Origin of the sequence: Spirosoma spitsbergense DSM 19989, from assembly GCF_000374085.1 — a bacterium.
Taxonomy (GTDB): Bacteria; Bacteroidota; Bacteroidia; order Cytophagales; family Spirosomataceae; genus Spirosoma; species Spirosoma spitsbergense.
The window spans coordinates 1-57,671 of record NZ_KB893554.1 but is presented as its reverse complement, the minus strand read 5'-3'; the positions used below and the strand labels follow the sequence as shown (position 1 = coordinate 57,671).

Annotated in this window: 48 protein-coding genes and 1 pseudogene; 11 read left to right on the top strand and 38 right to left on the bottom strand. The window is 49.3% G+C overall.

Annotated features, from left to right (window positions below):
• Positions 1-5: 5 nt before the first annotated feature.
• From B157_RS0118735 to ilvD, 12 genes are all read right to left on the bottom strand, one after another.
• Complete coding sequence (locus B157_RS0118735) at positions 6-1,526, bottom strand: alpha-isopropylmalate synthase regulatory domain-containing protein (protein WP_020604844.1); 1,521 nt, start codon at positions 1,524-1,526, stop codon at positions 6-8.
• A gap of 83 nt (positions 1,527-1,609) precedes the next feature.
• Complete coding sequence (leuD, locus tag B157_RS0118730; protein WP_020604843.1) at positions 1,610-2,221, bottom strand: 3-isopropylmalate dehydratase small subunit; 612 nt, start codon at positions 2,219-2,221, stop codon at positions 1,610-1,612.
• 91 nt (positions 2,222-2,312) lie between these two features.
• Positions 2,313-3,713 (bottom strand): 3-isopropylmalate dehydratase large subunit, encoded by a 1,401-nt coding sequence (gene leuC, locus B157_RS0118725; RefSeq protein ID WP_020604842.1) that lies wholly within the window; start codon positions 3,711-3,713, stop codon positions 2,313-2,315.
• Positions 3,714-3,798: 85 nt separating this feature from the next.
• Positions 3,799-4,704 (bottom strand): helix-turn-helix transcriptional regulator, encoded by a 906-nt coding sequence (locus B157_RS0118720; protein WP_020604841.1) that lies wholly within the window; start codon positions 4,702-4,704, stop codon positions 3,799-3,801.
• An 18-nt stretch (positions 4,705-4,722) separates the two neighbouring features.
• Positions 4,723-5,109 carry a DUF5615 family PIN-like protein gene (locus tag B157_RS0118715; RefSeq protein ID WP_020604840.1) on the bottom strand — a complete coding sequence of 129 codons (387 nt, stop codon included), beginning with the start codon at positions 5,107-5,109 and terminating at the stop codon, positions 4,723-4,725.
• Entirely contained in the window at positions 5,109-5,342 is a 234-nt protein-coding gene (locus tag B157_RS0118710; RefSeq protein ID WP_020604839.1) for a DUF433 domain-containing protein, read from the bottom strand. Before B157_RS0118710 ends, B157_RS0118715 begins: the two co-directional genes overlap by 1 nt.
• A gap of 12 nt (positions 5,343-5,354) precedes the next feature.
• Positions 5,355-6,647 (bottom strand): threonine ammonia-lyase, encoded by a 1,293-nt coding sequence (gene ilvA, locus B157_RS0118705; protein ID WP_020604838.1) that lies wholly within the window; start codon positions 6,645-6,647, stop codon positions 5,355-5,357.
• Between the two features lie 87 nt (positions 6,648-6,734).
• On the bottom strand, positions 6,735-7,778 hold the full coding sequence (gene ilvC / locus B157_RS0118700) for a ketol-acid reductoisomerase (RefSeq protein ID WP_020604837.1): 1,044 nt from the start codon (positions 7,776-7,778) through the stop codon (positions 6,735-6,737).
• Positions 7,779-7,822: 44 nt separating this feature from the next.
• Complete coding sequence (ilvN, locus tag B157_RS0118695; protein ID WP_026308796.1) at positions 7,823-8,353, bottom strand: acetolactate synthase small subunit; 531 nt, start codon at positions 8,351-8,353, stop codon at positions 7,823-7,825.
• Between the two features lie 120 nt (positions 8,354-8,473).
• Positions 8,474-10,216 carry a biosynthetic-type acetolactate synthase large subunit gene (gene ilvB, locus B157_RS0118690; protein ID WP_020604835.1) on the bottom strand — a complete coding sequence of 581 codons (1,743 nt, stop codon included), beginning with the start codon at positions 10,214-10,216 and terminating at the stop codon, positions 8,474-8,476.
• Between the two features lie 59 nt (positions 10,217-10,275).
• The gene (locus tag B157_RS0118685; protein ID WP_020604834.1) at positions 10,276-10,854 is read right to left on the bottom strand and encodes an O-methyltransferase; all 579 of its coding nucleotides are present in this window, start codon (positions 10,852-10,854) and stop codon (positions 10,276-10,278) included.
• A 3-nt stretch (positions 10,855-10,857) separates the two neighbouring features.
• Positions 10,858-12,558 (bottom strand): dihydroxy-acid dehydratase, encoded by a 1,701-nt coding sequence (gene ilvD, locus B157_RS0118680; protein WP_020604833.1) that lies wholly within the window; start codon positions 12,556-12,558, stop codon positions 10,858-10,860.
• Between the two features lie 125 nt (positions 12,559-12,683).
• On the opposite strand from ilvD, the gene murQ reads away from it, so the two are divergent.
• Positions 12,684-13,487: an N-acetylmuramic acid 6-phosphate etherase gene (murQ, locus tag B157_RS0118675; RefSeq protein ID WP_020604832.1), complete on the top strand. Its 804-nt coding sequence runs from the start codon at positions 12,684-12,686 to the stop codon at positions 13,485-13,487.
• Positions 13,488-13,502: 15 nt separating this feature from the next.
• On the opposite strand, the gene B157_RS0118670 is transcribed toward murQ, so the two are convergent.
• The 10 genes from B157_RS0118670 to B157_RS0118625 all read right to left on the bottom strand — a co-directional run bounded on the left by B157_RS0118670 (position 13,503) and on the right by B157_RS0118625 (position 24,807).
• Positions 13,503-14,765 (bottom strand): AGE family epimerase/isomerase, encoded by a 1,263-nt coding sequence (locus B157_RS0118670; protein ID WP_041952195.1) that lies wholly within the window; start codon positions 14,763-14,765, stop codon positions 13,503-13,505.
• Positions 14,766-14,888: 123 nt separating this feature from the next.
• Entirely contained in the window at positions 14,889-17,393 is a 2,505-nt protein-coding gene (gene lon, locus B157_RS0118665) for an endopeptidase La (RefSeq protein ID WP_020604830.1), read from the bottom strand.
• A gap of 182 nt (positions 17,394-17,575) precedes the next feature.
• Positions 17,576-18,079 carry a DUF6702 family protein gene (locus B157_RS35695; RefSeq protein WP_342664705.1) on the bottom strand — a complete coding sequence of 168 codons (504 nt, stop codon included), beginning with the start codon at positions 18,077-18,079 and terminating at the stop codon, positions 17,576-17,578.
• Between the two features lie 64 nt (positions 18,080-18,143).
• The gene (gene rseP, locus B157_RS0118655; RefSeq protein WP_020604828.1) at positions 18,144-19,460 is read right to left on the bottom strand and encodes an RIP metalloprotease RseP; all 1,317 of its coding nucleotides are present in this window, start codon (positions 19,458-19,460) and stop codon (positions 18,144-18,146) included.
• 156 nt (positions 19,461-19,616) lie between these two features.
• On the bottom strand, positions 19,617-20,789 hold the full coding sequence (locus tag B157_RS0118650) for a 1-deoxy-D-xylulose-5-phosphate reductoisomerase (protein ID WP_020604827.1): 1,173 nt from the start codon (positions 20,787-20,789) through the stop codon (positions 19,617-19,619).
• Positions 20,782-21,039, bottom strand: coding sequence for a type II toxin-antitoxin system RelE family toxin (locus B157_RS0118645; RefSeq protein WP_020604826.1), 258 nt, complete (start codon positions 21,037-21,039; stop codon positions 20,782-20,784). The genes B157_RS0118650 and B157_RS0118645 overlap by 8 nt, the downstream gene beginning before the upstream one ends.
• On the bottom strand, positions 21,036-21,260 hold the full coding sequence (locus B157_RS0118640; RefSeq protein ID WP_020604825.1) for a hypothetical protein: 225 nt from the start codon (positions 21,258-21,260) through the stop codon (positions 21,036-21,038). The genes B157_RS0118645 and B157_RS0118640 overlap by 4 nt, the downstream gene beginning before the upstream one ends.
• Positions 21,261-21,344: 84 nt before the next feature.
• Positions 21,345-21,842 carry an HNH endonuclease family protein gene (locus tag B157_RS0118635; RefSeq protein WP_245565137.1) on the bottom strand — a complete coding sequence of 166 codons (498 nt, stop codon included), beginning with the start codon at positions 21,840-21,842 and terminating at the stop codon, positions 21,345-21,347.
• 93 nt (positions 21,843-21,935) lie between these two features.
• Entirely contained in the window at positions 21,936-23,291 is a 1,356-nt protein-coding gene (locus B157_RS0118630) for an AAA family ATPase (protein ID WP_020604823.1), read from the bottom strand.
• 13 nt (positions 23,292-23,304) lie between these two features.
• Positions 23,305-24,807, bottom strand: coding sequence for a GH3 auxin-responsive promoter family protein (locus B157_RS0118625; RefSeq protein ID WP_020604822.1), 1,503 nt, complete (start codon positions 24,805-24,807; stop codon positions 23,305-23,307).
• Positions 24,808-25,009: 202 nt separating this feature from the next.
• Between B157_RS0118625 and B157_RS0118620 the strand changes: the two genes are divergently transcribed.
• The 5 genes from B157_RS0118620 (at position 25,010) to B157_RS0118600 (ending at position 28,797) form a co-directional block, all read left to right on the top strand.
• A complete protein-coding gene (locus B157_RS0118620; RefSeq protein WP_020604821.1) occupies positions 25,010-26,035 on the top strand; it encodes a rod shape-determining protein in 1,026 nt (341 codons plus the stop codon).
• Between the two features lie 30 nt (positions 26,036-26,065).
• Entirely contained in the window at positions 26,066-26,902 is an 837-nt protein-coding gene (mreC, locus tag B157_RS0118615) for a rod shape-determining protein MreC (RefSeq protein ID WP_020604820.1), read from the top strand.
• Positions 26,903-27,001: 99 nt separating this feature from the next.
• On the top strand, positions 27,002-27,508 hold the full coding sequence (locus B157_RS0118610) for a hypothetical protein (protein WP_020604819.1): 507 nt from the start codon (positions 27,002-27,004) through the stop codon (positions 27,506-27,508).
• 44 nt (positions 27,509-27,552) lie between these two features.
• The gene (locus B157_RS0118605) at positions 27,553-28,038 is read left to right on the top strand and encodes a GAF domain-containing protein (protein ID WP_020604818.1); all 486 of its coding nucleotides are present in this window, start codon (positions 27,553-27,555) and stop codon (positions 28,036-28,038) included.
• Positions 28,039-28,068: 30 nt separating this feature from the next.
• The gene (locus tag B157_RS0118600) at positions 28,069-28,797 is read left to right on the top strand and encodes a 3-keto-disaccharide hydrolase (protein ID WP_020604817.1); all 729 of its coding nucleotides are present in this window, start codon (positions 28,069-28,071) and stop codon (positions 28,795-28,797) included.
• Between the two features lie 86 nt (positions 28,798-28,883).
• On the opposite strand, the gene B157_RS0118595 is transcribed toward B157_RS0118600, so the two are convergent.
• From B157_RS0118595 to B157_RS0118580, 4 genes are all read right to left on the bottom strand, one after another.
• Positions 28,884-29,921: an aldose 1-epimerase gene (locus tag B157_RS0118595; RefSeq protein WP_020604816.1), complete on the bottom strand. Its 1,038-nt coding sequence runs from the start codon at positions 29,919-29,921 to the stop codon at positions 28,884-28,886.
• Positions 29,922-30,016: 95 nt separating this feature from the next.
• Positions 30,017-30,847 (bottom strand): TIGR02757 family protein, encoded by an 831-nt coding sequence (locus B157_RS0118590; RefSeq protein ID WP_020604815.1) that lies wholly within the window; start codon positions 30,845-30,847, stop codon positions 30,017-30,019.
• A 166-nt stretch (positions 30,848-31,013) separates the two neighbouring features.
• Entirely contained in the window at positions 31,014-31,226 is a 213-nt protein-coding gene (locus B157_RS0118585; protein ID WP_026308794.1) for a hypothetical protein, read from the bottom strand.
• Between the two features lie 128 nt (positions 31,227-31,354).
• Positions 31,355-32,503 carry a LysM peptidoglycan-binding domain-containing protein gene (locus B157_RS0118580; RefSeq protein ID WP_020604813.1) on the bottom strand — a complete coding sequence of 383 codons (1,149 nt, stop codon included), beginning with the start codon at positions 32,501-32,503 and terminating at the stop codon, positions 31,355-31,357.
• Between the two features lie 323 nt (positions 32,504-32,826).
• Here B157_RS0118580 and porX point away from each other — a divergent pair, with 323 nt between their 5' ends.
• Both porX and B157_RS0118570 read left to right on the top strand, forming a co-directional pair.
• Positions 32,827-34,395: a T9SS response regulator signal transducer PorX gene (gene porX, locus B157_RS0118575; RefSeq protein ID WP_020604812.1), complete on the top strand. Its 1,569-nt coding sequence runs from the start codon at positions 32,827-32,829 to the stop codon at positions 34,393-34,395.
• A gap of 174 nt (positions 34,396-34,569) precedes the next feature.
• Positions 34,570-35,136, top strand: coding sequence for a hypothetical protein (locus B157_RS0118570; protein WP_245565135.1), 567 nt, complete (start codon positions 34,570-34,572; stop codon positions 35,134-35,136).
• A gap of 25 nt (positions 35,137-35,161) precedes the next feature.
• Here B157_RS0118570 and B157_RS0118565 read toward each other — a convergent pair whose 3' ends face one another.
• From B157_RS0118565 to B157_RS0118545, 5 genes are all read right to left on the bottom strand, one after another.
• Entirely contained in the window at positions 35,162-36,235 is a 1,074-nt protein-coding gene (locus B157_RS0118565) for an ROK family protein (RefSeq protein ID WP_245565133.1), read from the bottom strand.
• A gap of 219 nt (positions 36,236-36,454) precedes the next feature.
• Positions 36,455-37,774: a vanadium-dependent haloperoxidase gene (locus B157_RS0118560; RefSeq protein ID WP_020604809.1), complete on the bottom strand. Its 1,320-nt coding sequence runs from the start codon at positions 37,772-37,774 to the stop codon at positions 36,455-36,457.
• A complete protein-coding gene (locus B157_RS0118555) occupies positions 37,771-41,049 on the bottom strand; it encodes a VCBS repeat-containing protein (RefSeq protein WP_020604808.1) in 3,279 nt (1,092 codons plus the stop codon). Before B157_RS0118555 ends, B157_RS0118560 begins: the two co-directional genes overlap by 4 nt.
• Before the next feature lie 223 nt (positions 41,050-41,272).
• Positions 41,273-42,886 carry a SusD/RagB family nutrient-binding outer membrane lipoprotein gene (locus B157_RS0118550; RefSeq protein ID WP_020604807.1) on the bottom strand — a complete coding sequence of 538 codons (1,614 nt, stop codon included), beginning with the start codon at positions 42,884-42,886 and terminating at the stop codon, positions 41,273-41,275.
• Positions 42,883-45,984, bottom strand: coding sequence for a SusC/RagA family TonB-linked outer membrane protein (locus B157_RS0118545; protein ID WP_020604806.1), 3,102 nt, complete (start codon positions 45,982-45,984; stop codon positions 42,883-42,885). Before B157_RS0118545 ends, B157_RS0118550 begins: the two co-directional genes overlap by 4 nt.
• 222 nt (positions 45,985-46,206) lie before the next feature.
• On the opposite strand from B157_RS0118545, the gene B157_RS0118540 reads away from it, so the two are divergent.
• On the top strand, positions 46,207-47,361 hold the full coding sequence (locus tag B157_RS0118540; RefSeq protein WP_020604805.1) for a glycosyl hydrolase family 18 protein: 1,155 nt from the start codon (positions 46,207-46,209) through the stop codon (positions 47,359-47,361).
• A 16-nt stretch (positions 47,362-47,377) separates the two neighbouring features.
• Here the strand turns inward: B157_RS0118540 and B157_RS0118535 are convergent, their stop codons facing one another.
• The 7 genes from B157_RS0118535 to B157_RS0118505 all read right to left on the bottom strand — a co-directional run bounded on the left by B157_RS0118535 (position 47,378) and on the right by B157_RS0118505 (position 55,604).
• Positions 47,378-48,910 (bottom strand): FG-GAP repeat domain-containing protein, encoded by a 1,533-nt coding sequence (locus B157_RS0118535; protein ID WP_020604804.1) that lies wholly within the window; start codon positions 48,908-48,910, stop codon positions 47,378-47,380.
• Positions 48,911-48,997: 87 nt separating this feature from the next.
• Complete coding sequence (locus B157_RS0118530) at positions 48,998-49,441, bottom strand: redoxin domain-containing protein (protein WP_245565129.1); 444 nt, start codon at positions 49,439-49,441, stop codon at positions 48,998-49,000.
• Between the two features lie 153 nt (positions 49,442-49,594).
• On the bottom strand, positions 49,595-50,827 hold the full coding sequence (locus tag B157_RS0118525) for an ROK family transcriptional regulator (protein ID WP_020604802.1): 1,233 nt from the start codon (positions 50,825-50,827) through the stop codon (positions 49,595-49,597).
• 428 nt (positions 50,828-51,255) lie between these two features.
• Positions 51,256-51,726: a nuclear transport factor 2 family protein gene (locus tag B157_RS0118520; protein ID WP_020604801.1), complete on the bottom strand. Its 471-nt coding sequence runs from the start codon at positions 51,724-51,726 to the stop codon at positions 51,256-51,258.
• A complete protein-coding gene (locus B157_RS0118515; protein WP_245565139.1) occupies positions 51,723-51,881 on the bottom strand; it encodes a PLDc N-terminal domain-containing protein in 159 nt (52 codons plus the stop codon). The genes B157_RS0118520 and B157_RS0118515 overlap by 4 nt, the downstream gene beginning before the upstream one ends.
• Before the next feature lie 120 nt (positions 51,882-52,001).
• Positions 52,002-53,342: a xylose isomerase gene (xylA, locus tag B157_RS0118510; protein WP_020604799.1), complete on the bottom strand. Its 1,341-nt coding sequence runs from the start codon at positions 53,340-53,342 to the stop codon at positions 52,002-52,004.
• Between the two features lie 135 nt (positions 53,343-53,477).
• Positions 53,478-55,604, bottom strand: coding sequence for a type 1 glutamine amidotransferase family protein (locus tag B157_RS0118505; protein WP_020604798.1), 2,127 nt, complete (start codon positions 55,602-55,604; stop codon positions 53,478-53,480).
• 727 nt (positions 55,605-56,331) lie between these two features.
• On the opposite strand from B157_RS0118505, the gene B157_RS0118500 reads away from it, so the two are divergent.
• Together B157_RS0118500 and B157_RS0118495 are read left to right on the top strand one after the other, a co-directional pair.
• Positions 56,332-57,357, top strand: coding sequence for an IS5 family transposase (locus tag B157_RS0118500; RefSeq protein WP_020604797.1), 1,026 nt, complete (start codon positions 56,332-56,334; stop codon positions 57,355-57,357).
• 66 nt (positions 57,358-57,423) lie between these two features.
• Positions 57,424-57,671 (top strand): annotated as a pseudogene (locus tag B157_RS0118495) (ISLre2-like element ISRsl1 family transposase); the annotation flags it as partial.

The following is a 57,671-nucleotide window of genomic DNA, read 5'->3' as shown; positions in this document are numbered from 1 at the left end:
CAACCTCATTCTAATGTATTCAGCATTTTTTGAGTTGCTTTGATAGCGGATACTGTCTGGTCAGAATCCAGTCCACGAGTTTTAAACTCATTGTTGTTGTACTTCCAGGTAATAATTGTTTCGCAAAGCGCATCCGTCCGACCACCGGTTGGAATCCGGACAGCATAATCGGTCAGTTCGGGTAACGTCATTTTCTTTCTGCCGTAAATCTTCTTCAGGGCATTCATGAACGCATCGTACTGTCCGTCGCCCTGTGCACTCTCTTCGAATAATTCGTCTACAATTCGTACGCGCAGGGTGGCGGAGGGTTTCAGGTCTTTGGAGTGGGTCAGCACGTAATTAAGCACTTCCACCTGCGAGGCCATGGCTGTGTTATGGAGCACGTCGGCAATTACATAGGGCAAGTCTTCACGCGTAACAACTTCCTTCTGATCGCCTAATTCAATCACTCGCTTCGTTACTTTTTGCAGGTCACCTTCCGATAGCTGAATCCCCAGTTCGCGGAGGTTGTTCTCGATGTTGGCTTTCCCCGACATCTTACCCAGCGCGTAGCTGCGTTTTCGGCCAAACCGTTCGGGGAGTAGTGCGTTGAAATAAAGGTTATTTTTCTTATCGCCGTCGGCATGGATACCGGCGGTCTGGGTAAATACATTGTCGCCAACAACCGGCTTGTTATCGGGAATCCGAAGCCCCGAAAAGGTTTCTACGATCTTACTAACCTGATAGAGCGATTTCTCTACTACGCCCATTCGAACCTCCGGCATGAAATCGCGTAATACCGCAATGGCACTGGCCATGGGCGCGTTGCCTGCCCGTTCGCCCAGCCCATTCACCGTCAAGTGTATTCCGTGTGCACCCGCCCGGATTGCTTCCATTACATTGGCAATACTCAGGTCGTAATCGTTGTGAGCATGAAAATCGAAGTGCAGGGTGGGGTATCGGCTAACCAATAAGCCAACGAATTTTGCCGTTTCGACAGGGGTGAGAATACCCAGCGTGTCTGGAAGGAGGATACGCCGAATGGGTTGTGTTTGCAGGAAATCCAGAAACTGGAGTACGTAATCCGGTGAATTACGCATGCCATTGCTCCAATCCTCCAGATACACATTTGTTTGCAAATCCTGCTGCTGTGCCTGACAGATAACCTGTTGAATGTCGGCGAAATGCTGCTCGGGTGTTTTCTTGAGCTGATGGGTCAGGTGATTCATCGACCCTTTTGTGAGGAGGTTCATCACTTTGGCACCCGATGCCTGCATCCAGTCGAGCGATGACTGACCATCAACGAAGGTCAGCACCTCAATTTTATCGAGCATGCCAACTGTGGCAGCCCAGCGGGTAATCTGCTGAACGGCCTCCAACTCCCCGGCTGATACACGTGCCGAAGCTACCTCTACCCGGTCTACCTTAACCTCCGTAAGCAACAACTGAGTTAAGGCCAGTTTTTCAGAAGCAGAAAACGACACTCCGCTGGTTTGTTCACCATCGCGGAGGGTCGTATCCATAATTTCAATGTAGCGACGTTTCATTGTCAATGGGTGAATGCGTGAATGAGCGAATGAGTGAATGATATACGCATACAATTCATTTATTCGCCCATTCACGCATTGAATTAGAAAGGTCTTGTTTCGGCGAAAGCTTCGATCTCGTTTTTCATCGACAGCAGATAGTCGATGTCATCGTAGCCGTTAGTAAGGTTATTCTTTTTGTAGCTGTTAATCGCGAAGCTTTCAGAGTCGCCTGTAGCCAGCAGCGTAATGGTTTGCTCAGGCAGGTTTATCTCCAGTTCGGTCTGGGGGTCGGCTTCGATTGCCGCGAATATCTTTTCCAGAAATTCAGGACTTACCTGAACGGGTAGTATGCCGACATTAATGGCGTTGTTGCGGAAAATATCAGCAAAAAAGCTCGACACTACACAACGGAATCCATAGTCGTAGATAGCCCAGGCTGCGTGCTCGCGGCTCGAACCACTGCCAAAATTTTTGCCCCCTACCAGAATTTTTCGGGATACCCCTTCGCTGGAATAGGTAGGATTGTTCAGGACAAAGTCGGCCTTGGGTGTATTGTCGCTGTTATACCGCCAGTCGCGGAAGAGATTATCGCCAAAGCCCTTACGCTCGGTGGCTTTCAGGAAACGGGCCGGGATAATTTGATCGGTATCTACGTTCTCATTCGGCATGGGAACGGCACTGCTTCGCAGAATAGTAAATTTGTCGTAAGCCATAATTGAAAGGTTATTTGCTCCGCGTCATTCATTGTCATTGATAGTGTGCATCATCGCACAGGGACTAATGACTAAAAATGACGCGTAGTTGTTATATAAACTGTCTGGGATCGGATACTTCGCCCGTAACGGCGGCTGCGGCTGCTACCAGCGGGCTGGCCAGTAAGGTACGGGCACCAGGACCCTGACGACCTTCAAAGTTTCGGTTTGATGTCGAAACGGCGTATTTACCGGCTGGAATCTTGTCTTCATTCATAGCCAGGCAGGCTGAACAACCCGGCTGACGTAACTCAAAACCAGCCTGCGTAAGAATATCCAGAATGCCTTCGTCCTGAATCTGTTTTTCAACGACATGCGATCCCGGTACCAGCCAGGCGGTTACGTGGCTGGCTTTCTGACGACCCTTTACAATAGAGGCAAACGCTCTGAAATCTTCGATGCGGCCATTGGTGCAACTGCCCAGGAATACGAAATCGACCGGTTTCCCCAGCATCGACTCGTTCTCGGCGAAGCCCATGTACTGAAGCGACTTTTTGTAGCTTGCGGCACCGTCTTTTATGGTGTCGGCCATTGGAATATGCTGCGTAACGCCGGTACCCAGGCCGGGATTGGTGCCGTAGGTAATTTGGGGCTCAATATCAGCCGCATCAAACGTCAGGTCCACATCAAACGTGGCTCCTTCATCCGTTTTCAGGGTTTGCCAGTATGGTACTAATTTGTCCCACTGTTCGCCCTTTGGGGATAAATCGCGGCCTTTCAGGTAGCTGAGTGTGGTTGCATCGGGGGCTATCATACCTCCCCGTGCGCCCATCTCAATGCTCATGTTACAAACCGTCATACGTCCTTCCATGCTCATGTTTTCGAACACCTGCCCTGCATATTCCACAAAATAGCCGGTAGCACCACTGGCTGAAATCTGGGCAATAACATACAGGATAATATCTTTAGACAGCACCCCTTTTCCGGGCTGGCCATTGACCGTAATTCGCATTTTCTTCGGTTTTGGCTGCATGATACACTGGGTAGCCAGCACCATCTCTACCTCCGATGTACCGATTCCGAAGGCAATGGCCCCAAATGCACCGTGTGTTGAGGTGTGTGAGTCGCCACAAACGATGGTCATGCCCGGTAGTGTAATGCCATTTTCGGGGCCTACAACGTGTACGATACCATTTTTCTGGTGCCCCAGGCCCCAGTGCGAAATGTCGTATTTGTGCGCATTACGTTCCAGCGCATCCAATTGACTGGCCGACTGAGGGTCGGCTACCGGCAAGTGCTGGTTAATCGTTGGTGTGTTATGGTCGGCGGTGGCAAAGGTGCGCTCAGAAAACAGCACAGAGGCATGACGGCCTTCGAGACCTAGAAATGCCACTGGACTGGTTACTTCGTGGATGAAATGGCGGTCGATGAATAATACATCGGGGCCGCCTTCAATTTGCCGGACAACGTGGGCATCCCATACTTTATCGAACAGCGTTTTTGGTGTACTCATGTTTATAGCGATTTATAGCTACAAAGTTGGTGGATTACTACTATACAGGCATCCCGTTACGCGTCCAGTAAATAGCGATTTTAGTTCAAGGTCTTTGTTTGGGTGTAAAACCGTATTGTTGCTTATACGCTTTTATAAAATGCGACACACTTTCGTATCCAATTTCAAGGCTCACTTCCGACACGTTTTTATTTATATTCCGTAATAGAAAATGAGCGTGTTCCAATCGCTTCTGCCGAATCCACTGGCCGGGCGAGGTATGAAAATGGTCTTCGAAGTCGCGCTTGAAAGCCGAAAGGCTCCGACCCGATAAACGTGCCAATTCATTCATCGATAGGGGTTTGAGCAGGTATGTATTCATTAAATAATCAAGCCCCGTTTTTTGTCCCTGATAAATATGCCATAGGCCGGCACGCAATTGCCCTGATTCATCCAGTTCGAACAGGTGAAGCAGAAGTTCCTGAAACTTAAGCCGTAGCAGTTCGTTCAGGAAGGGGGTTTTGGCACCAAAATAGGGTAGTAGGGAATCGATGAAGGTGGCGAACGCGGGCGACGATGAGAAAGATAGAATGAGGTCAGCGGGGAGCGTAGCCGGGGAGGCCTGAAATAGATACAGGTGTTGACTGACGAACTCTTTCAGCAATTTTTCATTCACGAAGAAAACCAGGCTCCGATAACTGGAATCAATCGATTCGTTCATCGAATAACACCCCCGCTGAAAAAAAAGAATATCCCCCTTATGAACGTGTAACTCCTGCGTGGGTGAACTAAATTTTTTCTCGCCTGCCAGAACCACAATTACGGCATGTTCTTCAAAAAATACTTCGTTCCGTTCGGGATATACGTCGCTGCGATACGCCACAAACGTCATCTCCGAGCCGTCGGACCGCAATCCGTCAGACCGCGAACTATCAGACGCATCCGGCACGGGCCGCTTAATACTCAGCGACTGGAATTGATTGGGCAGGATGGAGGAGGGAACGCGAAGCATGAGTGCTGGCTTGCCAACTTAATCTAAATAAGTTCGATAACGGATATGGATCTGCCCTTGTCGTCTCTCAGCAATGAGTAGAAAAGGTGGTTTGTAATCGATTTCAGCCGATAAAATAGCTTGCAACGTTGGAACGTGGACATCGCCAAGCAAGTGACCGGGACGAAGCCGTATGATGCCAATAAATGGCTGTTTGTTTCTAAAAACTAACGTCCCAAAATCGTCATCAAGTGTTAAAATGAGTTGATTATTGTCATACCCATACTTCAGTATTACATGATCTGGCGTGTTGCCTAACCCAACGTCGTTTACATGAGTGACATTAAAACCAGCGTTGCGTAACAGGTTTACCAACAATGGGTTGATGTTTTCATCCGCTAAAACAGCGAAACTGGCTAATGTCATTACGCGGCCAGTTCAATATCAATGATACGCTCAATTCGTAATGCATCAATTGCATAGCGAATAGCTTCCTGGACAGCTTCGGTAGAAAGTTGCGGGAATTCCCGGACAATATCGGCCACGGAAGCACCATTGGCCACTGTTTCCAGGATCAGTTCAATACTTATCCGGGTACCTTTAATGCAGGGCTTTCCTCCCAATATACCAGGCGTAGCAGAAATGTGTTGATAGGTCATTGCTATTATTATTTACACCAAAAACTGAAACAAGTTGGGTTGGTCGTTCAGGTATTCGAATACGATATTCTGCTCCTGCATCCGCTGAATGAGCGGCTCGAAGTCGTCGCGGTTCTTTAGTTCAATACCTACTACGGCGGGGCCGGTTTCGCGGTTCGTTTTCTTTGCATACTCGAAGCGGGCAATATCGTCGTTGGGACCGAGTACATTCAAAAAGTCGCGGAAAGCCCCCGATCGTTGCGGAAACCGGATGATGAAGTAGTGCTTCAAGCCTTCGTATAACAACGACCGTTCCTTTATTTCTTCCGTACGGGTAATGTCGTTATTGCCGCCACCAAGCAGGCAAACCACATTTTTACCCTGGATTTCGTCTTTAATCAGGTCCAGAGCCGCAATGGCTAGGGCACCGGCCGGTTCGGCTACTATGGCTTCTTCGTTGTAAAGCTGGAGAATGGTCGTGCAGACTTTACCTTCGGGCACCAGTAAAACGCGGTCGAGGTTTTTACGGCAAACTTCAAAGGTTATGTCGCCCGGTCGCTTAACGGCGGCTCCGTCCACAAACTTATCAATCTTGTCAAGGGCAATTACGTGTCCCTCATCAATGGAGATTTTCATGGATGGCGACCCCAGGGGTTCCACGCCGATGAGTTTGGTTTTGGGGCTGAGTTGCTTGAAAACGGTAGACACTCCGGAAGCCAGTCCACCGCCACCAATAGCCATAAGCAGGTAGTCGATTTTTACGTTGGCATCCCGCAGAATTTCCAGCCCGACCGTCCCCTGACCTTCCATCACCAGTACGTCGTCGAACGGATGTACGAAGGTGCTTTCGTGCGTGTCGACATAGACCATTGCCGCGTTATAAGCATCGTCGTACGTATCGCCGATTAGTTCGACATCCACGAACTCTTTCCCAAACATTCGGACTTGTTTTACCTTCTGGTTCGGGGTAGTGGTAGGCATGAAAATAGTGCCGTGAACACCCATTTTTCGGCAGGCATAGGCCAGTCCCTGGGCGTGGTTACCGGCACTGGCACACACAACTCCTTTGGACAGCGCATCGGCCGACAGGCTGGCCATTTTATTGTAGGCTCCGCGAATCTTATAGGAACGAACGACCTGCAAATCCTCGCGCTTCAGGAAGATATTGGCCCCATAGCGGTCCGACAGATTCAGGTTTTCCTGAAGGGGCGTATGTACAGCGACACCCTTTAACCGCTCAGCGGCCAGATAGATAGTATCGAGGTCGGGGAAGGTTGTTGGGGCAGTCATTGCGTCAACCCCCGTTATTTTGTTATTGGTTGTCATTAATCGTCATTCAGTGGTCATTGTTGACTTGTCGAAATTACGACAAATGACAATTAATGACTACTGAATGACAATTAATGACGTTTGTTAGCTGCGTTCCGGACGCAGTGACCGCACGGCCGTACCGGCCTGCCACATTTCAGAATCACGCAGTTCTGCCAGTTCTACTTCCAGCTTTTCGCGGTAGTCGGGCTGGGAGTTGCGGGTGATGCTGATTTCGGCCTGCTCCTGCGATTTTACGGAGTTGTACAGTTGCTCAAAAACGGGCTTGGTGGCATCGCGGAAAGGTTTCCACCAGTCGAGCGCACCCCGCTGGGCCGTGGTCGAACAGTTGGCGTACATCCAGTCCATGCCGTTTTCGGCCACGAGGGGCATCAGCGACTGGGTTAGTTCTTCAACCGTTTCGTTAAATGCTTCCGACGGGCTGTGGCCATTAGCCCGCAACACTTCGTATTGAGCAGCAAAGATACCCTGAATAGCGCCCATTAGCGTACCCCGCTCGCCGGTCAGGTCGGAGGTTACTTCGTTGTAGAAATTGGTTTCGAACAGGTAACCCGAACCCACGCCGATACCCATGGCAATGGCCTTGGTACGGGCGTTACCCGAGGCATCCTGGTATACAGCGAACGACGAGTTCAGGCCCTTTCCTTCAACAAACAAACGACGTAGTGAGGTGCCCGAACCTTTTGGGGCTACCAGGAATACGTCTACATCCGTTGGGGGAATGATACCCGTTTTCTCTTTGTACGTCACGCCGAAACCGTGCGAGAAATACAGGGATTTTCCCGGCTTCAGTGCGGCTTTAACGGTTGGCCAAAGTTCGATTTGAGCCGCATCGGAGAGCAGGAAGCAAATGATCGTACCACGTTCCAGAGCTTCTTCAATTTCAAAAAGTGTTTCGCCCGGTACCCAGCCATCGGCAACGGCCTTGTCGTAGGTTTTACCCTTACGCTGACCAACAATAACGTTGAAGCCATTATCCCGCATGTTCAGCGACTGGCCGGGGCCCTGTACGCCGTAGCCAATAACGGCTATTACCTCATTGGCCAGCACGTCGCGGGCTTTTTCCAACGGAAACTCTTCCCGTGTTACTACTTGCTCTTCTACTCCTCCGAAATTAATCGTTGCCATGTTTAATTGGTTTTTGTACGCGTATTGTTAGGGTGATTAGTTGATTATTGGTAGTAAGTCCACTCGCCTTCGGGCAGGTACTCGACCAGGCCTTTCTCTGTTTTGCCGACGGCAACACGACCGGAACGGACAAATTCAAGTATCTCATATTGCTTGATGTAGTCGAAAAAGGCGAAAATCTCCGTGTCATTCCCTGTCTTTTCAATGACCACATAATCAAGACCCCAGTAAACAACCCAGGCTTTATGCTCTTTATTAATCGTTTCTACATCAAGCGATTTGCTGCCCAGCGGAGTCGAAATTTTAAACAGCGCAATTTCGTTGTACACGATCTCGTCGTTGAGGTAGCCGAAAACAGCCATTACTTCCACAATCTTCCGAATTTGTCGGACGAGTTTCTCGACTTCTTCGCGCGATTCGTGCCTGATTACAACGGTAAAGCGCGATACCCCTTTACGCTCCGTTTCTGATACCGTAAGGCTTTCGATGTTGATACGTCGACGGGTGAAAATAATCGTGATGCGATTTAGCAGCCCGATGGTATTTTCGGTGAATATACAGATGGTGTATGTCATTTCGTTCATCATTGATGGTCATTCTTCGTCATTGGTAGTCATTGAGTTGTCGTTGTTGTCATCGACCGAAATTGGCCATTAATGACAAATAATGACTACTGATGATACGAGAGTGAATGACTATTTTAGTCTTATCTGCGAAACGCTGGCACCAGAAGGGACCATTGGGAATACGTTCTCTTCTTTTTCAACGATGACTTCGAGCAGGAACGGGCCGTCGTGTGCCAGCATGGTGTCCAGGGCGTTGGAGAGATCATCCCGCTCATGGCATGTCTGGCCGTCCATCCCAAATCCTCTGGCAATCGTGATGAAGTCGGGGTTCTGCAACTCCACGAACGAGTACCGCCGTTCGTGAAATAACTGCTGCCACTGGCGCACCATGCCCAGGAAGTTATTGTTCAGGATGATCGCTTTTACCGGCTGTTTGTTCTGTACAATAGTGCCCAGTTCCTGTAAGGTCATCTGAAAACAACCATCACCAATAATGGCCACTACCTGGCGGTCGGGGGCACCAACCTGCACACCAAAGGCGGCTGGCAGGGCGAAGCCCATAGTGCCCATACCACCCGACGTAACCAAACTGTTGGGTCGGCGGAACTGGTAATACCGGGAGGCCATCATCTGGTGCTGGCCTACATCCGTTACCAGGACCGCTTCTCCCTTTGTTTTGGTCGAGAGCATATCGATCACTTCGGCCATTCTGATCTTTCCTGCTGTACTGGTCAGTTCTGGAACCGTAATGGTTTCGTTTTCAATGATATCATATTTCCTGAATTCGTTCCGCCAAATGGTATGATCATTCGGGTGTACGAGCGGGATAAGTGCCTGCAATACATCTTTGGCATTACCCACAACGGGGGCGTCGGCCCGGATGATTTTGTCAATTTCAGACGGATCGATTTCAATGTGAATAACTTTGGCCTGTTTAATATATCTACTGGCATCGCCCGTAACCCGGTCATCGAAACGCATACCGATGGCGATGATCACGTCGGCCTGATCGGTCATAACGTTGGGGCCGTAGTTGCCATGCATGCCCAGCCAGCCTACATAAAGTGGGTGGTTGGTAGGAATGGTTGACTGACCCAGTAGGGTAGTAGCAACCGGAATGCCGGTTTTTTCGGCCAATATTCGCAATTCATCTTCGGCTTTGGCAATCTGCACCCCATGTCCGGCTAGGATGTACGGGCGTTTCGCTGCGTTTATTAATTCAGCGGCTGCAATCACCTGTTCCTGTTTGGCAACCATCCGGGGGCGATAGCTGACGATTGACTCACATTTTTTGTACACGTAGGGTTTGGTCATCAACTCTAGCTGCGCACTTTTGGTAATATCAATCAGTACCGGTCCCGGCCGACCTGATTGGGCGATATAAAAGGCTTTAGCGATTATCTCCGGTACTTCGTCGGCACTGGTAATCTGATAATTCCATTTGGTAATGGGCATGGTAACGCCCATAATATCGGCTTCCTGAAAAGCATCCGTACCCAGTAACTTTTTGGCCACCTGCCCAACAATGCACACCAGGGGTGTCGAATCGATCTGAGCATCGGCAATGGGAGTAACCAGGTTAGTAGCACCCGGCCCGGACGTAACCAGGCAGACACCCGCCCGTCGCTGCATGCGGGCATAGCCCTGAGCGGCATGTCCGGCACCCTGCTCGTGGCGAACAAGAATATGATTGACCCGTTCCTGGAAATCGTAGAGAGCATCATAAACGGGCATAATGGCCCCACCCGGATAGCCAAAGATCGTATCAACTCCTTCGGCTACCAGGGTCTGCATGAGCGCATGCGAGCCATTAATATAGGTTGGGATAGTCGGTATTTCCAGGGTTTCTGGTGCATTAGCAATTGCTTCCATGATGTGTTCCGTTTAAAGGTCGTATTCAGTTTGTTGTTGACGCTTCCTTACTATCTATATCACTTCTTCACTATCAGCATAATTCCTGTCGACCAGGCCATCTTTACCAGTTGCACGTCGGTTCGGGCTTCCAGTTGGCTGATCAATGATGTTGCTTTCTCATCGTGACCAGTTGGCCAGTTGGGTTGAGGCAGCATATCGTCAATGACATAAATTCCACCGGGCTTTAATAAGCTCAGCGTCTCGTCGAGATGTGCGTATTTGCCCGGCCAGGCATCCGCAAAAATCAGGTCGAACGCTAAATGATTACTCTTCACCAACCATTCATCAGCGTCGCCACATACGAGTTGTAACCTGTTGTCGTGGCCCAGATATTCCTGAGCAATGACCTGATACGATGCCTCACTGTCAATCGAAATCAGATGCGAACTGGTATCCATTCCCGCCAGTAGCCAGGCTGTTGCCAGTCCTGTTCCGGTACCGATCTCCAGCACGGAAGCTTTCGGTTTTGATGCCGCCAGCGTTTGTAGCAAAGCACCCGTTTGCACATCAGATGGCATCGAAAAGCCAATTAGCTTACTGGCTGCTTCAATGGCTTTGTAATGGGCTGGATAGCTATACGTCGTATTGTCGAACATACATTAATCTTCATCCGTTACGCAGCCTTCACTCGCCGACTTTACACTGCGAATGTATTTGCCCAGTACCCCTTTCGTAAACGGCGGGGCGGGTTGTTTCCATTCGCTTTTGCGGGAGGCCATCTCTTCGTCCGAAATGTGCAGCGTTAACAGGCGGTTAGTGGCGTCGATGGTAATCCGGTCGCCGTTGTGAACCAGGGCAATAGGACCACCGTCGAAGGCTTCGGGCGTTACGTGTCCCACTACAAAACCGTGCGTACCACCCGAAAAACGACCGTCGGTAATCAGGGCTACTTTATCGCCGAGTCCCGCGCCCATAATGGCCGACGTTGGTTTCAGCATCTCACTCATACCGGGTCCACCTTTTGGACCCGCATTGCGAATAACGATAACCTGACCTGGCAGGATTTCGCCCTTCTGCAAGGCGTCAATCACTTCACTTTCGTGCTCACACACTTTGGCAACCCCTTCAAATTTCAGGCCTTCCTTACCCGTAATTTTGGCAACCCCACCCGTAGGCGCCAGATTACCGCGCATAATCTGGATATGACCGGTGGCTTTGATAGGGTTGCTAACCGGGCGTACAATCTGCTGGGTCTCAAAATTCAGCGACAGAATATCGGCCAGATTTTCGGCTACGGTCTTGCCCGTAACGGTGATGCAATCGCCATGAATCATCCCCTGCTCGTAGAGGTACTTCATTACGGCCGGAACACCGCCAATTTCGAGCATATCTTCCATGTAATATTTACCGCTCGGCTTCAAATCAGCCAGGAACGGAACCCGGTCACTAATCGCCTGAATTTCATCGAGGGTGAGCGTAATACCGGCTGCCCGGGCAATGGCTAGATAGTGCAGCACCGCGTTGGTGGAACCACCCAGTGCCATGACAACCGTCAGGGCATTTTCGAGTGATTTGCGGGTAATGATTTCGGCGGGGGTAATGTTCTTTTCGAGCAGTAACCGCATGGCGGCACCAATCTTTTTACACTCCTCCTGTTTGCCTGCATGCGTAGCCGGGTAGCTGCTGCTGAACGGTAAACTCAGGCCCATCGCTTCAATGCTGCTGGCCATCGTGTTGGCGGTGTACATCCCTCCACAGGCACCCGCTCCCGGAATAGAGTTTTGAATTACTCCTTTAAAATCTTCATCGGATATGTTGCCGGCGTATTTCTTGCCAAGGGCTTCAAAAGCTGAAACAATATCTAATTTCTGTCCTTTATAGTGTCCTGACCGGATGGTACCGCCATACACCATAATACCGGGCCGATCCAGACGAGCCATCGCCATGATGGCACCGGGCATATTTTTATCACAACCCACCACCGTTACAACTCCATCATACCACTGCGCGGCCACGACCGATTCAATCGAGTCAGCAATTAAATCGCGGCTGGGTAGCGAGTAACGCATACCGTCGTTGCCGTTCGTCATGCCATCCGACACGCCAATCGTATTGAATATCAGTCCGACCAGTCCGCTTGCCTGAATACCCTGTTTGACGTAGACGGAAAGTCCATTCAGGTGCATGTTACAAGTGTTGCCTTCGTAGCCGGTGCTGGCTATCCCAATCTGGGGCTTTTGCATGTCGGCTTCCGTTAAACCAATGCCATACAGCATGGCCTGGGCAGCGGGGTTACTTACTTCCTGCGTTAACGTCCGGCTAAAACGATTTAATTCAGTGGTTGGTTGGTCAGTAATCATATTCTACATTTAGCGAAATTTCGCTGATGGTGTAATAACGCTGTAAAGTAAGATGATGTTTCGGAGAAAGGCAAGAATTTGCAGATTATTTGTGGGTTAAAACCGGACCCTATTAATTTTGGGGTATGACTACAGAAACACCCTCGCATTACGACCATCTGGAGCAAATGTCCGTTCATGACTTGCTTACCAATATCAATGCTGAAGACAAAACGGTCCCCATGGCCGTTGAACGATCCATGCCGCAGATTGAAACGCTGGTCCCTGAGATCGTTAAACGCATGAAACTGGGGGGGCGACTAATTTATATCGGGGCTGGTACGAGTGGCCGGTTGGGGGTAGTGGACGCGTCGGAATGCCCACCCACATTCGGCGTTCCTTTCGAGCTGGTTATCGGCCTAATGGCGGGTGGTGATGGGGCCATTCGAAAAGCCGTTGAATTTGCCGAAGACGATGCGGAACAAGCCTGGAAAGACATGGCGCCTTACGAACCCAGAGAGCACGATACGGTTATTGGCATTGCTGCATCGGGCCGGACTCCCTACGTTATTGGTGGATTGCAGGAGGCTCGTAAGGCTGGTTTGCTTACGGGTTGCATCGTTTGTAATGAGGGGTCGGCGGTGGCAAAAGCAGCTGAGTTTCCAATCGAGGTAGTGGTAGGGCCGGAGTTTTTGACCGGCAGCACCCGCATGAAAGCGGGTACGGCGCAGAAACTGGTACTGAACATGATTTCAACGTCCGTAATGATTCAGTTGGGCAAAGTGAAGGGGAATAAAATGGTGGATATGCAGTTAACCAATATCAAGTTGCAGGACCGGGCGGCCAAAATGGTGATGAGTGAACTAGGCGTTGACCGCGCCGAAGCCAAGTCCCTGCTGGATAAGTTCGGTAATGTGCGCGGAGCTATTGAGGGGTACGCGTCCAGGTAAACATAAGTTCTGTTTTTATACACTTCCAGAGCCGACCGCAGGCACAACCTTCGGGAAGCGGGCAGGTGCCTTGAGTTGTGCCTGTTCGCATTTTGTGAGTAACTGGGCTATCTCCGTTAAACAACGAATAAGCGAATAACAACCAGCGGAGGGAATACTTTTAACGTTGATTAGCGGTTGCCCATGTTGGTCGATAACCAAGTGCCAGCCGGTTTGTTTAGGGTCTGGAAAGTGGTGAAGGGTATAGTCGTTAATTCGTTTGAACCAAGTAAGACACTCTGACTGGCGGGTGTAGAAATGACATTTCAGTAGAGCTGCCAGGGCTTCTACATGTATCCAGGCCCATTTCTGTTGCCAGTCTGGAAAAAGGACGGGCTGCTGCTTGAAGTCAATAAATTGATTCAGGCCACCCCCCAACTCGTCCCAGCTTTGGGCACAAAGCCGTAAACACCATTGCACAACCTGCATCGCCAGTTTTCGCTGTTTATTGCCAATCAGGCCCGTTCGAGACGGGGTAGTTTCGGCACAGAAATCAAGCAGACAACTGGCTGTCTGGAAGGTTAGGCCTACGTTAATCCGGCGACCTTCGGGGGTATTGATAAATGAGCCTTCCGGCAGAACGTATTCGCGGAGTACGTCCGTGCGCTTATCGACAAACTCGTTCAGTATTTCCTGAACAAGTACTTCAGCCTGCTGTTTCCAGTGTTCTTCTTCCACTAAGGGCTGCATTTCCAACAGCATCTTTAGTAGCGCTATTGGCTCACTCAGATGGCGGATTTGCCTGAACGCACCAAGCTGTTCAATTTGCTGGATTCGGGTTTCTTCCCAACGCCGGAGTAGTGGCGTGGCAAGCTGCTTGGCCAGCATCGCCCACTCATCATTGCCCGTAGCCTGGTGAAGTTGTGCGTAGGCCATCGCGGTCGAGCAATCGGGAGTAACATCGGTAGCGGCTGCAACAGGACGACCCCGTCGGTCGAGTTGGGCGTAACAGGTAAGTGTGTCAGTATGGGCAAACTGATAAAGAAACGCTGCCCCATGCTGGGCGTGTTCGAGCCAGGCGGGTTGACCATCTAGGTTGTTGTATAGCCAGGCAAAAGCCCATACCTGCTGTGCCTGCTGGGTTACGAATTTATCACCCTCAATTACCTCACCGGTTGTCGATAGCAAGTCAAAATACCCCCCGCATTTCATATCCCGGCTGTTTTTTAGCCAGAATGGTACTACCTGACGAAGCAGTGCCTGTTGATAGAGCGCGGAAAGTTTTTGAAAATCGAGCACGTTGTAAAGATAGGAAGGCGGCTTCCCAAAGTTGAGCCGGTTGATACAGATTTTTTTCTGTTTTACCCCTCCAACTTTGGGAAGCCGCCTTTTCTGCAAAAGAGTTATCCTAAGTGATTACGATCAGTATACTTTCATCATCTCCTGTTGCTCCCTGCGGTAAGCCGCTTCCTCATCAGGCAGGATAAATTTCATGGGTTTACCAACCTGACCGGGCAACAGGGCAATATCCAGCACCTGATTAACCGTTTCGACGTAGTGAAACGTTAGGTTTTTGATGTAGGTCTGGTTTATTTCATCGATGTCTTTCCGGTTCTTCGCGCAGAGGATAATTTCTTTGATACCAGCCCGGTTTGCCGCCAGAATTTTTTCTTTGATACCTCCCACCGGCAGCACTTTACCCCGCAGCGTTACCTCACCCGTCATAGCCAGATAAGGTTTCACCTTACGCTGCGTATAAATGGAGGTCATCGAGGTCAGCATGGTGATACCAGCCGATGGGCCATCTTTCGGAACGGCCCCCGCCGGGATGTGAATATGCAAATCGTAGTGGCTGAAAACCCGATAGTCGATGCCTAAATCGTCGGCATGGGCTTTGAGGTAGGAGAGAGCCGTTACGGCCGATTCCTTCATTACATCGCCCAACTGACCGGATAGCGTAAGCACACCTTTTCCCCGGCTCAGACTCGATTCAATGAGCAGAATTTCGCCCCCAACCTGCGTCCAGGCCAGACCCGTTACAATACCGGCAATATCGTCGTCGGCGTACAGTTCCTTGTCGAATATTTCGGCACCCAGCAATTTAGGGATATCGACCACTTTGATCGAGTGATTGTATTCTTCGTCCATGGCAATGGACTTGGCCACTTTCCGAATCAGCGCACCAATCTTTTGCTCCAGATTTCGAACACCCGATTCGCGGGTATAGCCTTCAATGATGCGCAGAATAGCTTTATCGTCAATCGCCAGGTCTTTCGGCTTCAGGCCGTGATCCTGCCGCTGTTTGGGAATGAGGTATTTTTTGGCAATCTGTACTTTTTCCTCAACCGTATAGCCCGCAATATCAATGATCTCCATCCGGTCGCGCAGGGCGGGGTGGATGGTGTCGAGTGAGTTGGCCGTAGCGATGAACAGTACCCGCGAGAGGTCGAACTCTGTTTCGAGGTAGTTGTCCATGAACGTAGAATTCTGCTCCGGGTCGAGTACTTCAAGCAACGCCGAGGAAGGGTCACCCCGAAAGTCAGAGCTTACTTTGTCAATTTCGTCCAGAATAAAAACGGGATTAGCCGTACCGCATTTGCGGATGTTCTGAATGAATTTGCCTGGCATTGCCCCAATGTACGTTTTGCGGTGACCACGAATTTCGGCTTCGTCATGAACACCACCCAGGGCCATCCGGCTGTATTTCCTCCCCAATGCTTTGGCTACTGATTTTCCCAGCGATGTTTTCCCTACACCCGGAGGGCCGTAAAGACATAAAATAGGGGCTTTCATGTCGTTTTTTAGTTTCAGAACGGCCAGGTATTCAATAATCCGCTCCTTCACTTTTTCCAGCCCAAAATGGTCGGCATCCAGGATTTTCTGCGCCCGTTTCAGGTCGAAATTATCTTTGGTGTACTCATTCCAGGGAAGGTCAACCATCAACTCAACGTAGTTCATCGTAACCGGATATTCCGGGGCCATCGGATTTACACGCTGTAGTTTGTTCAGTTCCTTATCGAAATGGGACCGTACTTCGGCGGGCCACTTTTTACGGTCGGCCTTCATCCGAAGCTCATCAATTTCGCGGTCGGGGTTATCAATTCCCAGTTCGTCCTGCAGCACCTTCATTTGCTGGCGCAGGTAATAATCACGCTGTTGCTGATCGAGGTCAGACGACGCTTTCGATTGAATCTCGCGCTTGAGTTCCAGCAGCTGCACCTCACGCAGCATATATTCCAGCAACAGATTGGCCTGCTGATTCCCCTCGGCCAACTCCAGCAGCCGCTGCTTGTCAGCTACTTCCGCGTTGATGTTGGACGATAGAAAATGGAGTAAAAACGTAGGACTCTCGATGTTGTCAAGCGCAATGCGGGCTTCCTGTGGAATTTCAGGATTAAGGCGTAGAATTTTATAGGCCGCATCCTTCAGTGACTGAAGGAGTGCTTTGCCTTCTTTCTTGTTTACCGCCGGAAAAGAATCATCAATCTGGCGCACCCGCGCCGTAATGAACGGTTCCTCCTGAATGATTTGCTCCGTTTCGAAACGTTTCTTGCCCTGAATAATGATCGTGATGTTCCCGTCTGGCAGGGTAATCATCTTAATGATATAGGCTACCGTTCCGAACCGATAGAGATCGTCGGCCGTGGGTTCATCCTTCTGCTGGTTGAGTTGGGCAACAACGCCGATGATTCGATTGCCTTTGTAGGCTTTTTTGACTAATCGGATTGACTTCGACCGTCCAACCGTGACGGGGATAACCATACCCGGAAACAAAACCGTATTGCGAACCGGCAGGATCGGTAAACTTGCCGGTAACTCATAGTCATCATCTACCCCCTCGGGAGAACCGAGTGGAACAATCTCTAAATTATCCGAGTCAAAATCGGACAGGAATAAACGAGTTGATAATTCTTTTTCTGAAATCATAAGTACACTGCCAGGCTGGCAGCTTTCAACAATGGGTCGGTGCCTAAGTTATAAAGAAAGGCAAGGAAAATGAGGTAGTTGCAAGCCCTGTGCCAAGTATGCTGTATATGACGAATTGGCCGGGTATTCGTTATTTACACACAAAATTAATAAATTAGCATACTTGCTAATCCAGAAATTTATTATTCGAGTGAAATGTTTTGGACTGGCTGGTTTTTGCGAAAGACAAATGTTTTTTTCTGTGTCTGATATTTGATATTAACCATATTTACCTGGTCGTCGAATGCATCCATCAGTACATCCTGCTTCAACATACCTCCTCTAAACGGCTCTGCCAAAGGCATTTCTAGATACAGCCAGTTGGCATCTGCTTCCACTTCGTGCCCAACGTATTTAACGGATTTCAGTTGCTTCTGTGGCGTTAAAAAGCGAAAATGTGCCTGCACATATTGTTCAATCAGGGGGTCATTCTTATCCGTTCCACGACCAGAAGCTTCGCTTAAATTGACTTTGCTATTTGAAGCTGCCGAAAGGGCTTTTTCAAAGTCATCCGTAAATATCCGCATACTAATTTCGAATACCTGCTCTTTAGCGTTGTACTCCATCTTGGTAACGCTGGCATGAAAATCATGCCGGGAGTGACTATTGCTAAATAGAAGTAAGAAAAATAAACCGCAAAGACACAAAGGGCTTCGCAAAGAAAAACGCTGTACACCCTGCGAAACCCTGCTAACTTTCTGACTGAACTTTTTAAAAAACAGCTTTAAAAACATCATTGAATATAGCGAAGGCCATCAGGCCAAGTAGAATAACCATACCTACGCGTTGCGCGCCTTCCAGGAAGCGGTCAGATGGTTTACGACCCGAAATAATCTCGTAACTCAGAATCGTGACATGACCACCATCGAGTGCCGGGATAGGCAGCGCGTTCATAAAGGCGAGAGCCATGGAGAGCAAGCCCGTTACGGTCCAGAAACGATCCCAGACCCAGATCCCGCCAAATAGATTCTGGGCAATACCAATCGGACCACTCAGGGCTTTGGAAGCCGAAACCTCACCCCGGAATATCTTGCCGAAGCCTTTTATATTGTCGAAAACAACCTGAAACGCTTTTTGCGTACCCACACTCAGGGCTTCGCCAAACGTGTATTCCTGTTTCGTTATGGGCAACAGGAACTCCGGGTAGAAACCAATGGTGCCCTCGGGTGTAGTGGTCATACTGAGCGTAACGGGCTGACCACTCCGGTTAATTCCGAGTGTTAGCGGCTTTCCTTTCAGGGGTTTTACGATATCCGTAAATTCATGGTAAAACTGGATGGGTGTACCATTGATACTGGTAATGACATCACCCGCTTTTAACCCCGCTTTCCCGGCTGGCTGACCCGGTACCAATTCTGCCACTTTGAACGGCTCGATTGGTTCGATAAACTGTCCGGCGGCCTTTTTATCCGCCAGTTTATCCACGAAATTATTGGGGATATAAATGTCGATCAGTTTGCCATTCCGATCAACGGTGTAGGAACTGTTATTGCCTAAAAAGACGTCGGAACTGCGGATTTCGTTGAAGTCGGTAATAGGTTTCCCGTTTACTTTCACGATTTTATCGCCCGTTTTCAATCCAATGCTTTTGGCCAGATCGTAGGCTACAATACCGTATTTAGCATCTTTCGCGGCCAGATACGTATTGCCGTTTTTATACGCCAAAATGACGAAAATCATGATGCCTACCAGCACATTAACGATAATACCACCCAGCATTACAATAAGCCGTTGCCAGGCTGGTTTGGCCCGGAACTCGTAAGGCTTCGGCTCGGTATCGGTATGAGCCGTATCCAGGGATTCGTCTATCATACCCGAAATTTTCACGAAGCCTCCCAAGGGGATAGCCCCTATACCGTATTCGGTTTCCCCCCGCTTTATGCTAAATACTTTTGGCGGGAAGCCAATAAAATACTGCTCCACCCGCATACCAAAGGCTTTGGCCGCCAACAGGTGCCCCAACTCGTGTAAACCAACTAAAATGGACAAACCCAGAATGAGTTGTCCCGCCATTACTAAAATTTCCATTTATTCAGAACCAGGATAAGACCAGTTTTAACCTTATTTAACAAGTATAAATCGATGCAACCGGGAAGGCTACAACGAATGAACCACTAAAGATTTGCAGATTTGGGTGCGTAACAATGATAAAAACGCTGTGTGTGAATAATATAATACAAACAGCTAAACGAATGTTTTAATTCGCTCCGTAGCCAGCCGGCGGGTTTCCTCGTCAGTCCGCACGTAGTCGTCATAATCGGGATTTTGCACAAATGTACTCTTTGCCAAACAGGATTCGATCAGTTCCGAAATTTCCAGAAAACTGATCTGGTCGTGCAGAAAGGCATCTACAGCCACTTCATTAGCGGCATTGATAACGCAGGCCGCATTACCACCCCGCTCCAGCGCATCAAAAGCCAGTGGCAGATTTCGGAACGTGGTCAGGTCGGGCTGTTCGAAGGTGAGTGACGGATAATCCATGAAATTGAAGCGTGGAAAATCAGACTTTAGCCGATCCGGATACCCCAGCGCAAATTGAATGGGCAGACGCATATCGGGCAGGCCCATCTGCGCTTTCAGGCTTCCATCTTCAAACTGCACCAGGGAGTGAACGATGCTTTGTGGATGGACTATCACATCAATCTGATCTGCCCGAAGGTTGAACAACCACTTCGCTTCAATCACTTCCAGCCCTTTGTTCATCAGGGTAGCGGAATCAATGGTTATCTTGGCCCCCATGGTCCAGTTGGGGTGTTTGAGCGCCTGCGCCTTGGTAACGGTCGATAAAAATTCCCGCGATTTACCCCGGAACGGACCACCTGAGGCCGTCAGGATAATTTTTTCAATCGGATTATGAAACTCCCCGACCAGGCACTGGAATATGGCGGAGTGTTCAGAATCGACGGGGTAGATATTCACCCCTTTCTGGGCTGCCAGCCGGGTAATTAGCTCGCCCGCTACTACCAGGGTTTCTTTGTTAGCCAGGGCAATGGATTTTCCTGCTTCGATTGCTTTGATGGTAGGCAGCAGTCCGGCATAGCCGACCATGGCGGTCAGCACCATATCGACGGTGTCCATCTGCACGACGGAGGCAATGGACTTGGCCCCGGCATACACTTTAATACCCAGCGGGTCGAGTGCTGAAAAGACTTGATCATACCGATCCTCATTGCAAATAACTACCACGTTCGGGTTAAGTGCTACGGCCTGCTCAATCAGCAGTTCGGCGTTGTTATTTGTCGTCAGTACCTCGACCTGAAACCGGTCGGGGTGGGCCTTTATCACCTCCACGGCCTGGGTGCCAATGGAACCTGTAGAGCCAAGGATGGCGATATGGCGTTTGGGAGTATCACTCATAAATATCTTTTCTATTGCCTACCTTGACCACTTCTACGGTCACAGTAACGTCGTCGACGGTATAAATAACGCGGTAATCACCGATACGAATTCGGTAACTATCAGTAGCATCTTTCAGCTTTTTGCAATTGACCGGGCGTGGTTCATCGGCTAAGTCATCAATAGCTGACGCTACTTTACCAAGCATGTTTTTGGGCAGCTGACGCAATTGTTTCGAGGCAGAGTTTTTGAAGAGAATCGTATAACTCATCCGTCGAGCAGTCCCTCATTTTTTAGCTCCTTTTTAAGGTCCTCCCACGGAATCGTTTCCTCATGCTTCACCAATTCCACATCCAGTAAGTCTTCCAGGTCTTCTTGTAAATACATGACCACATCGTGGCCAGTTTGGCCGCTTCGTTTTAGTTCGTCAAGGTCAATAACAATGGCCTTTCTTCGGCCATCCGCATCCGTTAAATAATTTATTGCTTCCATAGTTCTTAAGCTGTTTATGCAATTCCTGTTAACCCAATACTTTATTTCGCGGTTTTATATACTTTGAAACCCACTTAAAGGATATCAACTGGCGGATTTGAGCAAGTCAAAATTGACTTTAACATTCAGTTCTTCTTCAAGGGCTCGGATGAAATAAACGCCTTCTGGATAATGCATCAGTAAATCATTGATGAATTTTTCTGCTGACTTACCTGCATCCTGGATTTCCTGTTTTTTCAACCTGATGTATCGTTTACGCTGGTCAGCCAACCGGGCATTGTCCAGGTCCAACAGTCGAATAAGGTTATTGGCCTCAATGTCATTCGGGTTGGCGGCTGCATAATCACCGTCAATGTAAAGAATACGTTGCTCTAAATTTTCTGCGGTTGGATGAAGTATTGGTTCATTCCACTTCTCTGACTTTCTGATGTTCCAGAGACTTTTGACAAGAAACCAGTTATGGTAATTGTCATCCGCTTTACCTTTCAGTGTAGGGTTGAAGTGCTCAATATGAGCATCATCCGAAGACCCCAGATAAGTTTCAGTGTAAGCGCATAGATTATGCTGTTCCTGAGCTAACAAGGTACGTAGCTTCGTGTTACTCCCTTTCTTGTAGGTCAATTTCTGCTCAATAACAGCGGACTCGGCCAATTTTACTACTCGACGCATTGCTGGTTAGAATTTGTAATTGTCGCCCAGTTTTGCGCGTTTGGTGATCAATTCATTTTTACGGACTGGATCGGTCTCATTTCTGACCGCTACCCCCAAGTTACGATACTCTTCATAAGCCGCTAAGCCTTCATCGAGCATAAGTTCGTTCAATCCAAAATCCTCGCTTAAAATATCATTCGGATCATCGCCGATGGGTGCAACACCGCTTTTGCATTTCACCTCGCCGTTTTCATCAAAGTACAGGATAAACCGCTCGCAAGGTTCAAAAGCTGATGCAACAAAAGGTGAGTGGGTAGCAAAGAAAAATTGTGCTTCAGGAGCCAGAGAGGTGTAGTATTTAACTAACTCCTGCTGAATATCCGGAAATAGTGATCGTTCCGGTTCATCGAAGAGAATTACCGTATCGGTCGTATCAAATTTATAGAGTGGAATAGCAGTAGCCAGAAGTTGACGGGTGCCGGTACTTAAGTACGAACTGTCGATTTTGATGCCCCCAGCGGTGCGAAGCGTAATAGGAACGTTGCCCGCGTTCGTCTCTAACTCCAGAAAAAACTTGTTCAGGATAGGGTTAAGGCACTTTTCGGCTAGTTCGTGACGAGGGTCAGATTGTAACCATTTTTGCAACTCTTCCTGAAATTTATTTTTAGATGTGTTTTGAACGATATTCTTAATCTTAGTTACCGTTGTTTCGTCATACTCAATAATTTCTTTAAGTAAGTATTGCCATATCGATAGCGATTGCAAGTCGCCTAATGATATGGCTTTCTTTGAGCCAGCTTCATCAATGCGCTGTTCGTAAGCAATTTTTTCTTTTTCTACCTGTATATCAGTTTTTACAAAATCTGAAAATGTTTGTGGGTGATCTTTTTGGTCAAACAAAAAAGCGTTGGCTTCGCGGGAAATCGAGTCTTTAATGTAGAGACAAAGCTTTTTAGTTTTTTCTTGATCTTTTAGTGAGTTATAAATCCCCAGTCCTTTTAGCCAATGGTAACCTAAGTTTGCGTATTTAGATTTAGCATCTAAGTCTAAATGATCGAGTATATCTTTAAGCTCATCATAGTCTAAAGTAATTTTTTGTTCATCATAAATGGCATGGACTTTTATCTCTTCAAAAGTAATATAGGCCTCATCTTTTACTGGAATATTATCAAGGGCTACTCGATGATAACTATCGACAAACACTTGAAAAAAGTCCCAAATAACATTCAATAACGTTGTCTTTCCGGTACCACTCTGTCCGATAAAACACACTTTCTCTAAGGGTTGACCTGCTTTTGGGTGGTCAGCCGGATAAGTAAAATCAAACTTTATATTTTTGAATTGACGGTATTCGCCAATGTCGATGCCGGTTATTTTCATGTTATACTATCCATTACGCATTGTGCATTATCTCCACCAATTCATCTGCAATCTTTCGATCGTTGGCTAGCCGTGGTACTTTGTTCTGACCACCCAGCTTCCCCTGCGATTTCATATAACGCTGGAAGGCTCCCCGTGGTAAACCCGTTAATTTCAGCGGTTGCAGGATGGAGCCGACAATCAGGTCGCTGTAATATACGTTCAGTTCAATCAGGCGGTTGTCCAGATCGCGGGCGAAGGCGATGAGGTCGTGCGGGGGCGTGGCAAACTCTACCAGCCATTCGTGGTAGGGGAGGCCTTCTACCGGACTAACCATGGGCGCCACGGTAAACTCCACTACTTCCGTTTCGGGGTGCCTCTGCATGGCATCCTTCAAGGCCTTCTCCACTTCTTCGCCAATGACGTGCTCACCAAAAGCCGATATGAAGTGCTTGATGCGCCCCGTCACCAGTAACCGGTAAGGCTCTCGTGACACAAATTTTACCGTGTCGCCCAGGGAGTAGCCCCACAAGCCGGCATTGTTATTGATAATGACCGCGTAGTTTTTACCTAGCTCTACTTCCTCGATTGTCAGTCGGCGCGGGTTTTCGGTGAAATACTCATCGGCGGCAATGAACTCGAAGAAAATGCCGCTGTCCAGCAGCATCAACAATCCCTCTTCGGTCTGGTTATCCTGAAACGCAATGAAGCCTTCCGACGCGGGGTAAGTTTCGATGGAATCGATCCGCTTGCCGATACTCTCGAACAGTTTTGCCCGGTATGGCTCGAAGTTAACTCCGCCGTACACAAACACCGAAAAATCAGGGAACACATCTTTGATGAGCTTGCCGGTACGCGCCTGAATCCGGTCGAAGTACATCTGCACCCAGGGCGGAATGCCCGAAATCAACGACATCGGCTGGTCGATGGTTTCGTCGATGATGCGCTCCAGCTTGGTTTCCCAGTCGTCGATAACATTGGTTTCGTAACTGGGCAACTGGTTCGTGCGCAGGTAGGCCGGGACGTGATGATTGGCAATGCCCGACAACCGGCCGATGTTGATACCGGCTTTCTGGATCAGCTCCGGGCTGCCGGATAAAAAGATGAGTTTTTCATCCAGAAACGCGCCGTTTCCTGTTTCGTTTATGTAGTTCAGGAGTGCATCGCGGGCCGAGTCGATATGGTTTGGAATGGAATCCCGGGTGATGGGAATGTATTTGGTACCTGAGGTTGTACCCGATGTTTTAGCAAAATAAAGCGGCTTCCCCTTCCACAGAACGTCGGAGCTACCGGCCAGTATCTGTTCAATGTACGGTTTCAGGTCTTCGTAATCCCGGACCGGAACCGCCTGTCTAAACTCCTGAATAGTCTGTACATCCTTTAATCGATGATCGCGGCCAAAAACAGTGTCCCGGCCACCGGCTACCAGCCGTTGAAGCCAGCGTTGCTGCGCTTCGCCCGGCTGATACATCCAGCCTTGCTGACGCTCTACTACCCACCGGGCCAATGGCTTACTAACGACCGAACGAATTCCCATAGCAACGCAAAAGTAAGGTTAAATTGGATGAGGTAGGAGAATGATACCAACGGACCATTTACTAAATGGTGATTACAGGTCATTGATAGGCATTTATACCTCATTCATTAGCCATCACTAATCATTCTGATTAATAATCTATATTTTTGCACACATTTCAATAAACCAGTACTCGTAATAAGGCGTTCTGCGTCGACCTATAATGGGACTTTTCAATTTTTTAACCAGCGACATAGCGATTGACCTGGGCACGGCGAATACCTTGATTATTCATAAGGATCGGATTGTGGTGGATGAGCCTTCGATTATTGCAATGGACAAAGTCAGCGGCAAAGTGCTGGCTATTGGCCATAAGGCTATGCAAATGCACGAAAAGACCAATGAAAACATCAAAACGATTCGTCCATTAAAAGACGGTGTTATTGCCGACTTTACGGCCGCTGAACTGATGATTCGGGGAATGATCAAGATGATCGACACGGGCAGTAAACTGTTTTCCCCGTCGCACCGGATGGTTATCTGTATTCCATCGGGTATTACAGAAGTAGAGAAACGGGCCGTTAAAGACTCGGCTGAGCATGCCGGAGCCAAAGAGGTATACATGGTACACGAGCCAATTGCTGCGGCCATTGGTATCGGTATCGATATTACCCAACCCAACGGAACCATGATTGTGGACATTGGGGGGGGGACGACTGAAATTGCAGTAATTGCCCTGTCGGGTATCGTGTGCGAACAGTCGATCCGGATTGCGGGTGATGTGTTTACCCGTGATATTGTGGATTACATGCGCCGGGAGCATAATCTGCTCATTGGAGAACGTTCTGCCGAGCAGATTAAAATGGAAGTAGGATCGGCACTGCCCGAACTCGATAACCCACCGGCCGATTACGAAATCCGGGGTCGTGACCTGATGACCGGTATCCCCAAGGAAATCAAGGTTACGTACAGCGAAATTGCGTATGCCCTCGATAAATCCATCTCGAAAATTGAAGAGGCTACCATGAAAGCACTCGAAATTTCGCCACCAGAATTGTCGGCCGATATTTATACCAACGGTATTCACCTGACGGGGGGCGGTGCATTATTGCATGGGCTGGACAAGCGGCTGGGCGCAAAAACCAAGCTGCCAATTCACGTGGCTGATGACCCACTCAAAGCTGTAGTAAAAGGCACGGGTGAAGTTATCAAGAACCTGGATATGTACCGGTCAGTATTAATTAGTTAATTTATTTGCCCGGCTGCCCGCTTACACCAAATGGGAGAGTTAGTTGACTTTTTTGTCCGAAGCCGGAACTTCATTCTGTTCGTATTGCTGGAGGTAGTTAGCTTTTACTTCATTATCAGTACCAACAACTATTGGAGTGCGACCTATTTCAACACCTCGAACCGGTACGCGGCTCAGGTGTTGGCGTGGTCTAATACGGTGAATGAATACACGAATCTGCGACAGGTAAATGCGGAGTTGGCGCAGGAAAATCAACTGCTTAATAATCGGTTGACGGACCTGCTGCAAAACCGCCCCCCGGCCCCAGCTATGTATCAGGCCGACTCTGCCTTTGCCAACCGATTCAAGTTTACGGTGGCCAAAGTAGTTAACAACACGACACAACTGGCCAATAATTACATCACCATAGATAAAGGTACCGACGATGGCCTACACCCCGGTATGGGCGTTATTTCGCCAACGGGCGTGGTGGGCAAGGTAAAGATTTGTAACCAGCATTTCTCCGTTGTTACGTCCATTCTCCATTCCGAGTATCTGGTATCCTCCCAGCTGGTTAAGGCAGGGGAAATTGGTTCGGCCAAGTGGGATGGTGTTGATCCAAGTCTGATAAAGCTGGAGGATGTTCCACGCCATAAGCCCGTCAGTATTGGGGATTCTGTCGTGACGTCGGGCTTTAACCTGACTTTCCCCCCGGGTATTCTGGTGGGACGTGTCCGGTCGGTAGGTGTTCAGCCTAACCAGACCTTTCATGACATCACGCTCAATCTGGCCACGAATTTCAGCAATCTGGCCTTTGTGTATATAGTAGAAAACCGGCTACAGGCTGAACAGGACCAGTTAGAGAAAAAAGTTGAAAACGAGAAATAACTAATCCGTTAGTCAGTTGATGGGTCAGTCAATCAGTTGTTCACTGGACCACTGCTGACTAACTAACCCATTGACCAATTAACTGGCCAACTCAGTAAAATGACCTTTCGCGAAATCGTATCGACTGTTTTTCTCTTCCTGCTCTATTTAACGCTACAGATTTTGCTGGTTAGAAACCTGGTTTTGTTCGATTACGCCTTTTGCTTTATCTACATTGCCTGTATTCTGCTTCTGCCCAACGAAACCAGTTTTTCCTGGCTGTTGCTTATTGCTTTTACGACGGGTTTTGTGGTTGATATATTTTACAATACCCCCGGTATGCACGCGGCAGCTACGGTACTGATGGCTTTTTGCCGACCGCTGGTGGTGCGTTCTCAAATCGATGTGCCGGGAATGGAATCAAGAATTGAATTTTCGCTCAATGAATTGGGAGCGGGTGCGTTTTTTCGCTACGTGTTTATTCTGGCCCTGATTCATCATACCGCCCTGTTTTTCATTGAGGCCAGTAGTTTAACCTTGCTCGTTCCCACACTTGTACGGGTAGGGGCAAGCACGTTGTTTACGACATTCAGCATTGTACTGATTCAGTTTTTTACCCGAAATTAAAGCCCATCTGAGTAACAGATACGTCATCTTTTGTTTAATAATACATGGCTGAAACGCTGTTTATACCCCAAACGACAGACCGGCAGGCTATTTATGATAGCTTGGTGCCACAAATAGCCGCGCTGGTTGCCGGTGAAACCGATTTGGTGGCCAATCTGGCCAACATTGCTGCTGCCCTGAAAGAGGCCTTTGGTTTTTTCTGGGTTGGCTTCTACCTGAAAAAAGAGAATCAACTGGTGCTGGGACCTTTTCAGGGGCCCGTAGCCTGTACCCGAATCGCGTTTTCGAAAGGGGTATGCGGGGCCGCTTACGTACGTAAGGAAACGATAGTGGTGCCCGATGTTGAGCAGTTTCCCGGCCATATTGCGTGTAGTTCTGCGTCGAAATCGGAGATAGTCGTGCCCGTATTCGATCGCTCCGGACACGTGCTGATGGTACTGGATGTTGATAGTGATCAACTAAATGATTTTAGTGAAACTGATGCCAGCGGACTGGAACAGATAGCCCGGCTGATAACCGGCTTTTATTGATTATTCCTATTACTAAACCTTTTAAGCAGTATGCGCTATCCTATTCTATTCATTAGCTTATTTAGTTGTCTGGCTTTTCCGGACGTTCAGGGGCAAACACTCAACACGTTATCGGCCCAGGAAAAGAAGGACGGCTGGAAGTTGCTTTTCGATGGGCGGGATACCCGTGGCTGGCATGTATACGGCGGAAAAAAGGCCGGGCCTTCCTGGCAAATTGAGCAGGGTGCTCTGAAATTGAATGTGCCAAACCGGGTAGGGAATAAAGCACCCGATGGGGGTGACCTGGTAACGGATGCGGTATTTACCGGTGATTTTGAATTTACCGCCGAGTGGAAAGTAGAACGGTTCACCAATAGCGGGATTTTCTTCTTTGTTCAGGAAAGCCCTCAGTATAAAAATATTTTCGATACGGGTCTGGAACTTCAGGTGCTGGACGATGCCATTTACGAAGGTGCGAATGAAAACAAGCACCGGGCGGGCGATTTTTTCAGTGTGGCTAATGCCCGTGTTCGGGAACTGAAGCCGGTAGGGGGGTGGAATAAGGTGCAATTTGTTCTCAAAAAGAATAAGCTAACCGTGTCGCTGAATGGATTCAGCATTCAGGAGCATGATTTGACGGGCGAGGACTGGAAAAAACGGGTCGCTGAGAGTAAACTCAAAGACGCTCCCATCAGCAAAGGACAGTTCACTGGCCGGATTGGCCTACAGGACTGGGGCAGCACTGTATGGTTTCGGAATGTAAAAATTCGGTCGCTCTGATTGTCATACCAATTCAGATTTGAAAGGGTGTAAACGAAAAAAGATGCTGTTTATCAGCATCTTTTTTCGTTTACACCTCGTCAGAATCAGTCTAGCCGAACCCACATCGCACCAGAAAGTATGCCACCGGGATCGAGCACCGCTAATCCCTCTCCGTTGTTGAAGGCATCTACGTTGGCGGTTAGTGGCTCAATGGCGATACTATCCCGCCGGGGTGGCGTATAGCAAACCAGATAGTTAAGTTTACCCTCTCCGGTTTGCTGCCCTACGATGAGCCGAACCCCCGTTTTTATTGATTGGAGGACGGTTTCCGAATAGGATTGATTTTGAACTGGTTCAATGAGAAATACATTGTTCAACTCCCGTTCGTGCAGAGGTAGGGTTTCCTCCGCCTGAACGGCGCCTTTAGCTGTTGGAATCAGATTCTCATCTAAGCCAATCGGACTGTGAGCCGGTAAGGAAATCGTCATATTGTCGACCATCTCACGCGTTGTTTCTGTATCCTGAATGAATGTAAAGTAGGGGTGCCAGCCAAAAGCGGCCGGGCTCCGGGTTAGGCCTGTATTCTGAGCCGTGTAGCTAACCCTAAGGGCACACATCCTGTCTATATCCGACGAACTTCCGTAATCCAGTGTGTTTGCCTGTACCAACTGATACGTTATAGTCAGGGCAAATGGAAAAGGGTAGCCGAAAGTATCACCGGCATAATCGTACCGCAGAACAAGCTGCGCATGGGTATCGGTTACCTCCTGACTCACTACAGAAAAGGGCTGACGATGCACAAAGCCGTGTAGGGCATTATTGCGCTGTGTCTCGTTCATTTTGAGCGCGTAATCTTCCCCATCGAACGAATAGATTCCGTGACGAATACGACTGGGAAACGGATAGAGAAACGCACTGGCGTAGCTTTCATCCGCTGCCAGTGCCTGAGGGGAATCTGGCGCTTCGATCAGCGCAAACAGGTGATGCCCTTTTCTAAGTACTAACCGGCGCAGGATAGCACCAAATTCGGGGATGATAGCAAGGAATTCACCCGTTTCCGTGTGTTCGAGCAGATACTCTGTAAGGGGGGCCGTGTCGGTTGGCAGGAGGCCAAACGGCTGGGTCGTGATTTGAAATGGCATAAGCTAGTACGCTTTTGTAGCTACGAGTATAATCCCGTCTGGTTGCCTATTGTTTGTTGAATTTATCGAACGTTCAAAAAAAGGAATGAATTGCGTTATAATTCGCCTTCAACGCCTAATCCAAACAGGGCAAAATCGTATCGTACCGGGTCATGAGCATCGAAAAGCCGGAGGTTTTCGGTAAGTTCAAGGGTCGCTTTCCAATCTGTCTGAGTCCGGGTGAGCAACCCCAGTTGGCGGGCTACCCGGTTCACGTGAACGTCGATGGGTATTAGTAGCTGGCTGGGTTGAAGGCGTGTCCACAACCCGAAATCAACCCCCCCGCCAACCGCGTTGCGGTCATCCCGCCGGACCATCCACCGCAAAAACATCAACAGCCGTTTGCACGACGAATTACGGGCGGGTGTGGCAATATGCTTTCGGGTACGTTCAGGAAAAAAGTCGGTGAGGCCACAAAATCGATCGTGAAAAGCGATTAGCCCCTGCTCAACGGTATTGGTAACTAAATTGGGAGACTCCTCCGCCAGCGAACTGGAGCCTGGTTTAGTCGGTAGAAACGCGTCTTCCAATGAGTCGTTTTTCTGGTAATACTGGCGGAAGAAATGCAGAAAATAAAGCGCGTCAGTAGCGTTGAAGGTACGGTGTTTGAACGCCAGAAACCGCTCTAGATCACTTTCCTGGTGGTTGAGGATGAAGTCGTAGGGCGAGCCATCCATGAGGGTAACCAGTTGATCCGCTTTTTTCAGGATAACCGGACGCTGCCCCCAGGCCAGCACGGCGGCCCAGAACCCCATAATTTCAATGTCCTGTTTTTGGCTGAACCGGTGCGGAATGCTAATGGGGTCGCGTTCAATGAAGGAAGGCCGATTGTACTGATCGGCCTTTGCATCTAAAAACTCTTTTAATTGATTGCCACTCGTGGTCATTACGCTGCGCGGTCAATTGATAGTCATAAAGTAGTCATTAAGCTGGCGGTCATCGCGTCATTAGTCTTCATCATGTGTGGAAGCCTACAATGACGACGACTAATGACGGGAAGTAAAATGACTATTCAATGACGATGAAGTGTAATGATAAAAAATGACAGGTGTGCTACTTGCTTTTTCCTCCGCTAACAACCCACGCCAGTGCTCTCGAAATACCGGAAAATAAGCTCAGCAGTGTCGACATAATGAAGGTGAACACGGCAATGAAGGGATAAGCCAGCGTAAACATAATGCTGAACGTTACATAACCCGGTGAGGATTTCATTTGCTCATCGCGTTCACGGTGACGGCGGGCAATGCGTTCTTCTTTCGTTTCCATTACATTGATAGATTGGTCATTGGGCTTTGCTGTCATTGGTCATTACGCCTGGCGGTCATTAGTGGTAAAGCAACTGAACAACCATGATTGACTATCAATGACTACCAGGCGTAATGACCACTTAATGACTAACGACTAATGTAACTTACCTCAGCCCGAAAACGCCGATCCTCGGGCGAAAGTTTCGTGAATGCCTGGGTGGAGAGTTTAATCAGAATCTTGTCGTTGACACCCGTGTCTGGCAATCGACCAATCACTTTTACCCACATACTCTGGTTATTAAACTCATTTCGGACCTGTACCAGCGTGCCGATGGGAGCACTGCGATGCAGCGCCAGGTATTTCCCCGATCCGCTGCCTTCAATCATTTCGGCCACTCCACTGCTCGAAATACGCCGACCACGGGTGGGCATGGGGGCATCATTACCAGGACTTGGTAACTCTACTTCCGGCTCGGCTGGTTTCGGTGTTGTTGTTGAGGACGCGTTTTTGCTGACCGTCTCGTCCGTTCCGGGACCCTGTTCATTTCGCCGGGTCGGCTTTGGGTCGGCGGGGAGTGAGGTTTTGGATTCGTTGGAATGGGTTTCGGTCGGTTTAGGGGTGGAGGGGGGAACGGTTTTGGGTTCATTCGAATGGGTTTCGGTCGGCCGGGCCGGTGCGGGCGATGCTGGTCGGGCTGGTATACCGGCATCGGCGGGCGAGGAGGGGTTACGGTCCTGATACGCCTTTTCGGAAACGATCAACGCCTGCCCAATCATGACATTATCGCCGGAGAGGTTGTTCCACTTCCGCAGGTCCGACTGTGATACGCCGTAACGACTGGCCAGGCTATACAGTGTCTGGCCTGCTTCTACCACATGGATACCCGCTTTGGCCGGGTCATTGGACTTCTTGGTATCGTTTTCGGTTGCAGCCTGTTTCTTTTCTTCCTTTTCCTGTTTCTTAATCGCTTTGTCTATCTTTTTCTCTTCTTTCTTACTCAGTGCACCATCAGGAATTGGAATTCTGATGACCTGATCGTACCGAAGTGCATCGCTCATATCGGGGTTGGCGGCCCGTATTTCGGCTACCGACCGACCATACCGACGGGCAACGGCATACAGCGTCTGGCCTTCGTCGACCCGGTGCAGGATATATCGTTTGCCGTCTGTTTTTTCAATACCAACGGAGTCAGCAACGGGCCTCCGGTTCGTAGGAAAAGGAGCGGCCCTAACAGAAATAACGTGTATAAAGCCGATAAGGAGAAATACGGCACCACAGACAGAATAATTTTTCATAGGGTAAATACAATAGAGTCTGATACCAGTGGGTGTTAAATCCCAAAAGACTGTCGGTATGGTATAGTAACGACTTAAGTCCTAAAATTAAGGCAATTTTCGCGGAAAGCAGGTATTCTGTCAGGGCGCAATTTCTAAAAAAAAGGACCTGTCTGTACTGAATTGGTTACCTTCATACCCCTGTTAAATCTTGTTAAAAAGGGCGCTTGCCTGATCTTTCCGAACACAAACAGATGTTTGATGTTAAACGAATACGAATTTACGTTACCCGATTTTTTCTGTAGGGTAGCCAAAATTCATTTTATAAACCACTTACTGAGCACATGCAAACCTATTCGATACTCTGGGCCGATGATGAAATAGACCTTCTGAAACCCCATATCCTGTTTCTGAAAAATAAAGGATACGACGTTACCCCTGTCAACAGCGGAGCTGATGCGCTGGATCAGGTAGAACAGGCAAATTACGACGTTGTCTTTCTCGATGAAATGATGCCGGGTATGACGGGGCTGGAAACACTCTCGCAGATAAAGCAGATGCGCCCCAACCTCCCCGTAGTTATGATTACCAAGAGTGAGGAAGAGCATATTATGGAGGAAGCCATCGGCTCAAAAATTGCCGACTACCTCATCAAACCCCTCAACCCGAATCAGATTTTACTTTCGGTCAAAAAAATACTGGACAACAAGCGACTCGTTACCGAGCGTACCAACATTGGTTACCAGCAGGATTTTCGGAACATATCCATGCAGTATAACGACCGCATGGATTTTGAAGAATGGACCGATGTGTACAAAAAGCTGATATACTGGGAGTTGGAATTGGACGAATCGCAGGACAAAAGTATGCTGGAAGTGATGAACATGCAGAAGAGCGAGGCTAACTCGGAGTTCTGCAAGTTCGTTATAGACAATTACGAAGACTGGCTGAACGACCCCAAGATGGAAAGCCCGGTCATGTCGCACCAATTGATGCGAAAGAAAGTATTTCCATTGCTGAATCAGGCGGGTGATACGGATTCCCCGCTCTTTTTTATCCTGGTGGATAACCTGCGCTACGATCAGTGGAAAATCATTCAACCCCTGCTGGCTGAGTACTTCACGGTGGAGGAAGAATCCTCATATTACTCGATTCTGCCCACAACGACCAGTTTTGCCCGTAACGCTATTTTTTCGGGGATGATGCCCAGTGAGATGGAACGCAAACATCCCGACTTGTGGGTCAACGACGATAGCGAAGATGAAGGACTGAACAACCACGAAAGCGAGTTTATGCAGCGGCAACTCGACCAAAGCCGGTTGAATATCAAGATGTCGTACCATAAGATTCTGAATGTTAATCAGGGTAAATCGCTGGTCGATAACTTCAACAACCTTCTTCAGAATCAGTTGAATGTAATAGTGTATAACTTCGTGGATATGCTGTCGCACGCCCGTACGGACATGGCCATGATCAAGGAATTGGCCCCTGATGAATCGGCCTACCGCTCCCTCACCCGGTCGTGGTTTATGCACTCGCCCCTGCTGGAGTTTATTCAGCGGATTGCCAATAAGGGCGGGCGGATGATTATCACCACCGACCACGGCATGATTCGGGTACAGAAGCCCGCCAAGATTGTGGGCTATCGGGAAACAAACACTAACCTTCGTTACAAGCAGGGCAAAAATCTGGGCTTCGATGATAACCACCTGTTTGTGGGGCGTAAGCCGGAGCGGCTCTTTCTGCCCAAACCGCACGTATCAACGGCCTACGTCTTTACGCTGGAAGACTACTTCTTTGCGTACCCCAACAATTACAATTATTACGTGAATCACTACCGCAATACCTTCCAGCACGGGGGCGTGTCGCTGGAGGAAATGATTATTCCATTCGCCTACCTGAAGGCGAAATAAAAGGAATAACGTGAATACGGGATTAGTTTTGCCTCATGCGGGCCATTGATAATCCCGTATTCACGTTGAACTAAGTAGGAATGTATGGGGCAGTATCTACTGCCCCATTTTTTTACGTTTAAGCCTATCATTCGAATGAGAAGCCCGATCAAATACCTGCTCTGTTTTATTTTCATGGTACCTCAGGCAAGTATAGCTCAGGTAGATAAGGTTACCGGATTGGTACACTATATTCCTGGTCTTACTACGCCCGATTCACTCAATGCTACCGATTTCAGGGAACAGGATCAACCTCTTGTTAAGGGAACGCTGGCCCTGTTGTGTACCCATGTCCGTACGTTTACCGCATCTCAGGTAATACTGGAAGGCATTCCTGTAACCAATCTTGTGCTGCACTTCTATGATGATCGCTTATTCAGGATTGATTGTGACTATAATGAACCATTGAGCCGGTTTTTTACCCGAAAATTCGGGCCGGGTGTAAGCAAGCCAGTGAGCCAGTTCCGGGTTTGTAAGCAGGGGGATGACAAGTTTCTGACCGTGTGGGGCGAAGCCTGGCAAGGTAAGGAGACTGCGGCATTTGTCGTTTATCGGAAAGGATATACTACCGGGTGCCAGCCTGAAGAAGATGCCAGATTGGTGCTATGGAGTCAACCGCTATCGGCTCTATGCTCGGAGTGTGACTTACAACCAACTACTTCATTAATGGAGGAGTACCGCCAGTTGCAGCAGGGAAAATAACCAATCAGCATTCTTTAGCAGGTGATCAGGGAATAAATTCCAGATCGAGCAGATTCTGGAGAATATAGGCCTGTGTACCATACAGTTTGGCCATCTCACCCAGTCGGGAAAGTTCTATGGATAGATTATCCTGGTAGTTTAGCAGCGAATATTTTGCAATGGCCTGTTCAATGGGTCGGGTAATTGCCCTGGTTGCTTTGGCCAGCACACCATTCACAATGATCAGTTCGGGGTTAAACAAATGGACAGCGGTGGCCAGACCCCGGCCCAACTCACTGCCCACATCATTGAGCAGGTCAATACAGAAGGTATCACCGGCGTTGGCTTTTTCAATAATTAGTTCAATAGCAATGGTATCCGGATCCCGTTCGGCCAGTGTGGATACCCGGCCTTCCCGCAGGCCGGCTTTTGCCCGCCTTATCAATGACGAGGCTGAGGCTACGGTTTCCAGACAGCCTATTTTGCCGCAGGTGCATAACTCACCGTCGGTTTTCATTTGAATATGCCCCAATTCGCCCGCGAAACCGGCTGTTCCCTGCAAAATGGCCCCGTTGGTGATAACGCCCAGCCCGATTCCCCAGTCGATGTTGATCGACAAAACGAAGTTTTTCCCCTGAGCCAGCCCAAAGCGGTGTTCTCCCACAAGCATGGCCTTGGTATCGTTGATCAGAAATACGGGGGCATCGAATACCGATTGCAGTAAATTGCTCAGCGATTGGCCATTTCTGGTCACCTCGGGGTACGTATGATTGATTCCTTCTATCGGATTAACCAAACCGGGCATGGCTACCCCCGACCCAATAACGACCAACTCATCTGCTTGAATCTGGTAAGTAAGGTCTGCGAGGGCACCGCGCAGATTGTCCAGAAATGATACGGAGTTTTCCAGTTGCAGGGGCAGATCGACCCGGTGCAGCACCTGGTTGGCTAAGTTGAAAACGACTAGTTTAGTGTCATGGACCGTAATGTCGACCACAACGGTAGCGTAGGGGAAAGGAGTAAGGGCAAACAGCGATGGTTTACGACCATATTGAGCGGTGCCAGTGCCTATACTCCTAACCCATTGACCGACGTTCAGTTCGTCAATCAGGGCGGTCATAGAAGGTATACTAGTGTGGATTAAGTTCGCTAACTGGGAAATGGTGCCTGATTCGGCTCGGTATAATTCGGCAATGATACTTCGTTTTAACCTATTCTTTTTCGTGTCAATGACCGAAAAAATAGCATTATCGTGCATGGTAGTTACTGTCGGTTCAGCGTTGGGGTTATTTTGATAGCTATGTGAATAGACTCCTTCTCGCTGGCGGGTATTTTGGATTTAATGGATGGGGGTCACCCCAGCCTGCTTTATTCTCTGACGGATAAACTGGCCAATTATCCGGCCCTGCGTCTGACCATTTACAATAGCATCCCGGTAGTGAATACCCCCGTATAACCGGGAAATAGCCGCTTCCTCGGCCGCCTGTTTAAACGAAGTAAACGACCGTTCGGGCAAATCGAAAATAATCTCGGTGTTGTCGGTAAAGGCGAAATTCTCACCCATTAGGTAGGTCAATACCTCAGCTGCCGCCGTCGAAATAACACTATGCCCACTGGTGTATTCAGGGAACGGGGGCGTTTGCAAAAGCGGCTGCCAGCGTGGGCTGATGTAGCGATTGATCACTGTTTCAGGACGAATTCGATTGCTGCGGTACTTCTCATCCCAGCAACTGATAAATGAATCCATCAACGTCATGGCTACCAGCGACTGCACCATAATGGCCTGCTCAAATGGTAGTTTCGCCTGGCTGCTAGCCAGACTGGCTATGTTCATCCAATGCCCACCAGGGCTTATTTTCTTGAAACCAATCATCATGTGGCCCGATGTGTTGATGGCAAATGGATTGCAGTCCCAGTAAGCGGCAATGGCTCGTTGCTCATCCGTCAGGTTGTTTCCTACCGCATACACTTCGCGGGTAAGCGCAAAAAAAGCACTGCTGGTATCCTGGCTGAAAACCACTGGCGGGGCGGGTTTGAATTGAGAGCAGGAGTCCAGCATCATGGGGCGAATGATTCGCCAGTTGGGTTCAATGGCTTCAATGTAGCCGGGAGGAGTGGGAAACCAGTAGCCATCGCCTTTGAGGGGGCGGTAACGGCTTTTAGTGCTTAATATCCGGTAATTGTCGGCAACGGCATACGTCAGCACCCGTTTGGTAACGGTCTGCGCCACCAATACCGATTGGTCAATAACGGCCTGACTGTAGCCTTCTTTCAGCAGGCTTTCCAATAGCTTCTTCTGTTCCTCTTCCAGCATGTAGCCCGATGGCAGTAGCTGCCGCCCGGTTTCAAGAATGCAGTAAAGAGCCGCCACCTGGTAATCGTACCCTGTTTTGGTGTCCAGTGAAACCAGCGGAAAATCGTGGATGAGCCGGGAGGGCGACGGGATTTTTTTCTGATGCCGGGCTACAATATCGTGCGCTCCCAGCAGGCAGTAGGTATAAAAACGGCTGGCAGCGGGCGGATTGGCTACATCGTGAATCATGACCATCGTTAGCGCAAAGACCGCAGGCTGCAAATGAGCGTCTATAGGCCTGGGTGTCCTTGGTTCAGCGTGGGCCAGCGAGCTGAACAGCAGCCAGAAAAGCAGCAGTCGTGTCATGGCTTTGTTGGTTTATACACCTGAAGTGGCTGGTTGAATGCCCCGATCAGTAGTTCGTTCGTTTTATTGATGGTGATGGGTACCACCGATTTTACGTCGCCGGTAATGGTCAGCCCGGAACTGGGCTGAGAAACATAGGTGAATTCCCCTTTGCCGTTACCCGTCAGCAAACAACCGTAGTTCGCATCCATGCTCCCAATCTTGAGCCTATTATCTGACTTGTTTCCCAGCAACAGCAGGTCCGTCTGGCCATCGTGGTTAAAATCCTGCGCCAGAATAGTAGTAACCGGCGCAAACTGGGCCTGAATGGGTAAGGAGTGCTTCGTGTAGGCTCCGCCACTAGTACTCAGATAACAGACAGAGCGGGTTTCGGTGACGGTTAGTTTTTTAGCACTAGCCAGGGCCTCGGCCGGAAAAATATCGGAAGCTGTGGCGTTGGCGTAATCCTTGTAATAGGCAAACTTCCGGCGCATGCCGTACAGTTGGTCGTTCAATTCATCCCGGCTAACGAACGGATAGGTTTTGCCCTGAATGTAAAAACAGAAGAAGGGGTCAATAGAGCCGTTATCATCGAAGTCGGCGTAGAGTAGCTCCGCGGGTTCCTGAACGGACGTTTTTATCTGCGAGTTAGTCCCCAGATTGCCCGCTACAATATCGTTTTTGCCGTCGGCGTTCAGGTCGGCAATGGCCAGCGAGAACCAGAAGCCGGGTGCTGATTCCGGGAAATACTGTTCGGTTTTGTCGATGAAACCAGCCGTGGTATTGTGGTAGACTTTGACCGGCATAAACTCGCCACAAAGCACCAGGTCGGCCCGTCCGTCGCTGTCCATGTCGGCCCACTTCGCGTCGGTAACCATCCCAACCGCGGAAAAGGGCGTTTGCACCACGGTGAACGTTCCCTTACCATCATTTTGAAGCAGGTAGGAGCGGGGAGCTTCGGGATAACGGCCCGGAACAACCCGCCCTCCTACAAACAGATCGAGGTCGCCATCGCCATCATAGTCCCAGGGCCGAACGCAGGATTTGCTACTGGCACTAAGGTTGGGAAGCCGGTTTTGCGACAGGCTCAAATGGCCCTGACCATCGTTCAGGAAAAGCTCGTCCTGCAGAGATGGGGTATTGACTTCAAACAAAGAGTAACCACCTTTGGCCACGTAGAGATCATCGAATCCGTCGCCGTTGGCATCGAAGAAAACGGCCGCAGCAATGGCCGAAACGGTTTCATCGCCAATGGTCAGTTTCTCCTCTTTTTTGAACGTTCCGCCCGGTTGCTGGAGCCATACTGCCCCCGTTTTTTGCTGGTCGCCACTGGTAAACAGGTCATCCAGTCCGTCTTTATTGATGTCTCCTTTGGCCAGTACGGGCCCCGTGTGCGAGTACATCCAGAGCATGAGGGGCTGCCGTTTGAAGTCATTTTCGGTGTAGCCCTCGTGGGTGTAGGGCAACATTGGGTCGACCTTTGTGAAAACGGCTTCGGCTGGTTTGGTTGGACGGCTCTTTTTTCGTTCCGGGGTGGCCTGCTGCTCAATGGTCAACTGCTGATTAACGGCTACCTGCGTGAGTAGTTGCCGGGACTGGTCGGGCCAGAGGATACGGATAGAATCGATTACGGTAGCGGTGCCCATCCCAAAATGCAGCGTACTCGACTGGCTGGACAGATAACCCCGAACGGGATTCAACTCCTGATACTGGCGGTTTCCCGCGCTATACACCGTAATTTGTGCCCCCACGGCGTTGCGGTTGGTGCCTGTCGCTACGAGTTTAAGCTGGAGGTATGCCGACTTGTTCTGCTCCCGGCTTAGGTTCTGGTAGACGAAAGCTGGTTCGTTGATATTGTTGACAATCAGTTCGAGGTCACCGTCATTATCCAGGTCGGCGTATACGGCCCCGTTTGAGATGGCGGGCGTATTAACCCCCCACTCCTGCTGTTTATTAGTAAATGTGAGGTCGTGGTTATTCCGGAAAATGTAGCTGGGAATACGGGTCGAGGGCATCGCCTTCACCAGGTCCATAAGTTGCACAGGTTCCCGGTCGATGGCTTTACGAATTTTATAATCGCCCCAGTATTTCAGGAAATCCTTATTGGTATAATCGCGCAGGTAGCCGTTGGTCACGAACAGGTCTTTATAACCATCGTTGTCGAAATCAGCCAGCAGGGGAGACCAGCTCCAGTCCGTGTTAGATACGCCTGCCAGTTGACCAATCTCGGAAAATGTTCCATCGCCGTTGTTCAGTTGCAACATATTCCGCATGAACTGGTGCTGGAGTTTTTGCTGCACCATCAGTTCAAAAGACTCGTAGTTTTCCTGCAACTGCAGCAGTTTCTGCCGACGGTTATCTTCCGGCAGCATATCGAGGGTCATCACATCGGGAAGGCCGTCGTTGTTGAAATCGGCAATATCGACGCCCATCGAAAATTGGGACAGATGCTGGAAACGGGCCTGGGTTTCGTCTTTGAAGGTGCCGTCTTTCTGGTTGATATAGAGGTAGTCCGGTTCGTTGTAATCGTTGGTGACATAGATGTCGGGCCAGCCATCCTGATTCACATCCGCCGTAATCATGCCCAGGCCAAAGGTGAGCGGATACTGGAAAATGCCCGCTTTTTTGGAGACATCGACAAAGTGTCCTTTCTGATTTTCGAACAATTTGTTGCCTGCTCGTTCGTCGGTTTCACCGTGTAGTCTAGCTAGTTCCATGTTGTCGTATTTCTTGACGTTATGGTTTAGCAGAAACATATCCAGGTCGCCATCACGGTCGTAATCGAAGAAGGTCGCCTGTGTACTATAACTGGGGTCATCCAGGCCATACTGCGCTGCCTGGTCAACGAACCGAACGGGCGCGCTGCCCGATCTGCCCTGGTTTATGAAGAGTTGATTCCGGCGCGTGGCATCATCCGTTTTTCCGGAGTAGCACACGTAAATGTCAAGGAGTCCATCACCGTTTACATCGGCCATGCTGACACCCGTTTTCCAGCCGCCGGACCGGCCAGCGAGTGCCGCGCCCGATTCGGCGGTAATGTCTTTGAATTTCAGCCCACCCAGATTCAGGTAGAGCTTATTCGGTTTGAGGTTGGCGGTGAAGAAAAGGTCGGGCAGACCATCGTTGTTTACATCGCCAACGGCTACACCTCCGCCATTGTAAAAGTATTCGTAGGAAAGTACGTTCAGGCTTTCGTTTTCGTCAATCTGATTGGTGAAGTCGATGCCCGTTTTAGAAGCGGGAAGAAGCTGGAAGAGTGTCGTTTGGGCAGGGAGCGGTGAAACGAGTAAGCACAAAGCGGCTGTAATTGCCCTAAAGCCGTATTTTTTAGGCGATGTTATGGGGAGAGAGGGTGCATTCATAGATACTCCTATAACGAACCAATACGTAAAGTTAGCCGGATGAGGGAAATTTGCCCCATCCGGCTACGGTACATTTTGCTGATAACGTGTAACTCGTACCGGTATGAAAACAACCCGGCAGAGAATGAATTACTTCCCGGCCGGGTCGTTGTGTACCTTATTTATCCCAGTACATACGGGTGATCCAGTCTGTTGGTCCGGTTAGTTTACCAACGGCATTGTTGTAGTTATCTGTATTCAGCGTTGCTTCGCCAGTTGGGTACGGTTGCCGACGGGGAATCATGCCATTCGAGAAATTACCCGTGTAATTTACGGGGGTCAGCACCGGAAACCCTGAACGTTTCCAGTTGTTCCAGGCGGCTACAAAGTTCATTTGCAAGCCGGTGGTGGCCCAATATTGCTCATTAATCTGCTTGAGCGCATTGGCCGCTACCAGCGGATTTGCATCGGCATAAGCCGTTGCAACGGCTGGACTAACAACTGCTGTTGCGCCATATTTCGCCAGCGACAATATACCCGCTACCACGCCATTTTTGTAGTGACTGGCAGCCGTACCCGTTACGTTAAAGCCACGGGTAGCGGCTTCTGCCAGCAGCAGCTCGGTTTCCGCATACGTCAGTACAAAGATTGGCGCATCGCGGTTGCGATAGATCAGCGTAGGCCGTGAGTATTTTCCGATAGGGGTAGCATCGGCACCGGTTCCCGTACCACCGGGGTAGTTAGGAGCTTTGGTTATATCGGTGGCACCTCCGTTCAGGTCATAACCATTGGGCTGCCCTATCTGCGCAGCCGGGGTCATGTCGCCTGCTACGGCAATGCTCTGGTTAGCAACTAGGCCAGCGGGAGGCACTTCGGCCGACACGCTCAGGCGGGGGTCATTGGTCGCCTTCAGGTAGTCGATCAGGGTTTTGCTCCACCGCACCGAGTAAATGTCGGCCAGCGTACTCAGGGCCGCACCATTTCCGTTCGTGAACCCTTTCGAGTTATCGGCCATAATGTAAGCATCATCGTCGATACTGGCAAAAACGCCCCCGGCAGCTGCTTTTTCGGCGTAGGTTTTAGCCGTAGCAGGATCTACTTTAGTTAGACGCATGGCTAATTTGAGCATCATCGAATAGCCAAACTTTTTCCATTTGCTAACATCACCCTTGTACGGATACGCATCGTTTGTGGGCAGCGGAGAGGCTGCGCTTAGCGCGGCCGTAGCTGTTTCAAGTTTGGCTAGCATCGCCGTGTAAATACTCTGCTGCGAATCGTAGGCAGGCAGTGTCGTACCTGTTTTTGCCTGTAGGGCCTGGGTGTAAGGAACATCGCCATACACATCCGTGATGGTCGAATAACAGTACACCTGCATGATTTTGGCCATATTGTTCAGGTTAACCAGCGCAGGCTTATCAGCAGTGAGCTGCTCCATCTGGAAGGCGTAACTGGCGGCACTATAATCGTTATTCCAGACACTCTGAATATACGCATTCGTGTTGCTGGAAATCACGTATTTATCGGCGTTGGAGTAATACGTGGCGGCTCCCGAACTGGTAGAGGACAGAATCTGTATCCACATACTCTGGAAAAGAATGGCGCCCGCATACCCGGTTCTTGTATTAGCACTGTTGAATTCAATACTTGGTAGCAACAGATTAGCATCAAAACTGGCCGCCGACGATTGGGTTGGGCTGGTATTGAGCGCATCGAAATTTTCGGTACACGACACCTGCATCAGCCCGGTCAGAAATACTAGGACTATGAGCGTTTTTTTCATGATTGATTTCATTTAAACTTAATGTTCAGGTTGAAGCCATACGTACGGGAAGCGGGCAGGCTGGTGCCTTCAATACCGGCGTATTGCAGATTAGCTCCAAACGTGGATTCAGGGTCGATATTGGTCGCCTTTTTGGTGATGTAGAACAGGTTTCTGCCCACGAGCGAGATGTTTACCGTCTTAATCAGGGGTACTTTGGTCAGCACACTGGCCGGAATAGTGTAGCCTAATGTGAACTGGCGGAATTTGATAAAATCACCATCTACTACGCTGATTTTAGTTACGTTGTTAGCCAGGGCTGTGTAGTAAGCCTGAGCGGTGGCCGTAACGGTATTGGCTGCGCCCCCTTCTACAACACCCGTAGTGATACCACCTTCCCGGCCTACCAGCGTGGCCTTCTCCAGTCCCCGGCGATAGGCGTAGTTCTCCGTAGCCGACAGGATTTTGTTGCCGTAGTTATAATCGATCAGGAACGACAGATTGAAACCCTGGTACGTGAAATCGTTATTCCAGCCACCGTATAGGGTTGGTAATACAGTACCCAAATTGACTAAATTTCCCCGAACCGGCAGGCCCGATGCATCCACAATGATCTGGCCGTTTGTTGAATACTTGTAATCATACGCCCGAATCTGTGGCCCGGCCTGACCCACTACAAATGCCGTAGTAGCATTGCCTAGCGTAGCCCGGTTTGATCCTAAACCAATAGGGTTATTGTTGGCATCGGTTTGCAATACTTTATTTTTTACCGATGTCAGGTTAAGCGAGGTATTCCAGCCAAATTTGGCGGTTTTGATGGGTGTGCCGGTTACCAGCACTTCCAGACCCCGGTTTTGAATGGAACCAGTGCCCACTACACCACTGGTAAACCCGGTCGAAGCACTGTATTGAGCCGGCAGGATTTCGTTGTGCGTTTGCTGGGTGTAGTAAGCCAGGTCGAAGCCCAAGCGATTGCCGAAAAACTTCAGTTCTAGGCCAACTTCAAGCTCGGTTTTGGTAAACGGCTTCAGAAACAGGTTGGGCAGGTTGGAACTGAAATTGCCGGTTGCAATGCCATTGATGGCGTTGCCCACGCCGTAGTAAATGCTTGTTCCGTAAGGCGTGGTGGGTTCACCGCTGGTAACGGCATAACCCGCCCGTAACTTACCAAAACTCAGGCTCGGCATTTTCAGGAAATCGTTGAAAACAAAAGCCACGTTTACAGAAGGCGTAAAGATAGTCCGGGCCGACGAAGGCAGTGTCGAATACGCATCGTAACGCCCCGTCGTGGTTACGTTCAGGAAGTTTTTGTATCCTAAGTCAACGCTGTAATAGCCTGAATGCACTTCTGTATTGGCTACGTCATACGAACGGCCAAAATTCACGACGTTATTGAAACTGTACAGGTAAGGCAGTACGAAAGGGCTACCGTTCACGCCGATTTTCTCGTAATTGTTTCTCCGAATGTTACCGCCTAAAAGGGCGTCAATGGTGAAATCGGACGTGATTGATTTATTGATACCAATCAGCCCATCGATGTTCAATTCGCCACGCTGGGCGTTTGAGAGTTCGTCCAGTCCCCCTTTGGTACCATTTGAATAAGCTGTTCCGTAAGGCGTTACCTTGAAGATACGGTCGGCGGAGTTGTCGTAACCAACGCGTCCCTGTGCATAAATCCAGTCGGTAAACTGATACCGGGTAGACAGCATCGAAATCAACCGCTTTCGGCTTACATTATTGACAAACTGGTTAAGAACAAAGTACGGGTTGGTAACGTACTCATCATCGCTGAAAATAATCTCCCGGCCTGTTACCGGATTATAACCCGGTGATAGAATCCGCTCGTCGATATTAGTGGCCAAAAACTGCCCGTTGTTGGCGTTCATGGGGCCGTCGCTCAAGATGGGTTTGTTCGTAACTTTCTCGTCAATGTAGTTGGCCAGAACACTCACACTTAGTTTAGGCGTTATGTTCTGGTCAATGGTCAGCGTGAAGGTTTTACGGCCTAATCCACTATTAGGCAGAATTGACTTGTTGTCGAGGTTCGATGCCGACAGACGGAACGAGCCATTATCGCCCCCTTTCGTGACCGATACCGTGTTGGTAAAGGTTGACCCCATTCGGTAAAAGTTCTTGATGTTGTCCCGCTGGGCTGAGTAGGCATATTGGTTACCATCGGCCTGGATAACCTGTGTTCCGTCTAGTTTGGCGCCCCAGCTAAAGCGGGCGGTTGCCTGAGCGGCTGCCGCCGTCGTGGGTTTAACCCCACCAATACCCTGACCGTATTCGTACTGAAAATCCGTATAGTTAATGGCTTGTTCGGCCACCAGGTTCATGTTATAGTCAACGGAGTAATCCCCACGCTTCCCTTTCTTGGTCGTAATCAGGATAACCCCGTTCGAGGCTCTTGCACCATACAGAGCTGAAGCGGCCTGCCCTTTCAGCACAGTCATGGTTTCTACGTCGTCCGGGTTTATGTTACCCAGGCCATCGCCACCGTCAGCACCACCCCACTCACCGGCACTACCCCGCTGGGTGTTATCCATTGGTACGCCGTTGATAATGATAAGGGGAGAACCCGGCGAGTTGATACTGGGAACACCGCGTAGTAGAATTTTGGATGTTCCGCCCGGTCCACCATTAACGCTTTTTACGTTTACACCCGCTATCCGGCCCGCCAGCGAGTTACCAATGTTGGTTTCCCGCGCTTTGGTCAGCACATCGCCGTTAATGGTTGTTACGGCATAGCCGATTTTGCGGGTATCCTTGGTTACGCCCAGGGCCGTTACCACCACTTCGTCCAGAACAGAACTGCCCGGCTCCAGTTTTACGTCGAGAACTGATCGGTTTCCAACGGTTACTTCCTGCTTGCTATAGCCAATGTAGGAGAACACCAGTACGGCGTTGCCGTCGGGAACCATAATTCTATACCGGCCATTGGCATCGGTATTGGTACCTCGGTTAGAGCCTTTGATGGTAACAGAGGCACCAATCACATCGGCACCTTTTTCATCCGTTACCCGCCCTGTCACTTCGCTGTCGAGAGCAAAGGCAGGCGATAGCGCCAGCAAACTCCAGACGCCCAGGAAGAGTAAAACCTCCTTGAAGGTTTTGCGTAGTTTTTGTCTCATAAGTAGGACTGCTAGTTAGTTAAGTAAGAATTATTTGGGGTAACTCCATTTACACGAAAATAATAGTTTTTGTTGACCTCCACACTATTTGGCATAAATGAGGTTATCCGCAAATATCTTTTTATTTTTAAAAATATTTCGAAATATAGTAGACAATTTTAAAATATTTACTGTTATTGGACTTTATTGTTAAATAAGTATAACTACTCAAGCTGATTATTGATGAAGTTTTTGTTACTTGTTTCTTCCGTTCTTCTCTTTTTAACCCTGTCTGTTTTTATCAGTTCGTCTGTGAGGACACAAACAGCCGGTATAAAAAAACCGTATGTCATTATTGGTTACGTAACGGGTAATGGCTGGACTAAAAATCAGATTGATCCTAATAAACTGACCCATATCAACTACGCTTTCGCCGTACCCGCGCAGAATGGCGAACTGGCACCCATATCGAAGAAGGATGAGGCTAATCTGGCTACGCTGGTGTCCCTGAAAGCTGCCAACCCGAATCTGAAAATACTTATTTCAATTGGCGGATGGGGTGGCTGCAAATACTTTTCTGATGCGGCTCTAACCGATGATGCCCGTAAGAAATTTGCCACTAGTGCCGTGGATTTACTGGTCAGACATCAACTCGATGGGGTCGACATTGACTGGGAATATCCGGCGCAGGTAGGAGCGGGAAATATTTTCCGACCCGCCGATAAGCAAAACTACACTCTGTTCCTGAAAGCAATTCGGGATCGGCTGGATGTACAGGGGAAACGGGACAATCGTACCGGTCCCAATCATTATCTGCTCACGGCAGCCACCGGTGGCGACACCGCGTTTGTCAATCATACGGAGTTGGGTAAAGCGCAGGCGTATCTGGATTACGTCAATATCATGACCTATGACCTCTATCACGGGAATGACACTGTTACAGGCCACCATAGCCCGTTATATCAGTCTAAACTGGGTGATCATTCGCGTAATAGTTCCGCCGATGCGGTGGAGGGCCATATTCGGGCGGGGGTACCGGCGGACAAAATTGTGCTGGGCCTACCGTTCTACGGACGGGGCTGGGGCAAGGTGCAGGATAAAAACAATGGCCTTTTTCAATCAGCCACGGGCGAGCATTCGTTCATCAGCCATGACAAACTAGCAAAGGAGTACATCAATAAAAACGGGTTTGTACGCTACTGGGACGATGATGCGAAGGCTCCTTATCTGTGGAATCTAACCTCGAAAACCTTTATCTCCTACGCCGACGAGGCCTCGTTTGTGCCGAAGATCGAGTACGTGAAAGACAAAAAACTGGCTGGTGTCATGTTTTGGGAGTATATCTACGACCTGGAGCAGGATAAACTACTGAACAAACTGGTGCAGGGATTGTGGTAATTCATCCTGCTGGCAATTAGGGACGATGCTGATTGATGAGCACGACGAGTTTATAAGGAACCGTATTCCACTGTTGCTGCAAAGCCGGGGGGACTGCTACCGGCGAATACCCGAATTGGCCCAGAATCAAATCCTGGTCGCCATCGTGGTCGATGTCCGCTTTTTCGAGGGTTAGTGATTTGACGGGAGTAGCCATGCCCAGTGTGTGCGTTGTGAAGCTGAAGCGGCTGGCGTTGGTGTTTTCCAGGAAAACAAAACTCTCTGAAGCCAGATACGTTAGTTCCGGGAAAAAGGCCGAAACGGCAAAATCAATGTCCCCATCCTGGTCGAAATCGTCGGCCTGTAGGCGGGTGGCCCCGTAGAGTGGATAGAAGAACGCTTCCTTATACTGATGGTCTTTGGTGCCCAGCAACAGGCGAAGGCCATGAAACGGTTTCAGACAATACGAATAGTCGGCGTTGTCGCCGTGCACAACGGCGATATCGTCGATGCCATCGTTATTATAGTCCAGCAGAATAAAATCGCTGGTGCCGTACTGGGGTTCAAACTGGAGTACTTTCCTGGCGGTGAATTGCAGATTGTCCGTCTGGTAGAAAATATAAATAGCTTCGTCGTTCTGAGCAAACAGGGCAACAATGTCTTTCCGGCCATCATTATTCATATCCTTCGCATACACTTTAATGGCCCCCGGCTGCTTCAGCAACACCGTTTCCGATAGGTCGCCTGGACTACCATGCCGAGTGTACAGCGAAAGTGAGCCGGTCCGATGGCCATAGTTGGCAGTAATCAATTCATCGGTTCCGTCATTATTCAAATCCACCAGCAACGAGCAGACCGGCCGATGGCTATTGGTCAGAACGGCTTTCAGGCTGTCGCCGGTGAAGGAGAAAACGGACCCTATGGCCGTTTCGGAGGGGAGCAGCGTACCGATTTCGGTGAACAGCCGGTTATCGGGCCGAAAGGATACATCCACTATAGTGCCGGGTAGGTCGTAGTTGTGGGTTAGCCCCTTTTTGGAGTTCCAGCGATAAAGTTTGTCCGGTTCGGCCACCCACAACTCCCGGCGCAGCGAATCATACGCAACGGCGGTTACCAGCGAACCCGTCGTTTTGCCCAGTGCTACGGGTTGAGCACGAAACAAAGAAAGAGGCTGGCTGCGGTAGCGTCGCGTTGAATCGAGTGGACTTTGGGCAGGTGAGTTTTCGACGTAATAGGCTACAATTTTTTGCCACGTTTTTTCATCAATAACCGGCTTTTCGGGAAATATATGCTCCTCTTTCAGCAGGGCAACTTCCGCTGGCTTTAACTTATAGTAAGGGTCGTAGCCCATGTAGCGAATACCCAGATAACTGCCCATCGCGGGCAGAATATTCAGTTGCCAGATAGGGCTGGGCAGGCTTTCAGGGGCAGGCATCAGGTGGCAGGAACCACAATACTGCCGGGCCAATTGTGCGCCTTCGTTTCTGTCCAACTGCTGGAACGATAGCTGGAAAATGGTCAGAAAGGACAGCAACACGAGCCCCGGAATCACTTTGTCTGGTCTACTCATTCGGTTTGTCAGGGCCTTCCTGATAGGTTGTTATCCAGACAGGTTGGTTATCGTGTATGCTGTTAACGAAAATGACAGGCAGGAGATTCAGTTCTGATTAATCAGGCAGCCGGTGGGTTTCGTTTGTCGAATGGCGACCGGTTTATTGGCCATAACGGCTGTCAGCGCATCACTGAGGTAAAATTCGGTGGGTTCCGGGCGACTTCTTCCCAGCCGGTAGAACTGGTTATCGACACTACCCCGGTATAGAACCTTGTTTTGGGCTGAAATCAACAGAACTTCCGGCGTAGTGGTTGCCTTGTACTTCTTTACCAGTTTATGAGATGGGTCAAGCTGGTGGGGGATGGTCAGTTTATACGTCTGGTTGAATTCGTTTACTTCAGCCAGCGTAACCGTTTCGGTGGGGTAAATGGCGTCAAACTGCACTCGTCTTTTATAACGGACAGCCATTTCCTGAACCCGGCTGGCTGTTTGCTGGCAAATGGGGCATTCCGTATCCAGAAAAATAAGGACCCGAAGGGGTTGCTGCAATGGAAGTTTCCGCTGAACAAAGCCAGTTATAAGTAAAGCAATGAATAATGTACAATGAATGATGTACAATGATAATTTATCGACAGTCAGGCGCTTTACTGATTTTGGTATTACCTCATTTATTATCCACTGCTCATTGTACATTTCCTTCCCTCAATAGTTGGCAAAAATATCCTCCATCATATACGCGTGGGTGCCCAGCCATTTGGCGGCTCCATTCAGTTGCGTAATTTCGATGGTCAAGTCATTTCTGAAATCACTGAGGCAGTATTTGTTGATGGCCTGCTCAATGGTGTTCAGGATGAATGTAGCGGCTTCGGCCAGTACGCCATCAATAATAATGACTTCGGGGTTAAAGAGGCTGATTGCCACTGAAAGGCCTTTTCCCAGCTGCAAACCGGCTTCGTGCAGAACATCAATGGCGTATGAATCGCCATGGCGGGCCGCGCTAATGATTTCGTCGATATCAATCTTGTCTATTTCATGGCGGAAAACGGCTAGCTTGGATACCTGACCAGCCTGCATATCGCGTTGTACCCGCCTGACCAGTGCTGATGCTGACGTGACGGTGTCTAAACAACCGATTTTACCGCAGTGGCACAATTCACCCTCCGGTTCAACCTGAATATGGCCCAACTCACCGGCAAACCCACTGGCTCCCTGAAATACATGGCCATTGACCAAAATCCCCAAACCAACGCCCCAGTCGATATTGATTGCCAGCATCTGTTGTTTACCCTTCGCGTTGCCGAACCGGCTTTCGCCCAGCACCGTAGCCTTGGTATCATTCAGTATATAAACCGGTTTGCTCAACTTCTCCGACAGGCATTGCGTGAGGGAGTCGTAGCCCTTACTCAGATTTTTATACGTCAGATTTATCCCGCGCCGGGCATCGACCAAACCGGGCATGGATACGCCAACGGTAATAAGCTGACCCAACGATAGACCAGAATCGGTCAGGGCCATCGTAAAACAATCCACCAGAGAGAGTACGTAATCGGGGTTGTTTATTAACTGGAGCGGATAATCACAGCGGTGAACAACCTCTCGCTGCGTATTCATAAACAGGATTTTTGTATCGTGGGTACTTATATCCAGCACTACCGTGTAATGGTACTGGCTGTTCAGGCCAAAAAGTACGGGTCGCCTACCGTTGCTGCCCGACCCCATTCCTATGGGTGTTACCCACTGATCCTGAATTAATTCATCGACCAGATTCGTTACGGAGGGTACGCTGCTATGGAGCACCTTTGTCAGACGTGCCAGGGTGCAGGTTCCCTCGGCGTACAGATAGGCCAGCAACTTTCGTTGTTTCTGGTTTTTCTTGTAATCAACAACCGACTGTTGTTCAGGGCGTTCTTCGTCAAAGACAATGTCAGCATTCATTAATTGTTAGCTAGTAAAATAGGTTATTCATTATGATATTGATTCCAATTGAGTGACTACACACTTTCTACCAGTCAAAGAAAAGCATTTTGCTGGATTACCTGATAATGAAGTTATTCAGCGAGAACCTTTCCTTTAATCCTTCCGTCAGAATGGGTCAAAAATCGATTTTACCAAATGAGTTATCTTGGTTAAAACGGTTTCCGGTTCCTTAGCTACTGTAGAAACTTACTTTTAGGTGAGTGATTTACACCGCCGGGTCGTAATCGTAACAGTTTTCTACTCGCCGGAGTAGCGCAAAATCAGGGCCATTAAGATGAAAGGAGCGTATACCTGTACGGAATGGCTTACAGGAGGTATAGCCTGATGAAGACGTGTGGCAACGAGTCACTGCCATTGGATTATTGCCGGGTACTGAATGAAAAGGGCTATTGTTTCGGTAAATCCGGGCAGTTATCGTTTCGGCGCGTGTCGATAATGGTTTGAATTTTCCAGTTACCATTCATTTTTACGAGGGTAAATGCATTAACACCGCAATGGTTTTTTTTATCCTGAAAGTAAAAAACGTAGGGTGTCCAGGCTGTAGCCAGTTCTGCATCAACCTTGATTTCCATACCCGATAAACGCTCATCCAGGGAACCAGCCTTTGCTTTACCGATAGAGTTGATAAACGTACCAATGGCATCATCATGCACCGTTATGTCTCCTTCTTTGTTCACCACTGTCTGAAGCCTGGCCGTTGCTGTAAATAGTGGTCTCAGTAGTGTTGAATCTGCTTTTTGCATTCCCTCAAATAGCTTGTTTATGGTTGTTTTCACAGCCGCTTCTTCGTTGCTACTACGTTGAGCAGATACCGGGATGCCCGAAAACAGCATGATCAGTAAGAATAGGTGTTTCATAATTTGCGCTGATTTCGACCGATAAAAAAGTAGAGAGCCGCACCAATCAGGTTCAGAAAAAGAATAGCTATAATCCACACTACTTTGTCACTTGGATAACGAAAATCGCTTCGGATTACAAGGACAAGTGTAATGAAAGGAAGGAGCGTGACCATGCCACCCGCGATCACGAAAAAGAAAAGCGATAGGGCGCCTAAACCAATAAATCCGTACATGATGCCGGAAAATTTGCAGTCCTTATAGGTTTTTTTTACCCTATAAGGGCTGTTTGGATGCTAAATGTACTGATTTACGATCATTTCGTACAATTCCTGCTGGCCGCTGCGTTGTTTTGGCTCGCCGTTGTTCATAGCGTACTCGCGCAGGTTTTCGAGGGTCAACTCCCCTTTCTCGAACTTAGCGCCTTCGCCTGAGTCGTAGCTGGCATACCGGTCGGCGCGGAGTTGTTTATATTTCGACTTATTCAGGATGGCTTCAGCCGCAATGGCCGCCCGCGCAAACGTATCCATCCCGCCAATGTGGGCAATGAAGATATCTTCCAGATCGGTGGAGTTCCGGCGCGTCTTCGCATCGAAGTTTACCCCACCCGATTTCAGGCCACCCGCTTCCAGAATGACCAGCATAGCTTCGGTCAGTTCATACACATCCACCGGAAACTGGTCGGTATCCCAGCCGTTCTGGTAATCGCCCCGGTTGGCATCCAGGCTGCCGAGCATGTTATTGTCGGCAGCTACCTGCAATTCGTGGGCGAACGTGTGGTTGGCCAGGGTGGCGTGGTTCGTTTCGATGTTCAGCTCAAAATCATCCTGCAGGCCGTACTGATTTAGGAAGCCAACAACCGTAGCCGCGTCGAAATCGTACTGGTGCTTGCTGGGTTCCATCGGCTTTGGTTCGATGTAGAATGCCCCCTTGAATCCCTGCTTACGGGCATAATCCCTGCTTATTTGCAGGAACTTAGCCAGGTGTTCTGTTTCTCGCTTCATATTCGTGTTCAGCAGCGACATGTACCCCTCGCGACCTCCCCAGAAGGTATAGCCCGAACCGCCTAGCTCGATAGTGGCGTCGATGGCGTTTTTCACCTGCCAGCCGCCGTGGGCCAGTACGTGGAAGTCGGGGTTGGTAGAGGCTCCGTTCATGTAGCGTTCGTGCGAGAACAGGTTGGCCGTACCCCACAGCAGTTTAACACCACTGGCCGTCTGCTTTTGTTTGGCATAATCCACAATGGCGCGGAAATTCTTCTCAAACTCAGCATTCGAGTTGCCTTCCGGTGCTACATCCACATCGTGAAAGCAGTAAAATTCCATGCCTATTTTGGTGATAAACTCAAACGCTGCATCCATTTTGTCGTGGGCCGCAGCAAGCCGGTCGGCTTTGGCATCCCAGGGGAAATGCTTCACCCCCGGACCAAAAGGGTCGGCCCCGGTACCGCAGAAGGTATGCCAGTAAGCGGTTGCAAACCGGAACAGATCCTTCATGGGTTTACCCAGAATGGTGCGGTTGGCATCGTAAAATTTGAACGCCATTGGGTTGTCAGACTCGAGGCCCTCGTATTGAATCGGCTTATCAACGAACGGGAAATACGTTTTTTCGCCTAGTGTTAGTTTACTATCAGACATGAAAATGGGAGTTGATGTAATACGTGCTAAAGAAAGCCAAAGGTAGTTTCTCCTGTCTATCTGGACAATGTCTTTTATAGGCTACTGGTTTTCTGACGGGAACTGGTCTGGACGTATTCATTTGTATAAGGAACGTTACTCCACGATCAAAACCGAATGAATCATCAGTTTCGGTACGGTTACGGTAGCAACACCTGCCTTATAGGTAAATGGTAAGGGTTTGTTTTCAGGTTGTTGTACAATTCTGCCAGGCTTTTTTTTGGTGTGAATTGTAAGAGTCAGGTTCGAGAGGGGCGGTACTTCGTCGTATGTAAATACCTGTGGGTCGGCGTGGCGACCGCCGGTATTAATTAGGTTTATGGCTAGCTGGTTGTCCAATCGGTTGGCTATGACATGTACCAGGTGAGAGCCTGTTACGGTCACTACCGGATTGGGTAGCAGGGTATGGGCCAGCGTAGCTATGAAATCACGGGCCTTGGATGATTGATGCTGGATATAGCTCTGGCTTAAGTCGGCATATACGCCCATTAGTTTCCCTTTGCCAAATGGTATGGTACTGGCGGCAACGCCTGGTATTACCCCGCCGTACTCGTGGGCGTTTATCTGCCCGAAAGACGCAACGCCTGCTGTAGTCTGAACGGGTTGAAATAATCCGTTGAGCACCATTGTCGCACCGTTATAGTGAACCCATCGGGTACTGGCCGTTGCCTGTCCGATGGGTTCAATGCCCAGTTCATCCGCAAAGCTCTTCGTTGTGGCTACCCCGATCAGGAGTAGATTGCCCCCCTGTCGGGCATAATCGAGCAATTCCTGTCGGAAAGATGGAGCCAGTGAATCCTGCTGCGATACCACAATGAGCGGGTATTGACTCAGGCGGCCAGTGAGGTGATGCTCGGAAAGAACCTCCACCGGAAACTGAGCATCCAGCAGGGCCGTCAGTACGCCCTGCATCCGGTATGCCTGATCCCGACTAAACAGTTTCTGATCAAACTTTTTGACGGTGACATCGCTATACAGAACCGCTATCTGCGGAATTGGGGTGATACCCTGGCAAAACGGTTGCCGCGCCCGGACAAACTGGCTGAGTTCGGCCATCACCGGCAGTTCGTTCAGCGGAATGGACGCATCGTGTTTCTGGCGGACGTAGCCCTGAAATCCCCCACCGAGTGCAATGACCTGGGCGGCCTCCTGCTTCATATGTATCGCCGTTTTCTGGTCGCCACTCATGGTGGGGCCAAACTGATACCAGAAACTCCACGACATCAAATCCCACGGTTTATGGTAGCGTTGACCCTGGGCTGCCAGAATTCGCCCTTCCATAGCGGCTGTATTGACACTGTTACCGGGCGTTAAATCGCCCGACAGGTAATCGACATTGGTCGTGATCGGTTCCGGCATCATGGACGAATACGCCCAGTTGGAAGCCACCCGAAAAGCCGGATTATGTTTGTGTAGTTCGTCGGTATAATGTCCTACGTATCGGATAAATGCCTGACGGGCAGCATTTTTGAATGCGTCATAATTTGGATCTTTATCCGAGCGTGGCCAGTTATGACCCGGACCAGGCTGTATTCCCGTTTCTGCCTGAAACCGGGCGAGAGCGGCTGGCGAATAATCCGGGATCGTTGCCCAGCAGTCGCCATCTACCCAAACACCATCGACACCGTAATCGGCTACTTCTTTTAGCTGGGGAATAAGGAGAGAATCGGCGTAGGGGCCGTATACGGATGTGTTGGCTTTGTCCATGCTGCCATCTGCTTTTACAACGCCCCAGTTTGGGTGCTTTTCCAGAACAGCGACATCAAAAACACCTGAATAATGCACGTACAAATCCACGCCGTGTTTCCGGGTCACGGCCCGGTAAAAGGCCAGCGGGTCTTTAGCTAAATCCGGAGCTGTGGTAGCGTTAGCCACCCTGGAGGGATAGCTGGCAACGCCCGGATGGCCTTTGCAATCAATCTGAATAAAATCTGGTTTGATGGCCGTCAGGAGTGAATCCAGGCTTTGCTCCGAAAGGTTTTGGCCAATCTGCGCATCGCTCGCGTTGGCGTGAAAATCGAAGTGCATTCCGAAAAAACGACGGGTCGGGCCGCGTTCGGTCGGGCCGCGTTCGGTCGCGTTCGGCTTGGTTGAGGGTAGCTTTAGGTAGCTATTGGCTGGCTGATTACGGTTTGGTTGCGCCTGTGCCCCCAACGAAATAGTAATGCTGATCAATAGTGGCCAAAGGCTGATATAAAGCGTATTTTTAGCTGGTATATACATCTCTTATTTATTGGTTGCTGCAAGGGGCCAACTGGTTGGGGGTTTTACAACCACGCGTAAACTTAGTGAACGGCGTAACAGGTTTCAACAAGTTCCTATATTATCGCCATCTGTTCCGCTTTCCCCTTTATGTATGCGCTTCACGCATCGCTATTTGCCGTGTAGTATGGTGCTCATGATTAGTATGCTGCCTAATTCAGCCTCCGGTTTGGGGCGTAGGTAGATACTCAAAAAAGACAGGGAGTTAAGCTGGTTTTATCAGCGACGGTGCGCCTTAGCTACGTCCATTGATGGCCATTTCTATCCAACGACGCCCATGATTTTAGACCGCATCGGCGGCCCGGTTTTGTTATGCGATGGTACATCTAAGCAGAGTTAGCCAGAGAGACTTTACGAAAGATAGTTACCCGTCAAAATGGTTGGGAGGATAATGTAATCTGTTGCTGGATAGTGGATTAGATAAAATTCTAATGAATGTCATCGGGTTAGTAGTTGGTCAGACAGCACACTGAGTCGTATTTATACATAATGGCCGTTTAGCGATAGTTTGAAATGCACTCTTTGTTGCTACAGATTTCCTGCCCCTTTTCTGATTCTGAATTTCATCATGTAAAGGGCTTTGTTGCATGGCCCCGTTGGAAGCTACATCTACTGAATGAAAAAGCACCGGAATGGCGAACTTTGAGATCGCCAAACCTACAAAGCTGCCGCCTTACGGCCCGGTGCTATGCCAAAACTACGCTTTTTTACCCAAGCTGACAACCAACCACCGACAACTCAACAGGAACCCAAAGAGCCAAAGACTAAAAAAGAAAAGTACCGGCTTACCAACTGGCCAGAATACAATAAAGCACTGATAAACAGAGGTTTTGTGACCCTCTGGCTTCATGAAGACACGTTGGCTCAATGGTACTATCAGGGACCACGTACACCCGGTGGACTGTTTCGCTATTCAGATCAGTGCATTCAGGCGGCCTTAGCCTTGAAAGCCGTCTTTCAACTGGCCTTTCGACAAACACAAGGATTGATTCAGAGCCTGTTAGAAGTAATGAAGATGAATTTGCATGTACCCAGTTATACTCAACTCTGTCGCCGACAAGCTGTCCTGAAGCCCTTTTCTGCTCCCGCTCCTCCCAGCGATACCTGCCCTGAAGCTATTCATTTGGTGATCGACAGTACGGGCCTGAAAGTGTACGGAGAGGGTGAATGGAAGGTGAGGAAGCATGGAGCGGACAAACGCCGTACCTGGCGTAAGCTGCATCTGGTGGCCGACGAAGCCACCAACGAGATTCATGCTGTTAGCTTGACAACCAACGCGATCAGTGACGCCCAGATGGTCAAGCCATTAGTGGCTCAGATTGCGTATCCTATCGCCAAACTGAGCGGAGATGGTGCTTACGACCAGGTGAAAGTTTATGATGAGATGGTGCTACGCCATATTACTCCCTTGATACCCCCTCGATCCAACGCTGTAGTCTGGACAGACGAAGTCGGCGATGAGTTGCTACACCCTCGTAATGAAACTCTTACGCATATTGCAGCCAGTGGTTTAGCCGAATGGAAACGCCAAAGTGGCTATCACCGGCGCAGTAAAGCAGAAACAGCCATGTTTCGTTGGAAGATGATATTCGGCGAGCGGTTGTCGACTCACTCATTAGCCAACCAACAGACAGAGGCTCAAATCAAAGCCACCTGTCTAAACCGATTCACTAAATTGGGAATGCCTAAGGCGGTCAAACGAGAAACCACATAGCCATGCAACAAAGCCCATGTAAAGGGGTGCAATTCAAATTGTCGCAACCATGTCGTAGCTTAGGGCATGCCTGACGAACACTCCCTGCCCTTCACCGAAGAAGAATATGTGGCTTTGGCCCGCCAGAAATATAGCGAACTCAAAGCCCTCAGAAGTAAGCCTACCTTCTATGACTACGAGAAGTCATTTGAGGAGATTTGGCTCGACTTGGGGCGACAAGTCCTGGAAAAGAGTCTGAGTCAGGTACCGACTGATCGTCGTAAAAAAAAAGATGAAAACACGCTTTGGACCCATACAGATAGCTAATAGTGAGC

Coding starts and splice junctions, on each gene's coding strand:
- B157_RS0118540 (WP_020604805.1), top strand. CDS start 46,207: ATGAAGTTTTTGTTACTTGTTTCTTCCGTTCTTCTCTTTTTAACCCTG.
- B157_RS0118600 (WP_020604817.1), top strand. CDS start 28,069: ATGCGCTATCCTATTCTATTCATTAGCTTATTTAGTTGTCTGGCTTTT.
- B157_RS0118605 (WP_020604818.1), top strand. CDS start 27,553: ATGGCTGAAACGCTGTTTATACCCCAAACGACAGACCGGCAGGCTATT.
- B157_RS0118535 (WP_020604804.1), bottom strand. CDS start 48,910: ATGAGTAGACCAGACAAAGTGATTCCGGGGCTCGTGTTGCTGTCCTTT.
- B157_RS0118735 (WP_020604844.1), bottom strand. CDS start 1,526: ATGAAACGTCGCTACATTGAAATTATGGATACGACCCTCCGCGATGGT.
- ilvA (WP_020604838.1), bottom strand. CDS start 6,647: ATGACAACCAATAACAAAATAACGGGGGTTGACGCAATGACTGCCCCA.
- B157_RS0118545 (WP_020604806.1), bottom strand. CDS start 45,984: ATGAGACAAAAACTACGCAAAACCTTCAAGGAGGTTTTACTCTTCCTG.
- ilvC (WP_020604837.1), bottom strand. CDS start 7,778: ATGGCAACGATTAATTTCGGAGGAGTAGAAGAGCAAGTAGTAACACGG.
- murQ (WP_020604832.1), top strand. CDS start 12,684: ATGACTACAGAAACACCCTCGCATTACGACCATCTGGAGCAAATGTCC.
- B157_RS0118520 (WP_020604801.1), bottom strand. CDS start 51,726: ATGAAACACCTATTCTTACTGATCATGCTGTTTTCGGGCATCCCGGTA.
- B157_RS0118650 (WP_020604827.1), bottom strand. CDS start 20,789: ATGAGTGATACTCCCAAACGCCATATCGCCATCCTTGGCTCTACAGGT.
- B157_RS0118505 (WP_020604798.1), bottom strand. CDS start 55,604: ATGTATATACCAGCTAAAAATACGCTTTATATCAGCCTTTGGCCACTA.
- rseP (WP_020604828.1), bottom strand. CDS start 19,460: ATGGAAATTTTAGTAATGGCGGGACAACTCATTCTGGGTTTGTCCATT.
- B157_RS0118620 (WP_020604821.1), top strand. CDS start 25,010: ATGGGACTTTTCAATTTTTTAACCAGCGACATAGCGATTGACCTGGGC.
- B157_RS0118715 (WP_020604840.1), bottom strand. CDS start 5,109: ATGACATTAGCCAGTTTCGCTGTTTTAGCGGATGAAAACATCAACCCA.
- leuD (WP_020604843.1), bottom strand. CDS start 2,221: ATGGCTTACGACAAATTTACTATTCTGCGAAGCAGTGCCGTTCCCATG.
- B157_RS0118585 (WP_026308794.1), bottom strand. CDS start 31,226: ATGGAAACGAAAGAAGAACGCATTGCCCGCCGTCACCGTGAACGCGAT.
- porX (WP_020604812.1), top strand. CDS start 32,827: ATGCAAACCTATTCGATACTCTGGGCCGATGATGAAATAGACCTTCTG.
- B157_RS0118565 (WP_245565133.1), bottom strand. CDS start 36,235: ATGACCGCCCTGATTGACGAACTGAACGTCGGTCAATGGGTTAGGAGT.
- B157_RS0118595 (WP_020604816.1), bottom strand. CDS start 29,921: ATGCCATTTCAAATCACGACCCAGCCGTTTGGCCTCCTGCCAACCGAC.
- B157_RS0118560 (WP_020604809.1), bottom strand. CDS start 37,774: ATGACACGACTGCTGCTTTTCTGGCTGCTGTTCAGCTCGCTGGCCCAC.
- B157_RS0118580 (WP_020604813.1), bottom strand. CDS start 32,503: ATGAAAAATTATTCTGTCTGTGGTGCCGTATTTCTCCTTATCGGCTTT.
- B157_RS0118720 (WP_020604841.1), bottom strand. CDS start 4,704: ATGCTTCGCGTTCCCTCCTCCATCCTGCCCAATCAATTCCAGTCGCTG.
- leuC (WP_020604842.1), bottom strand. CDS start 3,713: ATGAGTACACCAAAAACGCTGTTCGATAAAGTATGGGATGCCCACGTT.
- B157_RS0118685 (WP_020604834.1), bottom strand. CDS start 10,854: ATGTTCGACAATACGACGTATAGCTATCCAGCCCATTACAAAGCCATT.
- mreC (WP_020604820.1), top strand. CDS start 26,066: ATGGGAGAGTTAGTTGACTTTTTTGTCCGAAGCCGGAACTTCATTCTG.
- B157_RS0118710 (WP_020604839.1), bottom strand. CDS start 5,342: ATGACCTATCAACACATTTCTGCTACGCCTGGTATATTGGGAGGAAAG.
- B157_RS0118625 (WP_020604822.1), bottom strand. CDS start 24,807: ATGGGAATTCGTTCGGTCGTTAGTAAGCCATTGGCCCGGTGGGTAGTA.
- B157_RS0118500 (WP_020604797.1), top strand. CDS start 56,332: ATGCCAAAACTACGCTTTTTTACCCAAGCTGACAACCAACCACCGACA.
- ilvD (WP_020604833.1), bottom strand. CDS start 12,558: ATGATTACTGACCAACCAACCACTGAATTAAATCGTTTTAGCCGGACG.
- B157_RS0118525 (WP_020604802.1), bottom strand. CDS start 50,827: ATGAATGCTGACATTGTCTTTGACGAAGAACGCCCTGAACAACAGTCG.
- xylA (WP_020604799.1), bottom strand. CDS start 53,342: ATGTCTGATAGTAAACTAACACTAGGCGAAAAAACGTATTTCCCGTTC.
- ilvB (WP_020604835.1), bottom strand. CDS start 10,216: ATGGAAGCAATTGCTAATGCACCAGAAACCCTGGAAATACCGACTATC.
- lon (WP_020604830.1), bottom strand. CDS start 17,393: ATGATTTCAGAAAAAGAATTATCAACTCGTTTATTCCTGTCCGATTTT.
- ilvN (WP_026308796.1), bottom strand. CDS start 8,353: ATGACATACACCATCTGTATATTCACCGAAAATACCATCGGGCTGCTA.
- B157_RS0118590 (WP_020604815.1), bottom strand. CDS start 30,847: ATGACCACGAGTGGCAATCAATTAAAAGAGTTTTTAGATGCAAAGGCC.
- B157_RS0118610 (WP_020604819.1), top strand. CDS start 27,002: ATGACCTTTCGCGAAATCGTATCGACTGTTTTTCTCTTCCTGCTCTAT.
- B157_RS0118630 (WP_020604823.1), bottom strand. CDS start 23,291: ATGAAAATAACCGGCATCGACATTGGCGAATACCGTCAATTCAAAAAT.
- B157_RS0118515 (WP_245565139.1), bottom strand. CDS start 51,881: ATGGTCACGCTCCTTCCTTTCATTACACTTGTCCTTGTAATCCGAAGC.
- B157_RS0118640 (WP_020604825.1), bottom strand. CDS start 21,260: ATGGAAGCAATAAATTATTTAACGGATGCGGATGGCCGAAGAAAGGCC.
- B157_RS0118570 (WP_245565135.1), top strand. CDS start 34,570: ATGGTACCTCAGGCAAGTATAGCTCAGGTAGATAAGGTTACCGGATTG.
- B157_RS0118550 (WP_020604807.1), bottom strand. CDS start 42,886: ATGAAATCAATCATGAAAAAAACGCTCATAGTCCTAGTATTTCTGACC.
- B157_RS0118645 (WP_020604826.1), bottom strand. CDS start 21,039: ATGAGTTATACGATTCTCTTCAAAAACTCTGCCTCGAAACAATTGCGT.